Below are 45,219 nucleotides of genomic sequence, written 5' to 3'. Positions count from 1 at the left end.
GGAGCGGCGGGAGCGCCTGTCAGTGGATGATGCCGGTGCGCAGCGCGACCGCGACCATGCCCGCCCGGTCGCCGGTGCCCAGCTTGCGGGCGATCCTCGCCAGGTGGCTCTTGACGGTGAGGGCGGAGAGGCCCATGGAGACGCCGATCGCCTTGTTCGACTGGCCCTCCGCCACCAGCCTCAGTACCTCGACCTCGCGCCCCGACAGCTCGCGGTAGCCCCCCTGGTGCGCGGGGGCGCCCGGCTGTCGGCGGTGCATGCGGGAGGCGGCGCCGATGTGCGCCGCCCCATGACGGGTGGGTGGGCCCAGGTTGTTCCTGGTGCCGGTGACGACGTAGCCCTTGACGCCGCCCGCCAGCGCGTTGCGGACGGCGCCGATGTCGTCGGCGGCGGACAGGGCGAGTCCGTTGGGCCAGCCGGCCGCCCTGGTCTCCGACAGCAGGGTCAGCCCCGAGCCGTCGGGGAGATGGACATCCGCGACGCAGATGTCACGTGGGTTCGCGACGCGGGGCCGCGCCTCCGCGATGGACGATGCCTCGATCACATCCCGCACACCGAGAGCCCACAGATGGCGGGTCACGGTGGAACGGACCCGGGGGTCGGCCACGACGACCATGGCGGTGGGCTTGTTGGGGCGGTAGGCGACGAGGCTTGTGGGGTGCTCAAGAAGAACAGACACCGGGCCTCCCGGGTGGGATGGGGACGGAAGGAACCGACTCCTCGGGGAGGAGTCGGGGCGATCCGGATGGAAGGGTCACTGACTCCTTCGGCACGAACCCATGCCGCCTTGAGGGAATGATCACGAACCGGTGATTCGTCATCACGGCCGGACAGAAAAGCGAATCCAGCGGGACCCCCCTCGACCGGTCCAGACCGGACCAGATCACACCGGATCGGGACGGATCACTCCGGAGGGGTCACACCGGGCCCGCGACAGGCGAACGCCCCCACGCGGGCACCGCGCGGGGGCGGAGGACGGGCAGCGGCCGAACGGGCCGGACAGACCCTAGGCGGGCCGGGGGCCGCGGCGGCGGGGGAGTGCGGTCACCGGCGAGCCGCTGGTCTCCGGCGGCAGCCCCGCGCACTGCACCAGCAGCCCGCACCAGGCCAGCAGGTGCGCCCCCGTCTCGGCCGCGTCGTCCGGCGTCCACGAGGCGCGCAGCTCCAGCTCGGCGCGCGGCGGGCGTTCCGCCAGGCCGCCGAAGAAGCTCGAACCCGCCCTGGTCACCGTGCCGTTGGCCTCCCGGCGGTCCAGGCCCCGGCCGTCGAGCGCCTCGGTCAGCCAGGACCAGGCCACCTCGGGCAGCAGCGGATCGGTGGCCACCTCGGGGTCCAGGTCGGCGCGGGTCAGCGTCACGATCCGGAAGTCCCCCCGCCAGGAGTCGTCTCCCGCGGGGTCGTGCAGCAGGATGAACCGGCCGTCGGCCAGTTCCTCGCCATCCACGGCGACCGTCGCGCCGAGCGCGTGCGCGAACGGGGCCAGCCGGCGCGGGGGCGGCAGCGGTGACAGCAGCACCTCGGGCCGCGGCAGGGCCGCGTCGAGGGCGGCCACCGCCTGCCGGAAGGGGAAGGGGACCCCCGCGCCGGAGTCGTTCATATCTCCGGACTCCTCCGCCTGGTGGGTGCGAGACGCTGCCATGGCCGGTAACCCTAGGCGCAGGCGCGGCCGCCCGGCGGTAGCCACACCCGTGAGCGCCGGTCATTCCACGGGCCATGGGAGACTTCGGGGTGTGACAGTGACCGACTCCACCTTCCTCCGGGCCTGCCGCGGCGAGCCCGTTCCGCACACGCCCGTGTGGTTCATGCGCCAGGCCGGGCGTTCGCTCCCGGAGTACCGCAAGGCCCGCGAGGGCATCGCCATGCTCGACTCCTGCATGCGCCCCGAGCTGGTCACCGAGATCACTCTCCAGCCCGTCCGCCGCCACGGCGTCGACGCCGCCGTCTACTTCAGCGACATCGTGGTGCCGCTCAAGGCCATCGGCGTCGACCTGGACATCAAGCCCGGCGTCGGCCCCGTCGTCGCCCAGCCGATCCGCACCCGCGCCGACCTCGCGCGGCTGCGCCCGCTGGAGCCGGACGACGTCGCCTATGTGACCGAGGCCATCGGGATGGTGACCGCCGAGCTCGGCCCGACGCCGCTGGTCGGCTTCGCCGGCGCCCCGTTCACCCTGGCCAGCTATCTGGTGGAGGGCGGCCCCTCGCGCAACCACGAGCACACCAAGGCCCTGATGTACGGGGACCCCGAGCTCTGGGCCGACCTGCTCGACCGGCTCGCGGTCATCACCTCCACCTTCCTCGCCGTGCAGATCGAGGCGGGCGCCTCCGCCGTCCAGCTCTTCGACTCCTGGGTCGGCGCGCTGGCCCCCGCCGACTACCGGCGCTCGGTGATGCCCGCCTCGGCCAGGGTCTTCGACTCCGTCGCCGGGTACGGGGTGCCGCGCATCCACTTCGGCGTCGGCACCGGCGAGCTGCTGGGGCTGCTGGGCGAGGCGGGCGCCGACGTCGTCGGCGTCGACTGGCGGGTGCCGCTGGACGAGGCCGCCCGCCGCGTCGGCCCCGGCAAGGCCCTCCAGGGGAACCTGGACCCCGCCGTCCTGTTCGCCCCCCCGCACGCGGTCGAGGAGCAGGCCAGGCGGGTGCTCGATGCCGCCTCCGGGCTGCCGGGGCACATCTTCAACCTCGGCCACGGCGTCCTCCCGGACACCGACCCCGATGCCCTCACCCGCCTCGTCGCCTACGTCCACGAGCAGACCGCGCGCTGAGCGGCCGCCGCCGAAGGGTGCACCCATGCATGTGATCGTCGTCGGCGGCGGCATCTCCGGACTCGCCGCCGCCCACCGCCTGCTGGCCGCAGGGCTCCGCGTCACCGTGCTGGAGTCCTCGGACCGGCTCGGCGGCAAGCTGCGCACCGGGCGGGTCGGCGGCGTCCGCGTCGACCTGGGCGCCGAGTCGATCCTGGCGCGCCGCCCCGAGGGCACCGAGCTGGCCCGGGCCGTCGGGCTCGGCGAGGCGCTGCGCCCGCCCGCCGTCACCAGCGCCGCCATCTGGACCAGGGGAGCGCTGCGGCCCATGCCGCAGGGTCAGGTCATGGGCGTTCCCTCGACGGCCGCCTCGCTGGCCGGCGTGCTCTCCGACGCGGGCCTGGCGCAGATCGCCCGCGACGCGGAGCTGCCCCCCCTGGAGGTCGGCGAGGACGCGGCCGTCGGCGCCCTCGTCGCCGAACGCATGGGCCGCGAGGTCGTGGACCGCCTGGTCGAGCCGCTGCTCGGCGGCGTCTACGCGGGCGACGCCTACCGGATCTCGCTGCGCTCGGCGGTGCCCAAGCTGTACGAGATGGCGCGCGAGCACGACTCGTTGCTGGCCGCCGTCCGCGCCATCCAGCGGCAGTCGGCCGACCGGGCGCCGGGGGAGCCGGTCTTCACCGGCATCGACGGCGGCATCGGCACGCTGGCCGAGGCCGTCACCGCCGACTGCCGCGCCAAGGGCGCCGCCCTGGAGACTGGCGTCGCGGTCACCAACCTGCGCCGCACCGCCCGCGGCTGGGCCGCGGCGCTGGGCGACGGGCGCTCGCTCGCGGCCGACGGCGTCGTGCTCGCGGTCCCCGCCGGGGCCGCCGCGCGCCTGCTGGCGGCCGAGGTGCCCGCCGCCGCGCGGGAGCTGTCCGCCATCGAGTACGCGTCGATGGCGATCATCACCCTCGCCTTCCGCCGCGCTGACCTGCCCCGGCTGCCGCGCGGCAGCGGCTTCCTCGTCCCCGCCGTGGACGGCCGGATCATCAAGGCGGCCACCTTCACCAGCGGCAAGTGGGACTGGGCCGCGGCGGCGGACCCCGACCTGTTCGTGCTGCGCGCCTCGGTGGGCCGCCACGGGGAGGAGGGCCCGCTCGACTGGGACGACGCCGAGCTGGTGCGGGCCGCCGTCGAGGACCTGGGCGAGGCGGCCGGCCTCCCGGCCAAGCCGGTCGACACCGCCGTCACGCGCTGGCGCCGGGCGCTCCCCCAGTACACGGTCGGCCACGCGGCCCGCGTCGCCCGGGTCCGCAGCTTCCTGGCGGGCCACCCCGAGCTGCGCCTGTGCGGCGCCGCCTACGACGGCATCGGCATCCCGGCCTGCATCGCGGGGGCCACCCGCGCGGTCGGCGACCTGCTGCGGACCCTGCCCCCGGTGGCCCGGGACGAGGCCCGCGACGAGGCGGAGGAGTAGAGGCGGGAGAATGGCCGCATGACAAGCGCATCCGAGAAGCCCGTCGGCAAGCGTGCCAAGGAGCTCAACGAGACCATCCGCTACACCCTCTGGTCGGTCTTCCGGCTGAGGGACGTGCTGCCCGAGGACAGGACCGGCTTCTCGGCGGAGGTGGAGGATCTCTTCTCGCAGCTGGCGGCCAAGGACGTCACCGTCCGGGGCACCTACGACGTGTCGGGGCTGCGGGCCGACGCGGACCTCATGATCTGGTGGCACGCGGCGACGGCGGACGCGCTCCAGGAGGGGTACAACCGGTTCCGCCGCACCCGGCTCGGCCGCCACCTGGAGCCGGTCTGGTCGAACATGGCGCTCCACCGGCCCGCCGAGTTCAACAAGTCGCACATCCCGGCGTTCCTCGCGGACGAGACCGCCCGTGACTGGGTGAGCGTGTACCCGTTCGTCCGCTCCTACGACTGGTATCTGCTGCCCGACGAGGACCGCCGCCGGATGCTCGCCGACCACGGCCGGATGGCCCGCGGCTACCCGGACGTCCGGGCCAACACCGTCGCCTCCTTCTCGCTCGGCGACTACGAGTGGATCCTCGCGTTCGAGGCCGACGAGCTGCACCGCATCGTCGATCTGATGCGCCATCTGCGGGGCTCGGAGGCGCGGCGGCACGTCCGCGAGGAGGTCCCCTTCTACACCGGCCGCCGCCGCCCGGTGGCCGAGCTGGTCGCGGCGCTGGCCTGAGCGGCCCCGGCCCTCAGCCGCCGCCGCACCCGCCGCAGCCACCTCCTCCGCAGCCGCCACCGCCGTCACCACCACAGCCGCCGCCTCCGCCGCCGCTCCCGCCTCCGCCGCTCCCGCCGCCGTCCTCCTCGCCCGGGTCTCCGCCGTCGCTCGCGGCGCCGCAGCCGACCCAGCCCACGCCACCCGGGGAGGAGGCGGCCGCGGCCGCCGACGGCGCCGCGGCGGTGAGCTGGTCCCGCAGCACCACGTCCGTCAGGACGGCGGCGCCGCCCAGCGCGAAGGCCATGGCGACCGGTGCCTCGGCCGCGGCGGCGCCACGGCGGCGCAGCCTCCCCAGCGTGCCCCGCCCGCTGTCGGTCAGCCTCCCGCCGCGGCCCGGCGCGAGCGCGGCGCCGACGGTCAGCGTGAGCGCGGCGGCGCCCATCAGCGCCCCCGCCGCCAGGGGCGGCGCGTCGGACCACAGCAGCAGGGCGGTCGCCAGGAGGAACACCACCGACCCGACGGCCGCGTTGCGCGACGCCGCCCGCCGCCAGGGCCGGTAGAGCCCCGGCAGCCAGAGCAGGCCCCGGGCCGCGAGCGCGTCACCCACGCGCTGCACGGGCGCCGAACGGGCCAGGCCGGCGCGGACCGTGGAGAGCGGCGCCTCCCAGTCCCCGCACAGCGAGAGCAGCTCCCGCTCGAACTCGTCGTCGGCGACCGGGCGCTGGACTCGCACCGCGCCGCCCTCGACGGCGATGCGCTCCTTCTCGCGCATCGCGCAGATCACCGTCTCACCCACCCGCTCGGGGCCGCCGCTGAGGAACGCCACCTCGTGCAGCGTGCAGTCGCCCGTGCCGCCGGGCGAGATGGTGCGCTGGACACGGGCGTTCGCGACGATCACCTGGGCAAGGACGGCCGCGAGCACGGCGAATGCCGCGCCTATCAGAACAGTCATGGGTCACCTCGGCCCTTCATGTCTTCCGGTACGGGTACGGGGTCCTGGGCCCCGGTCACGCACGGGGGGCCCGGCGGCGCAGTAGGCGCGTCAGGCGGCCCGCGCGCGGCGGGCCTTCGGCGCGTTCGCGCAGCCACAGCTCCAGGCGGCGCCTGACGTCGCCCTCCGGCACGCGTCCCCCCGCCAGCAGGTGCCGGACCAGGGCGAGGGCGTCCTGCCGGTAACCGCCGGTCAGCGGGCGGACCCTGACATAGGCCAGCGCGGCGGGCCGGTACCGGTCGCCCAGGATCTCGGGCAGTTCGGGCGCCACCCTGGCGAGGACGCCGACCCGCTTGGCCGCCAGCGCCTCGCGCTGGACGCGCATGCGGGCGCGGTCGAAGCCGTCGGGCAGCGGGCCCCCGTCCGTGAGGGCGGTCAGCAGCGCGGCCTGCGCGATGGCCAGCCGCCGCCGGGCGGCCTCCACCTCGGTCCCCCTCGACGCCGTCTCAGCCATGGCGCACCCCGTCGGTCACGGCCCTGATCGCGTCCAGTTCGGCGGCGAGCCCGGCCATCGGCCCGAACGCGTCGTCCCGTTCGAGCAGCACCCCCGGGGGTGTGGTCCGGGCGCACAACTCCTCCAGCACGCCCAGCACTTGGGGCGAAACGGGGTGGGCGTGGCTGTCGTGCCAGACCCCGTCCCGCTCCACCCCTCCGGCGACGTGCACGTAGGCGAGGGCGTCCAGCGGCAGCGCATCGAGCGCGGCGGCCGGGTCCTCGCCCCGGTTCACGTGGTTCGTGTGCAGGTTGGCGACGTCGATCAGCAGCCGGACGCCGGTGCGTTCCACCAGCTCGGTCAGGAACCGGCCCTCCGTCATCTCCTCGCCCGGCCAGGCGAAGAGCGCCGCGATGTTCTCCAGCGCCAGCGGCACGGGCAACGCGTCCTGCGCGATCCTGACGTTCTCGCACAGCACGTCCAGCGCGTCCCGGGTGCGCGGCACCGGCAGCAGGTGCCCGGCCTCGATGCGCCGGGTGCCGGTGAGCGGCCCGCCCGCCCTGACGAACGCGATGTGCTCCGTCACCAGCGGCGCGTCCAGGGCCTCGGCCACGTGCGCCAGCGCCGCCAGCCGCCCCGGCGCGGGCCGTTCCGCCCCGCCGAGCCCGAGCGAGACGCCGTGCGGCACGACGGTCGTGCCGCGCCGGCGCAGCCGCGCCAGGCTCTCCGGCAGGTGGTCGGCGCACACGTTCTCCGCCACCACCTCGACCCAGTCGATGCCGGGCAACTCCTCGATCCCCTCGGCGATATCGGGTCTCCACCCGATCCCCGTCCCCAATCGCCCCATGGCGCCTCCCCGTTGTCCGTCGTGCCAGTGTTGTCCCCTTCCGACACGGGGGGAACCGCGGGGCCGCGGGTTCAGAGCTCGTTCTGAGGTTGGCCCGGAACGGGGCGGCCGGGGGCGCCGCTCAGTCGGCCATCAGCGCGGCCCTGCTGCCCGCCGCGTCGATGTCGCCCGGTGGGTAGTGCGGGTCCAGCTCCCTGAGGTGTTCGAGCAGGAGGCGGCTCACCGCCCAGTTGCGGTACCACTTGCGGTCCGCGGGGATCACGTACCAGGGGGCGGCGGGCGTCGAACAGCGGGCCAGGGCTGCGGCGTACGCCTCCTGGTAGTCCGCCCACAGGGCCCGTTCCGCGATGTCGCGCGGGTTGAACTTCCAGTGCTTGCTCGGCCTGTCGAGGCGGGCGAGGAGGCGCTCGCGCTGCTCGTCCCTGCCGAGGTGGAGGAAGACCTTCACCCAGGTCACGCCGTCGTCGGCGAGCATGCGCTCCCAGGCGTTGATCTCGTCGTAGCGGCGCGTCCAGATCGCCTCGGGCACCAGGCCGTGGACGCGGGCCACGAGCACGTCCTCGTAGTGGGACCGGTCGAAGATGCCGATCTCGCCCGCCCGCGGGAGCCCGAGCCCGATGCGCCACAGGAAGTGCTGCCTCTGCTCCTCCTCGCCGGGCGCCTTGAACGCCCTGATGCGGCAGCCCGCCGGATTGAAGTGCGTGACCACGTGCTTGACCGTGCCGCCCTTCCCCGAGGTGTCCATGCCCTGGAGCACGAGCAGCAGCCTGCGGCGGTCCCCCGCCGTGCCGGCCGCGAAGAGCCGTTCCTGGAGCTGCCCCAGCTCCTTGCCCATCTCGGCGGTCCACGCGACCGCCCGCTTCTTCTTCCCCTCGAACCCGGGTGTGGCGTCCGTCGCGCTCCTCGTCAGCTCGGGCGGCTTGCCCGGGGCGCAGCGCAGCAGTGGCCGCAGGGAAAGGTCATCGGATCTCGGCTCGTCGCTCCCCATCCCCCGATGATGGTCCCGCGGTGCCCCGTCCGCCACTTGGGGCGGCGGGCAGCAGGCCGTCGCCCTCCCTCGCCAGGGCCGTCAGCCGCGAGACGGCGCGGACGTACTTCGCGCGGTACCCGCCGTTCAGCATCTCCTCGCCGAACAGCCGGTCGAACGGGGCGCCCGAGGCCAGCACGGGCACCTCCCGGTCGTAGAGCCGGTCGGCGAGCACCACGAGCCGCAGCGCGGTCGTCTGGTCGGGCGCCGGCGCGACGCCGGTCAGGCAGACCGCGGCGACCCCGTCGCACAGCGCCCCGTACCGGCTGGGGTGGACGCGCGCGAGGTGGCCGAGCAGCGTGGGGAACGCGTCGAGCGAGGCGCCGGGGAGCGCGTGCGCCGCGCGCACCACCTCCGCCTCGGGCGGCGGCTTCGGCGCTGCGGGCAGGCCGCGGTGCCGGTAGTCCTCGCCGTCCACGCGCAGGGCGTCGAACCGGGCGGCGAGGCCCTGGATCTCCCGGAGGAAGTCGGCGGCGGCGAACCGGCCCTCGCCGAGTCGCCCCGGCAGGGTGTTGGAGGTGGCGGCCAGGCCGACGCCCGCGTCGGCCAGCCTGCCCAGCAGGGAGGAGACCAGGACCGTGTCGCCCGGGTCGTCGAGCTCGAACTCGTCGACGCACAGCAGGCGGTGGGCGCTCAGCGCCTCGACCGTTCCCCGGAAGCCGAGCGCGCCCACCAGGTGCGTCAGCTCGACGAAGGTGCAGAACGCCTTCCGCTCGGCCGCCACCGGGGCGGCGTGCCACAGCGAGGCGAGCAGATGCGTCTTCCCGACGCCGAAGCCGCCGTCCAGGTAGACGCCGCGCGCCTGCGGCGCGGGCCGCCGCCGGGAGCGGCCGGGCCAGGGTCCGCGCCGGCGGGCGCCGACGGCGTGCGCGCCGCCGAGGCCGGCGGCGAACGCGCCGAGCGACGTCAGCGCCGCGTACTGGCTCGGCTGCCGGGGGTCGGGCTCGTAGGTGTCGAAACGCACCCCGTCGAAGCGGGGCGGCGGCACCAGCCCGGCGACCAGCCGCTCGGCCGGCACCCGTGGCTCGCGGGCGCTCAGGCGGACGGGCGACGCGTCGGCGGCCCGGTCCGCGGGGCCACGGGAGTCCGGGCCACGGGAGTCCGGGCCACGGGAGTCCGGGCCACGGGAGTCCGGGGCGGTGCGAGGTGACACGTTTTCCCACTGTACGCGCCGGACCGGCACCCGGCGCCCGAGGTGGGAACGGGCCCTGTGCGAGACTGCGCCCCATGCGACGCCTGTTCCCCGAGTCCGCCGGCGACGACCGCGAGTGGGAGCTGTCCGAGCTCGCCGACGCCTACGCCTATCCCGAGGACCAGCCGTCGGGCGACGGCTGGCTGCGGGCCAACATGGTGTCCTCCGCCGACGGCGCCGCCCACCACGGGGGGCGCTCCAAGCCCCTCTCGGGCCCCGCCGACATGAGGATCTTCGGGGTGCTGCGCGCGCTGGCCGACGTGGTGATCGTGGGGGCGGAGACGGTCCGGGAGGAGCGTTACCGCCCCGCGCGCCGGCGCGCGCAGTTCGCCGAGCGCCGTCTGGCCGCCGGGCAGACCACGGTGCCGGCCATCGCCGTCGTCAGCGCCAGCCTGCACCTGGACTTCGGCCTGCCGCTGTTCACCGAGCCGGTCGTTCCCACGCTGGTGATCACCGGCGCCAGGGCCCCGCGCGCCGGTCTCGCCGCCGCGGCGGCGGCCGGGGTCGAGGTGGTCACGGCGGGCGAGGAGGCCATGGTCGCCCCGGAGCGCCTCAAGTCCGCCCTGGCCGCGCGCGGCCACCGGCGGATGCTCACCGAGGGCGGCCCGCGGCTCCTCGGCCTGCTCGCGAGCGCGGGGGTGGTCGACGAGCTCTGTCTCACGGTCTCACCCAGGGTCACCGTGGGGACGGCTCCGCGCGTGATGAGCGGACCCGAGGTCGCCGACCCGAGTGACCTGGTCCTGACGGACGTACTGGAAGAATCCGGCTTTCTCTTCAACCGGTATCGCCGGGTCTGACAAACTGCGGAATGTGACGTTCCGCTTATCCTGGTGTGGGCAGACTGAAAAGGCACAACGTCCCGTGCGCCCACGGGGAAGGATGGTTTCTGCCGGGATGCGCGGGACCCGGCCCCGACGAAGGGCGCTTTCCATGATCACGACAGTTCTCATGATCGAAAAGCCCATGGTGCCCACCGACGTCGACCTCGTCACCACCCTGCACGGCGAGGAGACGCCGTCCTTCGTGGTGCTGATGCAGCCCAGGGGCGACCAGGACCGGCTGCTGCGCGCGCTGGACGACGTCGCGATCGGCGAGCTCGGCGACGCGGTGCGCGAGAGCGACGTGCCCGAGGGCGAGGACGCGCTCCGGCCGGCCAGGCGCGCCCTGGAGCACTCCCTCACGGCGCTGCGCGCCGCCGGGGCCGAGGCCGTCGGCCAGGTCATCGAGGAGCACCCGCTCGACCTGCTGACCTCCGTGGTCGAGCAGACCAGCGCCGACGAGGTCGTGGTGCTGACCGCGCCGCACTACGTCGAGGAACTGTTCCACCGCGACTGGGCCTCCCGCGCCCGGCACAAGGTCGGCGTCCCGGTCCTGAAGCTCTTCGCCCACGCGGAGTAGGACGCCACCGCCGCCCGGGGTTGGTGCGACAATCGAGCGGCACGCCTCGACCAGGGAGAGAACACGCATGACACCGGTGATCCCGCCCGCGTTGGAACGGCCCCACTTCATCGGCATCGGCGGCGCCGGGATGTCGGGGGTCGCGAAGATCCTCGCCCGCCGCGGCGCCCGCGTCGCCGGGAGCGATACCAGGGACTCCGAGAGCACCGCCGCGCTCCGGGCGCTCGGCGCCCGGGTCCACATCGGCCACGCCGTGGACCACATCGCCCCCGACGCCAGCTGCGTCGTCGTCTCCAGCGCCATCCGCGAGGACAACCTGGAGCTCGTCGAGGCCACCCGCCGCGCGATCCCCGTCGTCCACCGCTCCGAGGCGCTGGCCGCGCTGACGGAGGGCCGGCGGACCATCGCCGTGGCCGGCACCCACGGCAAGACCACGACCACCTCGATGCTCGCCGTCAGCCTCACCGGCCTCGGCCTGTCGCCCTCCTACGCGATCGGCGGCGACATCGACGCCCCCGGGTCCAACGCGGAGTCCGGCACCGGCGAGCTGTTCGTGGCCGAGGCCGACGAGAGCGACCGCAGCTTCCACCGGTACACGCCCGAGGTGGCCATCGTCCTCAACGTGGAGCTCGACCACCACGCCAACTACGCCTCGATGGAGGAGATCTACGCCTCCTTCGAGACCTTCGCCGACCGCGTCGTCCCCGGCGGCACCCTGGTGATCAACGCGGATGAGGAGGGCGCGCGGGCCCTGACCGCCCGCCTGGCCGACCGCGAAGGGCTCCGGATCGTGACCTACGGCGAGGCTCCGGAGGCGGACGTGCGGGTCACCGCCCTGGTGCGGGAGGGGCTCACCAGCAGGGTCACCGTCTCCCTCGGCGGGCGCGAGCTCACGTTCCGCGTCTCCGTCCCCGGCCGGCACTACGCCCACAACGCGGTCGCGGCCCTCGCCGCCGGGGTGGCCGTCGGCGTTCCCGCGCGGGAGCTGGCCGCCGCGCTCGGCACCTACACCGGCGTGCGCCGCCGCCTCCAGCTCCAGGGCGTGGCCGGCGGCGTCACGATCATCGACAGCTACGCCCACCACCCCACCGAGATGGTCGCCGACCTGGAGGCCGTCCGCGGCGGCGCCGAGGAGGGCCGCGTCCTGGTCGTCTTCCAGCCGCACCTGTTCAGCAGGACCAGCGAGCTGGGCGCCGAGATGGGCCGGGCGCTGGCGCTGGCCGACGCCTGCGTGGTCCTCGACATCTATCCGGCCCGCGAGGACCCGATCCCGGGCATCACCAGCGAGCTGATCATCGACGCGGCCCGCGCCCACGGCGCCGACGTGCGCGCCGAGCACACCAAGGACGCCGTCCCCGACGTCATCGCGGGAATCACCGGGCCGGGTGATCTCGTTCTCACCATGGGCGCGGGCGACGTCACCGAGCTCGGCCCCAAGATCCTCGCCCGGCTCTCCGGGTGAACCGAAGGAGGCAACCACCATGGGATACGAGGTCGACAAGACGGACGAGCAGTGGCGCGAGCAGCTCACGCCCGAGGAGTACCGCGTGCTGCGCCAGGCCGGGACGGAGCCCGCCTTCACCGGCGAGTACACCGACACCAAGACCGTCGGCGTCTACCAGTGCCGCGCCTGCGGCTCGGAGCTGTTCCGCTCGGACACCAAGTTCGAGTCGCACTGCGGGTGGCCGTCGTTCTTCGACCCGAAGGACAGCGACGCGGTCGAGATCCGGGAGGACCACTCGCTGCCCGGCCGCCCGCGCACCGAGGTGCTCTGCGCCACCTGTGGCTCGCACCTCGGGCACGTCTTCGCGGGTGAGGGCTATGACACCCCCACCGACCAGCGGTACTGCATCAACTCCATCGCCATCCGGCTGGATCCGCAGGACCGGGCCGCCTGATCCGGTTCACCGCCGCGGCCAGCTCCGCGGCGGTGATGTGGCGCTCGGCCGTGCCGTGGTGGGTGCAGGCGAACGCCCCGGCCGCCAGCCCGGCCAGCGCGCACCGGTCGAGGCCGCCGTCCCCCTCGCCGCCCCCGCCGAACCAGGTGTGCAGGAACGCCGTCGCGAACGCGTCGCCCGCGCCGTTGCTGTCGACGACCGGCCGCGGCGGCACCACCGCCGGGTAGTGCCGCACCTCGCCGCTCGCCCGGGACAGCACATGGCAGCCGTTCGCCCCGTCGGTGGCCACCGCGAGCCGCGCCCGGCCCTTGGCCAGGATCATCCGCAGCACCTCGGGCACCCGCCCCCGGATCCCGGCGGCCGACAGGAACACGAAGTCCGTGCGGAACGCCCACGGCTGTGTCGCGGGCTCCTCGCCGTCCCAGGCGTGCAGATCCGTCGAGGTGGGCACGCCACGCCGCTCCAGCTCGCCGAGCAGCTCGCGGTTGAAGTGGCTGCGCGAGACGTGCACATGGCGCGCCCGCTCCACACGCGGCAGCGCGAAGTCCGTCGGCAGCAGCAGGTCCTCGGGGTGCCGTCCGTCGTAGAAGGAGAAACGCCGCCCCTCCGCGTCGACCAGGTTGACGCTGCGGGGCGTCCCGTTGGGCGCGGGCAGCGTCTCGAACGCGAGCCCGGCACCCCGGAGCCTCGCTCTGATCAGCCCGCCCTGCGGGTCGTCGCCGAGGTAGTCGAGAAACGTCGTCCGCCGCCCGAGCGCGTGGAAGCCGAGCGCGTAGCCCGTGCCCGAGTGCGCCACGCAGTCGCGGACCGGCTCCACGTGCAGCAGGTCCCGGTCCGGCACTTCGAGCCGCTCCACGCGCACGATCGTGTCCACACCCGAGCCGCCGATCACCAGCACGTCATCCATGGCGACAGGGTACGGAAGGCCGGGCCCGTCGCCTCCGGCGCTGCGCCACCGCGGGCCGGCCTCACCTCCCCTCGAACAGGTCGGCGTACTGGTCGCGGAGCTGGTCCCAGCCCTGCTCACGGGCGGCCTCGCCGGTGACGGGCGGCACGTCGAGCCCGTCCAGCACACCGGCGAGCGCGGCCAGGCACAGGTGCCAGCCGGCGGCCCGGTCAGCGGCCCGCTCCCGGTCGGAGAAGACATGGGTGAGGCGCAGCGCCGTCCCCGTGTCGGCCGGGGACAGCTCGAAGCGCAGCCCGTCCTCGTACCAGGCGAGGGCCAGCAGCCGCGGCGGCTCGGCGGCGCGGACGGCGCCCTGGGGCGCGGGGTCGGCCGGGTCGGTCTCCGGCAGGGCCACGGGACCGGGGGAGTCCAGGTCGCGGCCGGGGGTGTAGGGCGCCCAGCGGGCGACCTGCTCCGCCTCGGTGAGCGCGGCCCAGACCTCCTCGGCGGTGCTGGCGAGCTCCCGGTCCAGGACCAGCGCCCACCGGCCGTGCGCCGCGGGCCCGACCGCGCCGCGCACCGGCTGCTGGGGAAGGGGTTCCGTCATGGTGCCTGCCTACCTCACACGGAGGCGCGGCGCAGCACGGTGGCCGACTGCGGCGGCAGCTCCAGCCCGCCCGAGCGGCCGGGCGGCGGGCAGCGGTGGGTACCGGCCAGGGGCTCGAAGCCGCCCTCCCCGAGGCGGGCCGTCGCCGCCTCCTCGCGCGAGAAGTTGACGGCCACCGTCAGCGGGCCGCTGTGCACCACGAGCCAGCCCGCGCCCTCGTCCGCCTCGGCGCGGACGTCGGCGAGCGGCAGGTCGGGGGGCAGGTGCTCGTGGCGGATGGCGATGAGCCTGCGGTGCCAGCCGAGCAGCCAGGGCTCCCGCGGGCCGCCGGGCCAGGCCAGGCAGGAGCGGTTCCGGGTCGCCGGGTCCTGCGGGTCGGGGATCTCCTCCTCGGTCCAGCCGTGCGCGCCGAACTCGCGCCGCCTGCCGCTGCGCACCGCCTCGGCGAGCTCGGGGTCCTGATGGTCCGTGAAGTACTGCCAGGGCGTGGTCGCCCCCCACTCCTCGCCCATGAACAGCATCGGCGTGAACGGCCCGCACAGCACCAGGGCCGCCGCCAGCGCGGCCCGCTCCTCCCCGGCGAGCGCCGTCATCCGGTCGCCGAGCGCGCGGTTGCCGATCTGGTCGTGGGTCTGGGCGTAGCCGACCAGCCGGTGCGCGGGCGTGGTCTCCCGGTCCAGCGGCCGGCCGTGGCGCCTGCCGCGGAACGCCGAGTAGCCGCCGTCGTGGAAGAAGCCGTCGCTCAGCACCTTCGCGAGGGTCTCCAGCGGAGCGCGGGCGAAGTCCGCGTAGTAGCCCTGGCCCTCGCCGGTCATCGCGCAGTGCAGCGCGTGGTGGAAGTCGTCGTTCCACTGGGCGTGCAGCCCCTGCCCGTTGGCCTTCCGCGGGGCCGTGGTGCGCGGGTCGTTCCGGTCGGACTCGGCGATCAGGAACAGCGGCCTGCCCAGCTCCCCGGACAGCGCGTCCACGGCCGCCGACAGCTCGGCCAGCATGTGCTCGGCCCGGTCGTCGATCAGCGCGTGGACGGCGTCGAGGCGGAGCCCGTCCAGCCGGAAGTCCCGCAGGAACGCCAGGGCGCTGCCGATGAAGTACGCCCGCACCTCGTCGGAGCCCTCGGCGTCCAGGTTCACCGCCGAACCCCACGGCGTGTGGTGCCCGTCGGTGAAGTACGGGCCGAACTCCGGCAGCCTGTTCCCCGAGGGACCCAGGTGGTTGTGGACCACGTCGAGCACGACCCCCAGGCCGTGGCCGTGCGCCGCGTCGACGAAGCGCGCGAGCCCCTCGGGCCCGCCGTACGGCTCGTGCACCGCCCAGGGCGCCACCCCGTCGTAGCCCCACCCGTGCCGCCCGGGGAACGGGCAGACCGGCATCAGCTCGACGTGCGTGACGCCCAGCGCGGCGAGGTGCCCCAGCCGTTCCACCGCCGCGTCGAAGGTGCCCTCGCCGGTGAACGTCCCGATGTGCAGCTCGTAGAGCACCGCGCCCGGCAGCCCCCGCCCGGCCCAGGCGTGGCGCCAGGGGAACGCCCCGGGGTCGGTGACGGCCCCCGGGCGCTCGGGTCCCTCCGGCAGCCGCCGGGCGCGCGGGTCGGGCAGCACGGGACCGTCGTCCAGCGCGAACCCGTACCGCGCACCCGGCGGCGCCTCCTCCTCGGCCAGCCACCACCCCGCGCGACCCTCGTCCCGCGCCATGGCGACCGGCCGTCCCGACAGGTGCAGCGACACATGCTGGGCCCATGGTGCCCATACCTCGAAGAGCATGGGCACCATGGTCACCGCCGCACCGCCCCGGTGGCTAGGACCAGTCCGGTGGACCGGCCGCCGCGGCGGGCACCTACGCCGGGTGCGACATGCAGAAACGGTGCTGTGTCACCGGATAGCCCGCGCGGGCGAACGCCGCCGCCATCGGGGCGTTCGGCACGTCGGTGGCCGCCGCGATCCGGTCGGCGCCCTCGGCCGCGAGCTGGTGCGTGCACTCGACCAGCAGGTCGTACCCGTACCCGTGGCCGCGCTGCTCGGGCACCACGCCGATGAAGCCGACGACCGGCATGTGCTGGTTGGCCGCCGGTACCTGGATGCCGACCAGCTCGCCGCCCGGCGTGTACGCCAGCCGCCACCACGCGCGCGGCGAGGGGCACCAGCGGAAGAAGTCCATCTCCTCCCGCGCCGCCGCCTCGACGCCGCCGGTGGCGACGGCCCGGCGGGCGTGGTGGTCCAGGGTGCTGCCGTGGACCCGGCGCAGCACCGCGAGGATCGCGTCGTCGTCCGGCTCCTGCCTGAACTCCAGGCGTCCGGGCCGCTCGGGCAGCCCGCACTCCGGCGTCCACAGATAGCGGTACCGCTCCACCAGCGGGCGGTACCCCGCCTCCGCCGCCGCGTCGATCCTGGCCTCGGCGGCGAGGCGGACACCGGGGTCCTCGCGCCACCCGGGCGGGAGGAGCAGCTCGTAGTCGGCGCGCAGCGGTGTCGCGCGCAGCAGCGCGACGCCCGCCTCGCGGTCGGTGAAGTCGAACCAGTCGAGGGCCACCGGCTTCTCGTCGTCGGGCCCGGCCCAGAACGCGGCGCGGGCCACGACCTTCCCGTCGCGCAGGGCGACCCAGGTCCAGTCGGGCCGGTACTCGCCCCCGGTGGCGCGGGTCCCGTAGACGTTGAACGGCGGGTCGGCCAGGGGCCGTCCGACGAGCCCGGGGTCGGGCAGGGAGGTGAACAGTTCGCGCGCCTCGTGCTCGGCGAGCGCGCGGATGACCAGTCGGTCGGTCATGAAAAACCCTTCGGAAGGCTGCGACGCGCTTCCGGTCAGCCCTGGGAACGCCCGGCGAAGGGGCGGCGGAGGCGCGCGTGCGTCAGAACAGACATGTCAGCCGCCTCCTTCCTTCAGCTCCGGGGCGTGGGTGGAACCCTAACCGAGCCCACTCCCGCGGTCCAGCGCATATCCGGGGGCGGTCGCGGCCCGCTCCGGGGCGGTCCCGGCGCGCGACACCACCTGGACAGGGGTGCGTGCTGTCGCGGACAATTCCGCCATGAGCTCTGTCGAGTACGGCACCCCGCCTCCGCGCGTATCGGACGCGGACCGGGAGCGCGCGCTCGATGCGCTCCGGGAGGGCATGGTCGAGGGCCGCGTGTCGCAGGACACCTTCGAGCGGCGGATCGAGCAGATCATGGCCGCGCGCCTTCCGGACGAGCTGTTCGCCGTGCTCAGGGACCTGCCCTACCGGCTGCCCCCGCCGCCGCCCCCCGTCCGCACCGGGTGGGTCGTGGAGTCCGTGACGCGCGTGATCACGTTCCGTCAGCGGATGCGCCTGGCCTGGGAGTCACGCGGGCTGCCCGAGCTGGTGCTGCCCGCGCCCGGCCCTCAGCCACTGGCCATAGGACGGGGGGCGGGCAGCGGTCTCCGGCTCAACGACCGGAGCGTCTCGCGTCACCACGCGCAGCTGTTCAGCACGGGGACGGGCTGGCTGCTGCGGGACCTCGGCTCGGCGAACGGGACCTGGGTGAACGGCCGCCGGGTCGCCGACAGCGTCCCCGTCGGCCCGGGGGACCAGGTCAGCTTCGGCAGCGTGGCGTACCGCCTGGCCGCCGTCTGAGCCGGTTCCCGGCGGGTCAGCTCTTGATGAACGAGAGCAGGTCGTTGTTGAACGCGTCCTGGTACGAGCCGGTCAGCCCGTGCGGGGCGCCCGGGTAGGTCTTCAGCGTGGAGTCGGCGACGATCTCGGCCGCCTTGGGCGCGGCGGCGACGATCGGCACGATCTGGTCGTCCTCGCCCTGGGCGATCAGGGTGGGGACGTCGATGCGCTTGAGGTCGTCGGTGAAGTCCGTCTCGGAGAACTCCTTGACGCAGTCGTACGCCGCCTTGAGGCCGACCTGCATGCTCATCATCCAGAACGCGTCACGCGTGCCCTGGGAGACCGTGGAGCCGGAGCGGTTGGCGCCGTAGAACATGGCGCTGAGGTCCTGGTAGAACTGCGAGCGGTCGGCCAGCAGGCCGGCCCTGAGCTGGTCGAACACGTCGATCGGCGCGCCCTCGGGGTTGGCGGGCGTCTTGAGCATCAACGGCGGCACCGAGCTCAGCAGCACGACCCGGGAGACGCGGGCCGTGCCGTGGCGCCCCAGATAGCGGGCGACCTCGCCGCCGCCGGTGGAGTGGCCGACGAGGACGGCGTCGCGGAGGTCGAGCTTCTCGATCAGCTCGGCCAGGTCGTCCGCGTAGGTGTCCATGTCGTTGCCCTCCCACGGCTGCCCGGAACGGCCGTGGCCGCGGCGGTCATGGGCGACGGCGCGGTAGCCGTTCTCGGCGACCAGGCGCAGCTGCGGGTCCCAGACGTCGGCGTTGAGCGGCCAGCCGTGGCTGAAGACGACGGGCTGCCCGTCGCCCCAGTCCTTGTAGGAGATGGCGGTCTTGTCGTGCGTGGTGATGTGCTGGTGCCCCATATGGGCTTCCTCTCGGTCGGAGCCGGTGCGTGGCGCCCGGCGGCGCGGGCGTCCTGCGGACGCCTCGGGGCCAAGCTAGCCGAACGAAAGGGGTAAAACCGACAAAATCCGGCGGAGGGGGCGTGTGGCGGCCCCGGTCGGGCCGGGGGTGAAGAGCCGGCCTGCCGCCCTAGCGGGGGCTGGGAGGTGGGACGACAGGCCGGAGCGTGGGGGACGGTCCGTGGGAGCGCTCCCAAAACGGGACCGTACGCTGCGCGACTCGCTCCTGTAAAGGGTCCTGACGTCACCTGGTACGAGACCACGGCCGCGGGGGGAAGCGGCGCTCGTGGCGCTCAGGCGGCGATGACCGCCGCCCCGACCCGGCCGCCGTCGACGTCGATCACCGAGCCGTGCACGAACGCGGCCTCGTCGCTCGCCAGGTACACCGCCGCGTGCGCGATGGCCTCGGGGTCGCCGATGCGGCCCGCGGGGGTGCCGTTCATCATCGCCTGGGCGGGGTGGGGCTCGGTGGCCCCGGGGATCCGCGCCTGGACCACGCCGGGGGCGATCGCGTTGACGCGCACGCCGGAGGGGCCGAACTCGGCCGCCCACGACCGGGTCAGGGTCTCCATCGCGCCCTTGGTCGAGGCGTACAGCGTGCCGACCGGGATGCCGAGGCGGGCGACCCAGGAGCCGAGGTTGATGATCGCGCCTCCCCCGTTCTCGATCATGGCCGGGGCGAGGGAGGCGGTGAGGAAGAACGGCGCCTTGACGTTCACCGCGTAGACCTGGTCGAACGTCGCCTCGTCCGTCCCGGTGGTGGTCGGGCCCGGGAAGATGCCCGCGTTGTTGACCAGGATGTCGACGCGTCCGCCGAGGGCGCGGGTGGCCTGCTCGGCCAGGGCCCCCGAGGTCGCGGCGCGCCCGTCGAGGTCGGTCGCGACGAAGTCGGCGCGGCCCCCGGCGGAGCGGATCTCCTCGACGACCGCGGCCCCGCGCTCCAGGCTGCGGCCCGAGACGGCGACGTGCGCGCCCTCGGCCGCGAAGGCGACCGCGATGGCGCGGCCGATGTTGCTGGTGGCTCCGGTGACGAGAGCCGTCTTGTTCGCCAGGCGTGTGCCCATGGTGCCGTGTCGCTTTCCGCTGCTCGGTGACGGATGGGGGTGGCCCCGGAGGGCCGTGGTGACGGACGGCCACACTGGACCGTCTGGTCCAACAGTGCGACGGGGAATCTGGACTGTCAAGTCCAGTCGGGTTACGCTCGGGGCATGAGCGCGCTGACCGCCAGGGGAGCCGCCACGCGGCGGAGGATCGTCGAGGGCGCGGCCGTTCTGGTGCGCGAGCGCGGCGTGGCGAACGTGAGCCTGGACGACGTCCGCGCGGCGACCTCGACCAGCAAGAGCCAGCTCTTCCACTACTTCCCGGACGGCAAGTCCGACCTGCTGCTGGCCGTGGCCGAGTACGAGGCGGACCAGGTGCTGGAGGACCAGCAGCCGATGCTGGGCGAGCTGACCACGTGGGGCGCCTGGGAGGCGTGGCGGGAGCGGGTGATCGAGAAGTACGACGCCCAGCGGGAGACGTGCCCGCTGTCCGCGCTCACCGCCCAGCTCGGGCGGGCGGATCCGTCCACGCGACGCGTGATCAGCGACCTGTACGAGCGCTGGCACGGACACCTCGCGGCGGGGGTGCGGGCCCTGCGGGAGCGCGGGGAGATCCCCCGGGAGGCCGATCCGGACCAGGCCGCCACCGCCGTGCTGACGGCGCTGGCCGGCGGCGTCGCGATCCTCCAGGCGACGGGGCGCCTCAGCTATCTGGAGGTCGCGCTGAGCGAGGCGCTCGCGGCACTGCGCCGCGCCGGCGCGCACGCGGTCGCGTGACGACCGCCCACCCCGCCACCTCGCCACCCCGTGAACGCCCCGGCCACCGGTGCCGGTGGCCGGGGCGTCCGCCGGAGGGCTACGGCCTGGTCACCGGCGACTGGAGCTCGGTCACCCACGCGTCGAGGTCCTCGGGGCACTCCAGCGAGACCTCGCGGGGGTAGCCGTGCGCCTGGTAGCCGTTGAGCTCGATCCAGTGGGCCAGGGTCTGGACCGTCGGGAGGACCGTCTCCATGGCGCCGCGGTGGACGATCGTGGCCGCCTCCCCGATCGGGGGCAGGTCCACGATCCGCAGGTCGCCGTCCTCGGCGAGCGGGGCCGCGACCTCGATCGTCGCGTGGACGGTGATCGCGCCGCCGCCCTCGGGGGCGTCCTCGTAGCAGGCGATGCCGGGGCCCGTCCCGGCGACGCCCGCCGCCTTCATGCGCTCCAGCAGCTCGGCGAAGAGCGGCTGGATGACGGGGCCGATGTCCTCGGGCTCGAAGCTCGCGGCGGTGGCGGTCAGCCGGGCGACCCGGGTGGCCGGGACGCTCTTGAGGACGACGTCGTTCGTGGGCATGTGCCCCTCGCTCTCGATCGACCGGAGCCTCGCCTCGACCTGGACCAGTCGCGCGGCCGACGCGGTCATCGTGGCCTCCAGCTCCGCCTGCCGCAGCCGCAGCATGCCGCGCAGCTCCTCCGTTCCGACCCGCTCGTCCAGGATGTCGCGGACCTGACGGAGGGTGAAGCCGAGATCCTTGAGCGCGATCAGGCGGTTGAGGCGGGCGAGTTGGGCGGCGGTGTAGTGGCGGTAGCCCGTGACGGGATCGACATGGGCCGGGCGCAGCAGTCCGGTGGCGTCGTAGTGGCGCAGCATCCGGACCGAGACGCGGCCGTGCCGGGCGAAGTCTCCGATGGTGAACATGATGTCTCCGAGTTCAGCGCCTGACACGGTGCGAGGGTCAAGCCCGGGGCGCGAGCCGGGGCCGGGCACGGCCGCGCTGTCAGTGGCGGCGTGGATGATGCTCCTGGTGGACGACCGCGACGCGTGGGGTGATGACTCGTGGCATCGGGACTGGACAAGTTGAAGGCGTGGCTGGGGGAGCCCGAGCACTGGGGGCGGGCGCGGCCCCGGCTCTGGGAGGCGTCGGAGCGCTATCTGGGGGTCCGGCTTCCCTCGGACTACAAGGCGTTCCTCGATCTCTACGGGCCGGGCGCGGTCGACGGGTACCTGTCGCTGCACCGGCCGACGGGGACGGCGCGGGCGGAGCAGGAGCGGCTGTGGTCCTGCGAGACCTGGCGGCGGGCGCGGCGCAGCGCTCCCGGCCTCTTCCCCTACCCCTTCCACCCCGAGGAGGGCGGCCTGATCGCCTGGGGGTACGACGAGCACGGCGGCAGCTACTTCTTCCTGGCGCGCGAGCCGGACCCGGACCAGTGGGGCATCGTGGCCGCGGGCGAGGAGGGGGAGTGGTACGAGACGGCCGGGACGTTCACCGACTTCCTCGTCCGCTGCTTCGAACGGAGGGACCGGCCACCGTTCATGGACCTCTCCTGGCCCCGCCCGCACGCGCGCTACGAGTCCCACGCGTGAGCGGCCCGGCCCGCGCCGCGCCCGGCCCGCGTTCAGCCGCGCACGCGGCGCCACTTGCGGAGGCTGACCATCTCGCGCGGTGGCGTCTCCTTGCTGCCGACCTCCACATAGGAGACCTCGGCGGCGTAGACGCTCCCCTCGGAGTCCACGGCGACGCTGTGCAGCCAGTTGAACCGGTCGGGGGCCTCGCCCGGCAGGTCGGCGCCGATCCTGGCCACCCTGCGGCCCTCGCGGTCGTAGACCTGGATCTTGTGGCCGAGGTTGGGCACGCCGTGCTGGACGGGCGGCGGGCCCTGCTCGGCGACGTAGACGTTGGTGTCCTCGCCCCGGCCCGCGCAGACGGCGACGGCCTTGTGCGCGTGCCAGGCCGTCCTGAAGGCGCCGTCGAGGGAGAAGACCTGCACCCGGTGGTTCTCGCGGTCGCAGACGATCACCGCGTCCTCGCCGAACATGGCGACGTTGTGCGGCAGGCTGAACTGGCCGGGGTCCGTGCCGGGTTCGCCCCACGAGGTGAGGGGGGCGCCGGTCGCGTCATAGCGGTGGACCCGCGAGTTCCGGTAGCCGTCCGAGACGAAGATGTCGCCGGTGACCGGCGAGACCGCCACGTCGGTGGGGCGGTTGAAGGGCTCGCCGCTCTGGAAGCCGCTCGGCCTGCCGGTCCCGAGGGTGAGGAGCGTGGTGCCGCGCCGGTCGGTCTTGGTGATCGTGTTCCCGACGTCGTCCACCAGCCAGAGGTTGTCCTCGTGGTCGACGGTGATGGCGTGCGCGCGGGTGAAGCGGCAGCCCTTCCAGCGCGGCATCATGTTCCCGTACGGGTCCTCGAACAGCTCGGTCCCGTGGAACGGGGTCTCGTTCCCCCACATGTCGACCACGTTCCCGTCCCGGTCGAAGACCAGGACCGGCATGTTGCCGCGGTTGAAGACGTAGACCCGGTCCTGCGAGTCGACGGCCACGGAGGTGGCCTCCCTGAGCCATATCCCGTGCGGGATCCTGGCCCAGAACGGCACCGGTTCGTACACGGTCTCGCTGGTCGCGGGTCCGACAGCCATGCGTGTCCCTCCCAGGGGCGTGGAGGCCCGGCATCGTAACCCGGGCGCCGGGAGCGCGTCGCGCCTCCTCCGCACCACCACGCGCCGGTGCGGGGGCCGGTGTGCGGGGCAGACTCGGGGACGGAGGAGGCGATCATGACCCACGACGAGGTGAACGGGCACGATCTGGCGGGAGAGGAGATCGTGGCGCTCCCCGAGCCCGAGGAGGACGACGAGGACAGCGATGGCCGGTAACGCGGTCGACCCGGCGGAGCCGCCGCGCGCGGTGGACATGATCCTTCGGTCCCTGCCGGACCGGCAGCCGATGTCCCGCTGGTGCGGCAAGCACCCCAGGGGACGGACGGCGCGCGTGCTGCGGGCCGCCTGGGTGTGCCGCGACTGCGTCCGCGAGGAGGCCCGCCGGGCGTGAACCCGGCCGCGGGGGAGGGGGCGTGGGCCGCGCGGCGCGCGGCGCGAGGACCGGCCGCTCAGGCGGCCGTTCTCCCGGTCGCCTCGCGGATCACGGCGGTGGGGCCGCCCCGGTGGAACGTGGCGCGCTGCCGGTCGGCGCCGGTGCCCTCGGTCAGGAGGCGGCGCACGCCCTCCCGCACCATCGCCAGATCGCCGAAGTCCTTCAGCGCGGGCGCGACATGCGCCACCAGCTCCTCGACGACCTCCCGGGCCGGTGCCGGCCGGTGGGTGTCCGGCCGCAGCAGCGACCCGCCGAGCCCCGAGCGGCTGGCGCGCCAGGCCGCGAGCCGGAGCTGTGCCGTTCCCACCTCGGGCGCCGGGTGGCCGTCGTGCCAGGCGCGGGAGGCCGTCTCGACCAGGCCCCGCACGAGGGCCGCGAGCAGCACCGTGTCCCGCGGATCCTGGCACACGTCGCAGATCCGCGTCTCGACCGTCGGGTGCCGCGCCGAGAGCCGCGCGTCGAAGTAGACCATCCCCCGGTCCAGCAGGGTCCCGGTGGCGAGGAGCGCCGCCACGGCGCGGTGATAGCCCTCGGCCGAGCCGAACGCCTCCGGGGGCCCGGCGCTCGGCCAGCGGCCCCAGACCTGGTAGCGGTAGCCGGCGTAGTCGGTGTCCCGGCCCTGCCAGAGCGGCGAGTTGGTGCTGAGGGCGAGCAGCGGCGCCAGCCAGGGGCGTATCCGGTCGAGCACCGCCACCCCCTCCTCGTCCGACTCGACGGCGACGTGGACGTGGCAGCCGCAGGTCAGCTGCTCCTGCGCGGTGAGGCCGAACTCCCTGGCCATCCGCCGGTACCGCCCCTCCGGGGTGAGCCGGGGCGAGATGGGCAGCGGGGAGGTGGCGAGCGCGGCGACGCGGGCGCCCTGGGGGCGGGCGAGGTCGGCCGCGCGCCGGCGCCACAGCCGCACCTCCTTCGCCAGCTCGGCCAGGGTGGCGCAGGGCGTGGTGTTGGTCTCCAGTTGCTGCTGCTGCAACTCGGCGACGACCTCGTCCGAGGGCGGCCCGTCGGCCAGCGCCGCGCCCGCCACGGCGCGCGGCTCGGCGGTCGCCTCGTCCACCAGCAGCAGTTCCTCTTCGACACCCACGGTCCTCAGCACGCGGGACGGGTACCCCGCGGCCCGCCCCGGACACCGGTCGCGCCGCCCCGCCCAGGAACGCGCGCGTCACCGGGCCGCCCCCGACGGGGGATGCCCTCAGTCCTCCCGCACCAGCAGCGCGACCGGGGTGGCCCCGAGCAGCTGCGTCAGGCGCGCCTTCCCGCTCGCGATGTGGCCGGTCAGCAGGTCGTGCCAGGTGCCGGGAGGCAGCGGCAGGTGGGTGGCCTCCCAGCCGCCGGAGGCGGCCAGCCGGCGCGACAGGCGGGTGACCGCGGGGACGGCCCGGCCCGAGCGGACGAACGCCAGGCAGTGGTCGGCCGCGGGCCCCTCCGCGCGCAGGGGCTCGTAGTCCGCCAGCTCGCCGAACCACTCGGGCTCGTCCCGCCGCAGCCGCAGCGCGGTCGCCGTCAGCCGCAGCTTCTCGGTGGCCAGGTCGTAGCCGGTGGTCAACGCGTCGTCCAGGGCCGCCAGTTGGGCGATCGGCAGCTGCGGCAGGCGCCGGTTGTCCGGGTCCACCAGGGCCAGATAGTGCCGCTCGGTGCCCCGGTAGACGTCCGGCACCCCCGGCATCGTCAGATGGAGCAGGGCCGTGCCCAGGATGTTCGCCCTGGCCTGCGGCGCCAGCTCGCGCGCGAACTCCGTGAGCGGATACAGCGGCGGCCCGCAGGGACCGGCGAGCACAAAGCGTTCGAGCGCCGCCTCGTACGGCCCGTCCTGCTCCGTCCAGTTGGTGTGCAGCCCCGTCTCCCGCACCGTCTTCAGCATCGTCGACAGCAGCCGCTCCCGGTCGGGGAACCCCAGCGCGAACGCCGTCTGCCACGTCGTCCACGCCAGATGCGGATCGGGGGCCCGCACCCCGGCGCGCGCCGTCTCCTCCGTCAGCCGCGTCACCAACTCGGCCCAGCCGTGCGGGTGCTCGCTCAGCGTCGCGATGGTCGCCCGCACATCGCCGCTGCGCTTGGTGTCGTGCGTCGACAGCACCGTCCCCGTCAGCGGCCAGTGCCGCTGCACCCGGGCGCAGAAGGAGTGGAACGCGGCGGGCGGCAGCGCCGGTTCCCCCGGATCCCCGCCCACCTCGGCCGCCGACAGCAGCGGCGCGTACCGGTAACAGGCCGTGTCCTCGACGGCCTTGGCGCGCAGCGCGGAGGACACCTGGGCGAAGCGGACGCGGAAGTCCGTCAGATCCTCGCCCTCGCCGAAGCGGCCGAGCGCCAGCTCCCGCACCGTGTCCACCGCCGTCGCCTCCGCCGGCACCGCGAACCTGGTGCGCGCCCCGTCCGCCGCCGTGACCAGCATCGCCTCGTCGACCGGCGACGGCGGCGCGTCCCCGGTGACATAGGGCCGGTAGACCGGCAGCCGCACCAGCAGCTCGATCAGCGCGGAACGCAGCGCCCACGGCGCGTGGTCGCGCAGCCTCAGCTCGGGGACCACCGCGCAGACCCGGACCGCCGCGCGGGTGAGCCGTTCGTTCTCCGCCGCCAGCTCGTGCGTGATCATCTTGTACGCGGCGCGCCGCACCGTCGCCGTCCACTCGCCGCCGAGGTCCGGCGGCGCTCCGGTGAACGCCCGGTAGTGCTCGGTCAGTTCGGCCGCGCCCTCCGGGTCGGTGAACATCGCGTCGATGTACCGCAGCGCGTCGTACCCCGTCGTCCCCGCGACCGGCCAGGCCGTGGGCAGCCGCTCGCCCGAGCCGAGGATCTTCTCGGCCGCGATCCACGCCCCGCCCGTCCGCCGGTGCAGGCGCTCCAGATACCCGCCCGGGTCGGCGAGCCCGTCCGGGTGGTCGATCCGCAGCCCGTCGACCACCCCCTCCTCCAGCAGGCGCAGCACCGTCGCGTGGGTCGCCTCGAAGACCTCGGGGATCTCGACCCGCACCCCGATCAGCTCGGAGATGGCGAAAAACCGACGGTAGTTCAGCTCCGTCCGGCCCAGCCGCCACCAGGCCAGCCGGTAGTGCTGCTCGTCCAGCAGCTCGGGCAGCGGCAGTTCCTCGGTGCCGGGCCGCAGCGGAAAGGTCCGGTCGGCGTAGCGCAGCGTGCCCTCCTCCACCGAGAGGCGGTCGAGCTCCTCGCCCAGCGGCCCGCCCAGCACCGGCAGCAGCACCCGGCCGCCGCCCGCGGCCCAGTCGATGTCGAACCAGTCCGCCCGCTCCGCCGTGGGACCGTCCCGCAGCACCTCCCAGAGCGGTGCGTTGAGCTCCATGCGGCCCGGCACCGCCATGTGGTTGGGCACGATGTCCAGCACCAGCCCGAGCCCTCGCTCCCCGGCCGCCGCCGCCAGCCGCCGCAGCCCCTCCTCGCCGCCCAGTTCCGCCCTGACCGCCGTGTGATCGGTCACGTCGTAGCCGTGCGCGGAGCCGGGCACGGCTTCGAGCACCGGCGACAGATGCAGGTGGGAAACGCCCAGCGACGCCGCGTACGGCACGATCTCCTCGGCCGCGGAGAACGGGAAGTCCGGCTGGAGCTGAAGCCGGTAGGTAGACGTGGGCGTGCGGCGCGCTGGCGTCATGGAAACCCTCTGCCCCGACGACCGTGCGGACAAGCGCAGTTGATTCCCGAGTGTGCTGCACGCGCGGCGGGCTCCGCAGTAGGCTTCCTTGATCCATCAGCGGGGCGGAAGGCGGTGCAGGTGAGCTCTTCGGGGCTGGAGCTGCCCTCGGGAAACGGGGGTGAGACAGCCGAGGCGCAGGCCGGTGCCGTCCCGGTGCCGCGCCCGGTGGAGATCGGAGCCGACCTGGAGTGGACCGCCCAGGACTGGTCCGAGGTCAGCACCCGGGTGGAACGGGCGGGCCGCGCGTACGTCTGGCTGAACCTGGTGGAGCAGCGGCTGCGGTCCGTGGTGGCCGCGGTGCTGCGCCCGGTGTACGAGCCGGTGCACGGCGCGGAGTGGGAGATCGCGGCCGCCGGGCCGACCGGGCAGGAGTGGGTGCAGCGCGCCGCGGCGCTGCGCGAGGTCAGCCGCCGCAAGGGGCATCTGATCGATCCTGCCGATGACACGGTGCTCGCCTTCCTCACCCTCCCGCAACTGCGTGAACTCATGGTGCAGCACTGGCCGTGCTTTGCGCCGTATTTGGACAACCGCCGCGAGGTCGAGCTGACCCTGGACGAGCTGGAGGTGGCCCGCAGCGCCGTCAGCCGCAACCGCGGCATGAGCCGCGCCGTGCTGGAGCAGGCCGAACGCGGCTGCGCCCGGCTGCTGCGGCTGCTGGACTCCGGCGCCCCGCCGTCCGCGGGGCGGCTCCCGGCCGACGCCGTGGAGCGGCTGGTGGGGGACAGGTTCACCGATGTGGCGGGGGTCCATCCGGACCGGGTGCGCCTCCAGCGGCAGCTGCCCGCCGAGGACCTGTTCTCCGGCGCGGGCCGCCTCGACGCCGTGGGCATAGCCCTCGGCCTCCTCGTGCAGAACTTCCCCGGCCGCCGCCTGGTCCGCCTCGCCGACAGCGGCTGCCGCTTCCGGCTCCTCTTCCTCAACCCGGCCAGCGGTGCGACGAGGCGCCGCGAGCGTGAACTCGGCCTCAAGCGGGGTGAGTTGGGCCGCTCCGTGGAGACCAACATCCTCCACACCCGCCGGGTCCGCAGCCGGGTCCGCGACGCCGAGGCGTTCGAGATCCGCGTCTCCGACGACACCCCCCGCTTCAGCGCCTACTTCGTGGACGCCCACACCCCCGGCGGCGTCGCCGTCGTGCAGTCCTACCTCAGGCGCAGCCGCGGCATGGAGACCCCCGCGATGGTGCTGCGCCGGGGCGGCCGGGAGATAGTGCAGCGGAACGACCCCACCCTGGACGGCGAGCTCAGCCTGTACGAGACCTACCGCGAGGAGTTCGAGTGGGCGTGGGAGCACTCCCGGCCCGTCTCCTGAGCGCGGTCCTCGGCAGAGGGACCAGGCCGCCACGGACGCGAGCAGGCCGTACCTCCGCGGGCGGGGCCCGATTACGCCCTCGGCGAATTCGCTGAGAGCGACGAGGACTTCTCCGGCCCGCGGAGCGCGGGGACCCTGGGCGCATGAGTGGGCGCATGAGTGGCACATCACTGCTGATCCTCGGCGGCACGACGTTCGCGGGCCGGGCCGTCGCCGAAGAGGCCCTGGCCCGCGGCTGGTCCGTCACCGCCTTCAACCGGGGCCGCGCCGCCGCACCCCCGGGCGTGGTCCCGCTGGTCGGCGACCGGACCGAGGAGGGCGGCCTCGCGGCGCTGGCCGAGGGGGCGTGGGACCTCGTCGTGGACACCTGGAGCGACGCGCCGCGGGCGGTGCGGGACGCCGCCGGGCTCCTCGCCGGCCGGGCCGGGCACTTCACCTATGTCTCCAGCCGGTCGGTCTACCGCTGGCCGATCCCGGCCGGGGCGACGGAGGACGCCCCGGTGGTGGACGCCTCGCCCGACGCGGACGTCACGGAGTACGCGGCCGACAAGCGGGGCGGGGAGCTGGCGGCCGAGGCCGCCTTCGGCGCGGACCGGTCGCTGTTCGTGCGCTGCGGCCTCATCCTGGGGCCGCACGAGAACGTCGGGCGGCTGCCGTGGTGGCTGGCCAGGATCGCCCGCGGCGGTCCCGTGCTGGCCCCGGGCCCGCCCGGCCTGCCGCTCCAGTACGTCGACGTCCGCGACCTGGCGCGCTGGATCCTGGACGCGGCGGAACGTGGCCTGGCCGGGCCCTACGACCTCGTCAGCGCGTCGGGGCACACCACGATGGGGGAGCTCCTCGACGCGTGCGTGGACGTCACCGGCTCGGACGCGGAGCTCAGGTGGACCGATCCCGAGACGATCCTGGCCGCGGGGATCGCGCCCTGGACCGAGCTGCCCATCTGGACCTCCCCCGGCGAGTTCCACGCGTCGCTGCACCGTTCCGACGTCTCCAGGGCGCTGGCCTCGGGACTGCGGTGCCGTCCCGTCGCCGAGACCGTCGCCGACACCTGGGCGTGGATCCGGGGCCTTGGCGGGGACCTTCCCGACGTCCCGGAGCGCGGCGCGCTCGGGCTGGCGGCGGAGAGGGAGGCCGAGGTGCTGGGGCGGGGCTGAGGCCGCCGGGGGCCCGGACGTCCCCACCGCGCCCGGCTCAGCCGGGGGCGTTCCCCGGCCGGGCGGGGGGCGTGACCGGGAGGCCCGCGGCGCGCCACGCCTGGAAGCCGCCGGTCAGGTCCGTCGCGCGGCGCAGGCCGATCGCGCGCAGGGAGGCCGCGGCCAGCGAGGAGGCGTAGCCCTCGTCGCAGAAGACGATCCACCGCACGTCCCGCCCCTTCGCCTCGGGGACGGACGCCCCGCTCTCCGGGTCGCAGCGCCACTCCAGGTGGTTGCGCTCGATGACGAGCGCGCCGGGGATCGTTCCGCTCGCCTCGCGCTGGAACGCCGGGCGGGTGTCCACCAGGACCGCCCCCTCCTCGGCCGCGGCCCGCGCCTCGTGCGGGCCGAGCCGGTCCAGGCCGCTCCGCGCCTCGACCAGGTACGTGTCGATGCTCACTCGTCCACCGCCTCCGTGCGCAGCAGGCTCAGGCCGCCGTCCGCGGCCCAGCCGTAGTAGTTCTGGGCCGTCAGCGCGGGCGCGTAGGCGTGGATGCTGACGGCGGGCTCGGTGCCCCGGTTGGTCACCTCGTGAATGTACCGGGGGCCGAACGGCCGGACCGCGCCGGTCTCCAGGCGCCTGGTCGTCGGCTCGGGCGAGGCGAAGGACCGCTCGCTCAGCGCCCCCCTGACCACGGTGAACGAGCCGGAGGAGCCGCCGTGGTCGTGGATCTCCGTTCCCTGGCCGGGCAGCCAGGTCAGCAGCCACACCTCGTGGTCGGCCGTCCGCTCCAGGCGGCGGTAGAAGCGCTCCGACCGCGTGAACCGGACCAGGGGCTCCCAGAGTTCACGGCGGGCGGCGAAGGAACGTGCGGTCCCGGCGAGTTGGGCGGGGGTGACGACGGCGGGGGAGGGCGCGGGCATGAGGGTCCTCGATACGTGTCGGTGAGCGGGGCGAAGCGGGAGTCATCACCGCGCCCGCGACCGAGAGGCACCGGGCGAGCGCGGCCGTCAGAAACGGCCGCGGCAACAGAGCGCGCTGGCAACGCGGACGAGGTCCACGTGCCATCGCGAGAAGAAGCGCTTGCTGGTTGCCATGGTGATCATAGATAGCCGGTCGAAGCCATAAAGGTCAACCGGGGAATGCACGTCTTGACGGTCAAGGGAAGTGCTGTCATGCTCACATATCGTGAGCCAGGCTGATTTCCTCGTTGTGCGCCTGCACGTCGATCTCCGACGGCAGGCCAGCGCCATCTGTGCCGCCGGTCTCTGACCCGCGCCCCAGCCGAAGCACTCCCGTATTCCCCGCGCCCATCGGCGTGTTGACCCCCTCCGTATTCCCGGACTCGCCGCACCTGTCGTGCCGTGAAGGTCCTGCGGGAGGAATTCGGCTGCCGTTTCCCCCGGACACGGCCGTAACCCGGCACAGACAATGCGGAAAGGCAGCTCCAGCATGACCACAACCGGCTTCGACATCTCCCGGGTCGGTGGGCGCGTCGGCGCCCGGATCACCGGCGTGGACATATCCCGCGATCCCGATCCCGCCGTCGTCCCAGAAATCGACTCGGCCCCGACCGAGCACAAGGCCGCCGCGTGATCCCCTCCCAGAGGACCTCCCAGTGGAAGGAGTCGGCCCTGTCGACCATGCGGCACCTCGCAGCCCTGCCCGACCTGACCGACGTGACCGTGACGCTCGTCCCGCAGGCGGCGGCGGGCACCGCCGACAGCGCCGTGCCGCTGGTCGGATACCTGGTGCTCGCCCCGGCCGGGACGCAGCTCACCCAGCTCGGCGAACTGCTCTCGGCGGCCCCGCCGGTGCCGGAGCCCACGCCCGCGCGGCCCGCCATCGCGGTGGACGCCGACGAGCGCACCGCCACCGTGGACGGGAAGCACCTGAGGCTGACCTACCTGGAGTTCGAGCTGCTGGCCCACCTGGTGCGGCACCCGCACCGGGTCTACACCCGGGAGCAGCTGGTCGCCACGATCTGGGGCTACGGCCCCGTCGGGGACCAGCGGACGGTGGACGTGCACATCGCCAGGCTGCGCCGCAAGCTGGGCGCCGCCTACCGCGAGCGCATCGTGACCGTCCGCCGGGTGGGCTACAAGTACGTGCCCCCGCACGGCGGCTGACACGCACGCCGGGCGGGCGGCCACCACGGCCGCCCGGCCCGGTCAGCCGGCGAGCAGCGCGGGCCGCCGCGCCCCGGCCGCCGCCGCCGCGTAGCGCCGCAGCAGCAGCCGGGCGAGCTCGGGCGCGGCGCCGAGGACCGGGGCGACGACGTCGGCCCCGGCCTCGGCCGCGCCCGACTCGATGCGGTCGGGCAGCCGGCCGGGCGCGATGACACAGGGTGCCACGGCCACCCTCGCGAAGCCGTCCGCGCGCAGCGCGCGGACGGCCTCAGCCGTCGTGGGCGCCACCGCCGAGGCGAACGCGGTCCGCACCGCGCCCCACCCCCCGGAGCGCCGCCAGCGGCGCGCGAGGGCGCCGATGGCGGCGAGCGCCTCGGGGTCCGAGGTCCCGGCCGAGGCCAGTATCACGCCGGTGGCCGCCCGGTCCGCCGCGTCGAGCCCCGCGCCCGCCTCACCCAGCCGCCGTTCCAGGGCGGCGAGCACCAGCGGCCCAGGACCGAGAACGTCCGCCTGGTGGATGGTCAGTCCCGGCATGCGGACTCGCTGTTCGGCGAGCACGGCCGGGATGTCCTGCCGGGCGTGGAAGGCGCGGCTCAGCAGCAGCGGGAGCGCGACGACGCGCCGTTCCCCCTCCGCGTACAGCCGGGAGAGGGCCTGGTCCACGCCCGGCACCGTGAAGTCCAGGAAGCCGGTGGCCACCCGCGGCCCGGGTGCCAGGCGCCGCACCCGCGCGGTGAGCGCGGACACGGTCGCCGCGTGCCGCGGATCGCGGCTGCCGTGCGCCACGATCAGCAGCGCGGGCGGCCGGGCCCCGGCCGGTGGCCGGGTCACGAGACACGCGCCAGCAGCCCGCGGCCGCGCAGCACCCGGCGTTCGAGCGGGGAGAAGAACAGCAGGTCGATCGCGACGCCGACGACCAGGATCAGGATGATCGTGGCCAGGACGCCCGACATGTTCTGCATGGTCCGGTAGCCGTCCATCAGCTGGCCGAGCCCGGTGCCCAGGCTGGGCGACTGGACGATCAGCTCCGCGGCCATCAGCGACCGCCAGGAGAACGCCCAGCCCTGCTTGAGCCCCGCCAGGTACCCGGGCAGCGCCGCCGGGAGCAGGATGTGGCGGACGCTGGTCAGGCCCCGCGCGCCGAGCATCCGGCCGGCCCGCAGGTACAGCGGCGGGATCTGGTCCACGCCCGAGACGATCCCGTTGGCGATGGACGGCACGGCGCCCAGCAGCACCACCGCGTAGATGGTGCCGTTGGTCAGGCCGAACCAGATGATCGCCGCCGGGACCCAGGCGATCGACGGCAGCGACTGGAGCCCGGTCAGGATCGGCCCGATGGCCGCCCGCACCACCTTGATCCGCGCCACCACCAGACCCAGCGGGGTGCCGATCGCGACCGCGATCACGAAGCCGAGGACGCCGCGCGAGACGCTGGTCCAGATGTACTCGAACAGGGTGCCCTCCCGCCACATCCGGTCGAACTCGTCCCACACGTCCAGCGGGCTCGGCAGCGAGTAGTCCTTCTGGACGTCGGACCAGTACGCGATCTGCCACACCAGCAGGACCAGGGCGATCGCCACGACGGGCGGCAGGACCTTGGTCACCAGGATGCGGCCGACGGGCAGCCGTTCGGGGGCGGCGGTGGTCTCCAGCGCGTCGAGCCCCGCCTCCAGACCGGCGAGGTCGGTGGAACGCTCGCGGCCGGGCCGCGTCTCACTGCTGGCCATGACGGCGGATCTCCTCCCTGAGCCGTTCGGTGATCTCCACGGAGAGCGCGGAGACCTCGGCGTCCTCGATGCGGCGCGGCTGCTCGATGTCCACCCGCCACTCGTGCGCGATCCGCCCCGGCCGCGACGTCAGCAGGATGACCCGCTGCGCCAGGCGGACGGCCTCGCGCACGTTGTGCGTGACGAAGAGGACCGAGACACCCGTCTCGTTCCAGATGCGGGTCAGCTCCTCGTGGAGCACGTCCCGCGTGATGGCGTCGAGCGCGGCGAACGGCTCGTCCATCAGCAGCAGTTGGCTGTCCTGGGCCAGCGCCCTCGCCAGCGCGACGCGCTGGCGCATGCCGCCGGACAGCTCGTGGACCCGCTTGTCGTGGGCCCCGGACAGCCGCACCAGCGTCAGCAGCCGGTCGGCCTCCTCGCGGCGCTCCGCCTTCGGCACGCCGCGCAGCCGCAGCGCCAGCTCGATGTTCCTGCCCGCGGTCAGCCACGGGAAGAGCGCGTGGTCCTGGAACATCAGGGCGGGGCGCCCGCCCGGCACCGAGATGGCGCCGGCGGACGCCGCGTCGAGCCCGGCCGTCAGGTTGAGCAGGGTGGACTTCCCGCAGCCCGAGGCGCCCAGCAGGGTGACGAACTCGCCCGGCGCGACGTCCAGGCTGATGTCGTCGAGCACCAGCTGCTGCTTGCCGGGGCGGCCGAACGACTTCGAGACACGGTCGAGGCGGACGGCGAACGGGGAGCCGGTGCCGTCCTCGCTGTCGGGCTTGCTGAGAGCTATGGCCATCGGTGTCGCCTCCTGGGCGGGCCGGGAAGGGGAACCGTCACTCGACGCCGAGACCGGCGTCATCGGTGATCTCCGGCAGACCCTCTTCCGCCAGCACCCGGTTGAGGATGGACAGGTCGTAGATGCCCGTCAGGTCGGTCTCCTCCAGCAGCCCGGCGGTCACCGCGTGCTCCGCGCCGGTCCGGAGGGTCGCCGCCAGCGGGTCGTCGAGGAACTCGACGTTTTCGAAGGCCGGGTCGAGGATCTCCGGGGGCAGCTCGCTGCCGCCGGGGAGGGAGGCCAGTTCCGAGTTGAACCGCTCCTTGGCCTCGTCCCGGTTCTCGTTGATCCACGCGTTGGTCCGCACCACGCCCCGGACGACGGCCTCGACCACGTCCTCGTGCTCGGCCAGGAAGTCCTGCGAGGCGATCAGGTGGGTGACGACGAACCGGCCGTCCTCCCACAGCTCGCCCTCGTCGAGCAGCGTCTCGGCGCCTCGGCTGACCAGGTTCGCCGCGGTGGGCTCGGGGACCCACGCGCCGTCGATGTCGCCGTTGTCGAACGCGGCGGGGATCTCGGCGTTCGGGATGCGGAACACCTCGACGTCGCCCGTGCCGTCCTGCGCGTCGACCTCGTACCCCTCCTCGGCGAGGTAGTTGAGCAGGGCGACGTCCTGCGTATTGCCCAGCTGGGGGGTGGCGATCCGCGCGCCCGCCAGGTCGTCAAGGCCGGACACCGCCTCCGGGTCGGCCACCAGCGAGGCGCCGCCCGAGGCCGCGCCGGAGACGACCCGCAGGCTCTCGCCGCCGGACTGCGCCCAGCCGTTGATCGCCGGGTTCGGACCGATGAACGTCAGGTCGAGGTCGCCCGAGTTCAGCGCCTCGATCGCGGAGGGGCCCGCGTTGAAGATCTGCGTGGTGACCTCGGTGCCACCCAGCTGCTCGGTGATCGGACCGCCGTCCTGGAGGCCGACCACGGCCGTGGCGTGGGTGATGTTCGCGAAGTAGCCGATGCTGACCTCGTCGGCGGACAGCGCCTCGCCGCCCGCGCTCTCGTCGCCCGAGGGCGCGGGGTCCCCCTCGTTCCCGGAGTCGGAGCCGTAGCCGCAGGCGGCGACGGCGGTCAGCAGCAGGGGGAGGACGACGGCGGTGGCGCGCAGGCGGCGCGGTCGTCTCAGGACGGGCGTGCGGGAGGCGGTCACGGTGATTCGGGTCCTCTCGGGGCGGAACGGGCAAGCGGCGAACGGAACGGACGGGGGGCGAGGTCAGCCCGCACAAGGCCCCATGCCGCCGTAGCCGCTGCCGCGTGCGCCGCTGCCTATGCGCCCGCCCTCCTTGGCGAACGTGGCGTACACGCCGCCGGTCGCCGTCAGAAGTCCCACGCGTCCGCCTCCGGTTCCGCGGGCGCCGCGGCCCCCGCGAAGGCGTCGCCCACCATCCCCGCGGTCAGCGTGGCGCCGTCCGCGGGGTCGATGAGCAGGAAGGAGCCGGTGGTGCGGGAGTCCGCGTAGGCGTCCATCGCCAGCGGTTCCGAGGTGCGGACGACCACCCGGCCGATGTCGTTGGCCACCAGTTCCCCCGGTTCCCGGTGCAGGGAGAGGTCGGCCAGCGTCAGCCGGGAGGGGATCTCCTTGACCAGGGCCTTGACCGTGCGGGTGGCGTGCTTGAGCAGCACGCGCGCGCCGGGGGTCAGCGGCCGGTCGTGGAGGTGGCACACGGTCGCGGTGATGTCCCGCGTCGGACGTGCCGAGCCGTCGGCCGGGGCGATCAGGTCACCCCGCGAGATGTCCAGGTCGTCGGCGAGGGTGAGGGTCACCGACTGCGGGGCCCAGGCCACGTCGAGGGACTGGCCGAGCGCGTCGATCCGCTCGATCGTGCTGGTGCGCCCCGAGGGCTGGACCACCACGCGCTGCCCGACGCGCAGCACCCCGGAGGAGATCTGCCCGGCGTAGCCGCGGAAGTCGCGGTGCTCGGGCGTGCCGGGACGGATGACGTACTGCACCGGGAAGCGGGCCGGGTCCTCGGTCGGGTCGTGCGTGACCGGGACGCTCTCCAGGTGCTCCAGCACGGTCGGGCCGCCGTACCAGTCCATGGCGGGCGAGGCCGTCACCACGTTGTCCCCGGCCAGCGCCGAGATGGGGATGGCGGTGACCTCGGGGATGCCGAGCGAGGCGGCGTACGCGGTGAACTCCCCCGCGATGCGGGCGAACACGTTCTCGGCGTAGTCGACGAGGTCCATCTTGTTGACGGCGAGGACCACATGGGGGACGCGCAGCAGCGCGGCGACGGCGGCGTGCCTGCGGGTCTGCTCGACCACGCCGTTGCGCGCGTCGACCAGGTTGATGGCCAGCTCGGCCGTCGAGGCGCCGGTCACCATGTTCCGCGTGTACTGCACGTGGCCCGGGGTGTCGGCGAGGATGAAACGCCGCCGCGGCGTGGCGAAGTAGCGGTAGGCGACGTCGATCGTGATGCCCTGCTCGCGCTCGGCCCGCAGGCCGTCGGTGAGCAGCGCCAAATCCACCGACTCCTGGCCGCGGTTGCGCGAGGCCAGCTCGACGGCCTCCAACTGGTCGGCCAGCACGGACTTGGAGTCGTGCAGCAGCCGCCCGACCAGCGTGGACTTGCCGTCGTCCACCGAGCCCGCGGTGGCGAAGCGCAGCAGCGCCGTCGTGTGCGGCGACCCGGCGGGGGCCGGGGCCCCGGGAGCGGTCGCGCCGGTCATCAGAAGTACCCCTCGCGCTTGCGGTCCTCCATGGCGGCCTCGGACAGCCTGTCGTCGGCCCGGGTCGCGCCCCGCTCGGTGAGCCGGGAGGCGGCGATCTCCGCGATGATCTGCTCGATGGTCCCGGCGTCCGAGTCCACCGCCCCGGTGCAGGACATGTCGCCCACCGTGCGGTACCGCACCAGGCGCGCCTCGGCGGACTCGTCGCCCCGCGGGCCGCCCCAGTCCCCGGCGGCCAGCCACATGCCGTCGCGGTGGAAGACCTCGCGCTCGTGGGCGTAGTAGATCTCGGGGATCTCGATCTTCTCGCGGGCGATGTACTGCCAGACGTCGAGCTCGGTCCAGTTGGACAGCGGGAAGACCCGCACGTGCTCGCCCGGCGCGTGGCGCCCGTTGTAGAGGTTCCAGAGCTCGGGCCGCTGGCGGCGCGGGTCCCAGCCGCCGAACTCGTCCCGCAGCGAGAACATCCGCTCCTTGGCGCGCGCCTTCTCCTCGTCGCGCCGGCCCCCGCCGAAGACGGCGTCGAAGCGGTCGCTCTCGATGGCGTGCAGCAGCGGCACGGTCTGGAGCGGGTTGCGCGTGCCGTCGGGGCGCTCGCGCAGCCTGCCGCTGTCGATGAACTCCTGGACGGAGGCGACGTGCAGGCGCAGGGAGTGCAGGGCGACGACGCGGTCCCGGTAGGCGATGACCTCCGGGAAGTTGTGCCCGGTGTCCACGTGCAGCAGGGCGAACGGCAGCGGCGCGGGCGCGAACGCCTTCAGCGCCAGGTGCAGCATGACGATGGAGTCCTTGCCGCCGGAGAAGAGGATCACCGGCCGCTCGAACTCCCCCGCCACCTCGCGGAAGATGTGCACCGCCTCGGACTCCAGCACGTCCAGGTGGGACAGGGCGTAGGGGCTGCCGGTGAGGCCGCCGCCGGCCCGGTGCGCCGTGGTGGTCATGCTGCCTTCCTCTCGTTCGTCGTTCGTCCCCCGGCCGCCCCCGGTGCCTCGTCCCGCGCCCCCCGCGCTGCCCGCGTTTCCCGTGCTCGCGGCGGTGGTCATGCGAGCCCCCGCTCCCGCAGCAGCACGTGGAGCGCCGTCGCCGACTCCTCGACCGTCTGCTCGTGGGCGTTGATCCGCAGGTCGGGGTCGGCCGGGATCTCATAGGGGTCGTCGACCCCCGTCAGCCCGGAGAGCGCGCCGGCCGCCTGCTTGGCGTACAGGCCCTTCACGTCCCGCCGCGAACACACCTCGACGGGCGTGGCCACGTGCACCTCGACATAGGCCGTGCCCGTCGTCTGGTGGCGCTTGCGCACCGCCTCCCGGCTGTCCGCGTAGGGGGCGATCACCGGGACCAGCGCCTTCACGCCGTGCGAGGCGAGCAGTCCGGCGACGAAGCCGACGCGCTGGACGTTGGTGTGCCGGTCCTCGCGGCCGAAGCCGAGCCCGGCGGAGAGGAACTCCCTGATCTCGTCCCCGTCCAGCACCTCGACCCGGTGGCCCTCGCGCGCCAGCCGCCCGGCCAGCGCGCGGGCGATGGTGGTCTTCCCGGCGCTGGGCAGTCCGGTGAGCCAGACCGTGGCGCCCCGCGTCCGGCCCGCGTCACTCGCGCCTGTGCCGTTCATCTCGCGCTTCCTCGTCGTCGGCGTCATCTCAGCCGTGCAATCCGCATTCGGTCTTGCCGAGCCCGGCCCAGCGTCCGGCCCGTGGGTCCTCGCCCGCCGCGACCCGGCGGGTGCAGGGGGCGCAGCCTATGGAGGCGTAGCCGTCCTGGAGGAGCGGATTGGTGAGCACCCCGTGCTCTTCCACATAGGCTTCCACATCGCCCTGGGTCCAGCCGACTATCGGGGCAATCTTCACCTTTTCGCGTGTGGCGTCCCAGGCGACCACGGGGGTGTTCGCGCGGGTCGGCGACTCGTCCCTGCGGACTCCGGTCGCCCACGCGTCGTAGCCTTCGAGGCCGCGCCGGAGCACCTCGACCTTCCGCAGGGCGCAGCACAGGTCGGGGTCGCGGTCGTGCAGCCGGGGGCCGTGGGCGGCGTCCTGCTCGGCGACGGTCGAACGGGGCGTGAGCGTGACGACGTTGACGTCCATGACGGCGGCGACCGCGTCACGGGTGCCGATGGTCTCGGGGAAGTGGTAGCCGGTGTCGAGGAACACCACGTCGATGCCGGGCAGGGCGCGCGAGGCGAGGTGGGCCACGACGGCGTCCTCCATCGAGGAGGTGACGCACAGCCGTCGGCCGAACGTGTCCGCGGCCCAGCGCAGCACGTCGAGCGCGGGGGCGCCCTCGAGGTCGCGGCCGGCGCGCTCGGCGAGCGCGCGCAGCCGCTCCGCCCGGGGGAGGGTCCCCTCCGGGAGGTGCTCTGTGGTGGTGGCGGTCATGGTGCCCTTCCTTGAACGTCGTCAGCGAAGGCCGTCAGCGCGGCTGGGCGTCGTCCCCCTCGGTGGGGCGGACCAGGCCCCTGGCGAGGAGGCCGAGGAACGCGAGGCGGAAGGCGCGGTTGCAGGCCGCGCACTCCCAGGCGCCGGGGCCCTCCTCGTTGGGGCGCAGGTCCTCGTCCCCGCAGTAGGGGCAGTAGAACGGGGCGGCCCGCTCGCCCGCGCCCTCGCTCATGACAGCGACTCCTCGTCGGCCCGCGCCGCCCAGCGGGCGAAGCGCTCGCCCGGCTCGCGCTGCTCCGTGAAGCGGCGCAGGACGCGCTCGACATAGTCGGGGAGCCCGGCGGCGGTCACCTTCAGGCCGCGGACCTTGCGCCCGAATCCCGGTTCGAGGCCCAGGGAGCCGCCGAGGTGCACCTGGTACCCCTCGACCTGCTCGCCCTCCTCGTCCAGGACCAGTTGCCCCTTGAGACCGATGTCCGCGACCTGGATGCGGGCGCAGGAGTTGGAGCAGCCGTTGACGTTGATGGTGAGGGGCTCGTCGAACTCGGGGAGGCGGCGCTCCATCTCCTCGACGAGCGAGGCCGCGCGGCTCTTGGTCTCGACGATGGCGAGCTTGCAGAACTCGATGCCGGTGCAGGCCATGGTCCCGCGCCTGAACGTCGAGGGCGTGGTGGTCAGGTCGAGCGCGGCCAGCCCCTCGGTGAGGGACTCGACCCGCTCCTCCGGCACGTCGAGGATGATCATCTTCTGTTCCACGGTGGTGCGCACGCGCAGCGAGCCGTGGGCCTCGGCCAGGTCGGCGATCTTGGCCAGCGTGCCGCCGTCGACGCGGCCCACGCGGGGGGCGAAGCCGACGTAGTAGCGGCCGTCGCGCTGGCGGTGGACGCCCACATGGTCGCGCCAGTCCTGAACGGGCTTCTCGGGCGCGGGCCCGTCGGCCATGGTCCGCAGCAGGTACTCCCGCTCCAGCACCTCGCGGAACTTCTCGGGGCCCCAGTCGGCGACGAGGAACTTGATCCTGGCCCGGGTCCGCAGCCGCCGGTAGCCGTAGTCGCGGAACACGCCGACGATGCCCTCGTGGACGTCGGCGACCTCCTCCAGCGGCACCCAGGCACCCAGCCGGACACCGATCTTGGGGTTGGTCGACAGGCCGCCGCCGACCCACACGTCGAACCCGGGGCCGCGCTCGGGGTGGTGCACGCCGACGAACGCCACGTCGTTGATCTCGTGGGCCACGTCGAGCAGCGGGGACCCCGAGACGGCGGTCTTGAACTTCCGTGGCAGGTTCGAGTAGGCCTTGTTGCCCACCACGCGCCGGTGGATCTCGTCGATGGCGGGCGTGCCGTCGATGATCTCGTCCTCGGCGATGCCCGCGACCGGCGAGCCCAGGACCACGCGCGGGGTGTCGCCGCACGCCTCGGTGGTGGACAGGCCCACGCCCTCCAGGCGGCGCCAGATCTCCGGCATGTCCTCGATGCGGATCCAGTGGTACTGGACGTTCTGCCGGTCGGTGATGTCCGCGGTGCCGCGCGCGAACTCCTGCGAGATCTCCCCGATGATCCGCAGCTGCGCGGTGGTCAGCCGGCCGCCGTCGATGCGGACGCGGAGCATGAAGTACTCGTCGTCCAGTTCCTCCGGCTCCAGGATCGCCGTCTTGCCGCCGGGGATGCCGGGCCTGCGCTGCGTGTAGAGGCCCCACCAGCGCATGCGCCCGCGCAGGTCCTGGCCGTCGATGGAGGAGAACCCGCGGTGGGCGTAGATGGTCTCGATGCGCGTGCGCACGTTGAGGCCGTCGTCGTCCTTCTTGACCTGCTCGTTGGCGTTCAGCGGCGTGAAGTGTCCCGCCGCCCACTGGCCTTCGCCGCGGTGGCGGCCGGCCTTGCGACGGGACGGGGGAGTGGGCTTCTTCGCGACCGCGGGCTTCTTGGCGGGATCGGACATCGTCGCGGCATCCTTTGTGAACGGCTGCGGGTGCGGGGCAGCAGGGCTCGGACTCCACCCGGTGTGGCGCGCCCGCGACGGCGCGGGGGCAGGGCGGAGTCCTGGTCAGAAGCGGGCGCGCGCCCGCGGGCAGGGGAGGCTGAGGAGGCTCAGGCGGAGGTGCTCAGCATGCCGGACAGATGGCGCTGGACATGCGGCCAAGATCGACATGGCGCCGACTCACCAGGGCGATTCCAGCTTGAGGCATGACGGCAGCGTGGCACGCGGTGACCCGCGCGTCCACCGTTATCCGACATGTGGACAGTAGAGTCCCAGTATATGATACAGGTGATCCGGCGGTCACTGTCGGTCGTGAGCCCCCGGCCAGGGGCCGGGAGCCTCGGCCGCCGGCTCGTCCTCCACCGTCGTGTCGAACAGCCGGAAGCCGCGGCGCCGGTAGTTCGCCAGCGCGTGCGGGCCGTCCTTGGTGCAGGTGTGCACCCACACCCGCCGGGTCGCCGCCCGGCCCCGCCAGCGTTCCCCCAGGTCCCAGGCGCGCTCCGTTCCGAAGGAGAGGAGATGGCCCCCCAGGCCCCGGCCGCGGAAGGCGGGCAGCAGACCGAAGTAGCTGATCTCCACGGTGCCCTCGTCGTGCCCGTCGAGCTCGACGAAGCCGGCGGGCGTGCCCCGTTCGTAGGCCACCCAGGTCTCGACGCCGGGGCGCGCGAGGAACGCCAGCCACCGCGCGTGGTCCCAGGGCAGCCGGTCGGTCCAGGTGACGTCGCCGCCCACGGCCGTATACAGGAAGCGGCTGAACTCGGGGCTCGGCACCCCGGACCGCACCGGCGCGGGCAGCGGGGGCGCCTCCGGCGCGCGCACGGCGGGGGAGAGGTCGCCGGGCGAGGTCTGCTCCAGCCACCAGGTCGTCACGCGGACCGTCGGTGCACCGTTCACCTGGCCATTCCACCACGCCCCCTCACCCGGACGGGCGACGGCCCCGGGCGACGGCCCCGGGAGGCACGCACTCCCGGGGCCGTCTCGTGGGGGGACGGTTGGTCCTCGTCGGACTCCGGCTCCCGTCAGACGCCGAGCAGCCGCTCCACCAGGTCGCGGTAGTCGAGCAGCAGCACCCGCTGCCGTTCGGTGTCCGCCTCCCGGTGCTGCCAGGCGGCGCGCAGCTCGCGCCTCCTGGCGCCCAGCGCCTCGGTCAGCTGTGCCACGGTCTCCTCCACGAGGAAGTCCGCGTCGGTCAGCGACCGTTCCGGGCCGTCGACGAAGCCGACGACCGCCCGCTGGAAGCCCGTGTTCAGCCGCTCGGCCTGGTCCGGCGGGAAGAGCGGCCCGTTCGTCCTGACCGCGGGCGCCGACTCGGCCGTGGTGGCCGGGAGCGGCGCGGCCCCGATCGCCGGGGCCTCCTCGGGGACCGGCGGGGCGGTGCCGGCCCCGGCCGGGAGGTCCGGGCCGTCACCGGCCCGCTCGGTGGCCCCCGCTTTGGTGTCCGGCCCGGGGTGTGACGCCGTGCGCGGTCCCTCCATCACACGCCGCCCTTCGTGGTGGTGGCGCCGTGCCGCTGCCGGTCGCCGGTCCGCGGCCAGCGCACGTGGATCCCGCGCCGCTGCGCCGGACCCTGCTCCCCGCCCTCCCGCGGCCCCGCGGTCAGCACCTCGTGGAAGAGGTCCCTGGCCCGGAGCAGGGCCTCGCGCAACTCCTCGGTCCCGGTGCCGCCGGTGCTGGCCGTGGCCGCGAGCCCGTGCAGCGAGCGGTAGGCGTCGACATGGCGCGGGTGGTGCACGGAGACCGCCGCCACCTGGTCGTCATACGCCGCCGACGGGTATCCGCGGTCGTGCAGGAGATGCGTCAGCAGGTGGTCGGCCTCGGCCATGGCGTGGGCCGGGGACTCCACGAACTGCTCCTGGACGCGCGTCCACTTGGCCTCGTACTGCTCCCGCTCACCGGTCGTGAGCCGTCGCGCCCGCAGGCGCCCGTGCTGCCGCAGGCGTTCGGAGAGCTCCTTCTTGGCCGCCTTGACATCCCCGTCGTGCCGCGCCACGGTCCGCTCGTACTCCGGGCCGAAACGGCGCTGGAGCCTGCCGTTCCCCGGTCCGACGGTCGGCAGCGCGAGCACGCCCACGATGGCGACGACGACCAGGGCTACAACGATGATCATTACGGTTGACATGACTTCCCTTTCGCAGAGGAACTGCTCCCGCGGGTTGTCATGACTTCGCGTAACCCGAAGCCCCGAGCCCAAACCTGCCGCGGCTAGGCCTCGTTCACCGGCCGTGCCCGTTCGACGAGCGCGCCGAGATCGCCCCCCCCCGGCAGCGTGCCGAACGCCCCGCCGCCCTCGCCGCCCAGGCGCGACGCGCAGAACGCGTCCGCCACCGCGGGCGGCGCGTACCGCACCAGCAGCGTGCCCTGGAGCACCAGCGCCAGCCGCTCCACCAGGCGCCGGGCGCGCGCCTCGATGCCCTCCAGGTCGGACATCTCCGTCAGCAGGTCCTTGACGGCCGCGTCCAGCCGGTGGTCGGCGCCCGACGCCCGGCCCACCTCGGCGAGGAACGCGTTGAGCGCGCCCGGCTCCCGTTGCAGCGCGCGCAGCACGTCCAGCGCCTGCACATTGCCCGAGCCCTCCCAGATGGAGTTGAGCGGCGACTCGCGCAGCAGCCGCGGCATGCCCGACTCCTCGACATAGCCGTTGCCGCCCAGACACTCCAGGGCCTCCGCCACCACCGGCACGCACCGCTTGGTCACCCAGTACTTCGCCGCCGGCACCGCGAGCCGCAGCAGGTGCCGCTCCTGCGCGCTGCCCGCCGCCGCGGCGTCGGCCGCCGCCGCGAGCCGCATCGTCAGCGCGGTCGCGGCCTCCGACTCCAGCGCCAGGTCGGCCAGCACGTTCCGCATCAGGGGCTTGTCGATCAGCTTCCCGCCGAACGCCTCCCGCCCCGCCGCGTGGTGGGCCGCCTGGGCCACCGCCTGGCGCATGATCGCCGCCGAGCCCGCCACGCAGTCCAGGCGCGTGGCGCTGACCATCTCGATGATGGTCGCCACCCCGCGCCCCTCCTCGCCGACCCGCCACGCGACGGTGGTCCCGTCGAACTCCACCTCGGACGAGGCGTTCGACCGGTTCCCCAGCTTGTCCTTGAGCCGCTGGACGAGGAACGTGTTCCGCGCGCCGTCCGGCAGCACCCGCGGCAGCAGAAAGCACGTCAGGCCGCCCGGCGCCTGGGCCAGCACCAGGAACGCGTCCGACATCGGCGCCGAGCAGAACCACTTGTGGCCCGTCAGCGCGTAGGCGCCCGGCTCGGCCAGCGGCTCGGCGCGCGTGGTGTTGGCCCGCACGTCCGAGCCGCCCTGCTTCTCCGTCATCCCCATCCCGGCCAGCACCCCGGCCTTCTCGCGCGCGGGCCGCAGCGCCGGGTCGTAGGCCCGTGACGTCAGCAACGGCTCCCACACGGCGGCCAGTTCCGGCTGAGCGCGCAGCGCGGGCACGGCCGAGTGCGTCATCGACACCGGGCAGCCGTGCCCCGCCTCCACCTGCGTCCACACCAGGAACCCGGCGGTCCGGCGCAGTTGCCCGTGCGGGCGCGACCAGGCGTCGGTCAGCCCGGCCGAGACCGCGTGGCCGAGCAGCCGGTGCCAGGACGGGTGGAAGTCCACCTCGTCGACGCGGTTCCCGTAACGGTCGTGGGTGCGCAGCACCGGCGGGTTCGCGTTGGCCTGGGCGCCCCACTCCTGCGCCTCGGCCGAGCCCGCCGCCCGCCCGAGCGCGCTCAGTTCGGCCGTCGCCTCCTCGGCCACCTCCGCGCCGATGTGCCGGGCGAACGCCTCGGAGAGGGCCGCGTCCCGGCCGAAGACGTCGTACCCCACCAGGGGGGTGGCCTGATTGGTCACGGAGTGAGTGCTGCGCGTCATGCCGCAACGGTAGGCCGCTCCCCGCCGCCCCGCGCCGGCGCCGTCCCCCC

At 74.2% G+C, this 45,219-nt stretch carries 48 protein-coding genes and 1 pseudogene; 16 read left to right on the top strand and 33 right to left on the bottom strand.

The genetic code is table 11. The features are described 5' to 3' along the window. Nucleotides 1-19 precede the first annotated feature (19 nt). Together ADY01_RS03465 and ADY01_RS03460 are read right to left on the bottom strand one after the other, a co-directional pair. The gene (locus ADY01_RS03465; protein ID WP_049565191.1) at nucleotides 20-679 is read right to left on the bottom strand and encodes a response regulator transcription factor; all 660 of its coding nucleotides are present in this window, start codon (nucleotides 677-679) and stop codon (nucleotides 20-22) included. Nucleotides 680-1,006: 327 nt separating this feature from the next. Then, nucleotides 1,007-1,597, bottom strand: coding sequence for a DUF3000 domain-containing protein (locus tag ADY01_RS03460; protein WP_234320040.1), 591 nt, complete (start codon nucleotides 1,595-1,597; stop codon nucleotides 1,007-1,009). Nucleotides 1,598-1,637: 40 nt separating this feature from the next. On the opposite strand from ADY01_RS03460, the gene hemE reads away from it, so the two are divergent. The 3 genes from hemE to hemQ are packed head-to-tail and all read left to right on the top strand — an operon-like array spanning nucleotide 1,638 to nucleotide 4,932. Next, the gene (gene hemE, locus ADY01_RS03455) at nucleotides 1,638-2,762 is read left to right on the top strand and encodes a uroporphyrinogen decarboxylase (RefSeq protein WP_078899955.1); all 1,125 of its coding nucleotides are present in this window, start codon (nucleotides 1,638-1,640) and stop codon (nucleotides 2,760-2,762) included. Nucleotides 2,763-2,787: 25 nt separating this feature from the next. After that, nucleotides 2,788-4,203 carry a protoporphyrinogen oxidase gene (hemG, locus tag ADY01_RS03450; protein ID WP_049565182.1) on the top strand — a complete coding sequence of 472 codons (1,416 nt, stop codon included), beginning with the start codon at nucleotides 2,788-2,790 and terminating at the stop codon, nucleotides 4,201-4,203. An 18-nt stretch (nucleotides 4,204-4,221) separates the two neighbouring features. Then, nucleotides 4,222-4,932: a hydrogen peroxide-dependent heme synthase gene (hemQ, locus tag ADY01_RS03445; RefSeq protein WP_049565180.1), complete on the top strand. Its 711-nt coding sequence runs from the start codon at nucleotides 4,222-4,224 to the stop codon at nucleotides 4,930-4,932. Nucleotides 4,933-4,945: 13 nt separating this feature from the next. On the opposite strand, the gene ADY01_RS03440 is transcribed toward hemQ, so the two are convergent. The 4 genes and pseudogenes from ADY01_RS03440 to zapE all read right to left on the bottom strand — a co-directional run bounded on the left by ADY01_RS03440 (nucleotide 4,946) and on the right by zapE (nucleotide 9,251). After that, on the bottom strand, nucleotides 4,946-5,866 hold the full coding sequence (locus ADY01_RS03440) for a TIGR04222 domain-containing membrane protein (protein ID WP_049565178.1): 921 nt from the start codon (nucleotides 5,864-5,866) through the stop codon (nucleotides 4,946-4,948). 55 nt (nucleotides 5,867-5,921) lie between these two features. Continuing rightward, a pseudogene (locus ADY01_RS03435) lies at nucleotides 5,922-7,185 on the bottom strand (DUF692 family multinuclear iron-containing protein). A 121-nt stretch (nucleotides 7,186-7,306) separates the two neighbouring features. After that, the gene (locus ADY01_RS03430; protein WP_049565174.1) at nucleotides 7,307-8,173 is read right to left on the bottom strand and encodes a PPK2 family polyphosphate kinase; all 867 of its coding nucleotides are present in this window, start codon (nucleotides 8,171-8,173) and stop codon (nucleotides 7,307-7,309) included. Further along, entirely contained in the window at nucleotides 8,145-9,251 is a 1,107-nt protein-coding gene (zapE, locus tag ADY01_RS03425) for a cell division protein ZapE (protein WP_234320041.1), read from the bottom strand. The genes ADY01_RS03430 and zapE overlap by 29 nt, the downstream gene beginning before the upstream one ends. 188 nt (nucleotides 9,252-9,439) lie before the next feature. Here zapE and ADY01_RS03420 point away from each other — a divergent pair, with 188 nt between their 5' ends. The 4 genes from ADY01_RS03420 (at nucleotide 9,440) to msrB (ending at nucleotide 12,700) form a co-directional block, all read left to right on the top strand. After that, nucleotides 9,440-10,201 carry a pyrimidine reductase family protein gene (locus ADY01_RS03420; protein ID WP_049565172.1) on the top strand — a complete coding sequence of 254 codons (762 nt, stop codon included), beginning with the start codon at nucleotides 9,440-9,442 and terminating at the stop codon, nucleotides 10,199-10,201. A gap of 133 nt (nucleotides 10,202-10,334) precedes the next feature. Continuing rightward, entirely contained in the window at nucleotides 10,335-10,802 is a 468-nt protein-coding gene (locus tag ADY01_RS03415) for a hypothetical protein (protein WP_049565170.1), read from the top strand. A 67-nt stretch (nucleotides 10,803-10,869) separates the two neighbouring features. Then, entirely contained in the window at nucleotides 10,870-12,264 is a 1,395-nt protein-coding gene (gene murC / locus ADY01_RS03410) for a UDP-N-acetylmuramate--L-alanine ligase (protein ID WP_049565168.1), read from the top strand. Nucleotides 12,265-12,283: 19 nt separating this feature from the next. After that, nucleotides 12,284-12,700 (top strand): peptide-methionine (R)-S-oxide reductase MsrB, encoded by a 417-nt coding sequence (msrB, locus tag ADY01_RS03405; protein WP_049565166.1) that lies wholly within the window; start codon nucleotides 12,284-12,286, stop codon nucleotides 12,698-12,700. Here the strand turns inward: msrB and ADY01_RS03400 are convergent. The 4 genes from ADY01_RS03400 to ADY01_RS03385 all read right to left on the bottom strand — a co-directional run bounded on the left by ADY01_RS03400 (nucleotide 12,654) and on the right by ADY01_RS03385 (nucleotide 16,953). Then, the gene (locus ADY01_RS03400) at nucleotides 12,654-13,607 is read right to left on the bottom strand and encodes a carbohydrate kinase family protein (RefSeq protein ID WP_049565164.1); all 954 of its coding nucleotides are present in this window, start codon (nucleotides 13,605-13,607) and stop codon (nucleotides 12,654-12,656) included. The two genes, msrB and ADY01_RS03400, sit on opposite strands and share 47 nt — an antisense overlap. Before the next feature lie 61 nt (nucleotides 13,608-13,668). Continuing rightward, entirely contained in the window at nucleotides 13,669-14,193 is a 525-nt protein-coding gene (locus ADY01_RS03395) for an SRPBCC domain-containing protein (protein WP_049565162.1), read from the bottom strand. Between the two features lie 14 nt (nucleotides 14,194-14,207). After that, the gene (treZ, locus tag ADY01_RS03390; RefSeq protein WP_049565199.1) at nucleotides 14,208-15,953 is read right to left on the bottom strand and encodes a malto-oligosyltrehalose trehalohydrolase; all 1,746 of its coding nucleotides are present in this window, start codon (nucleotides 15,951-15,953) and stop codon (nucleotides 14,208-14,210) included. 73 nt (nucleotides 15,954-16,026) lie between these two features. Next, nucleotides 16,027-16,953 carry a GNAT family N-acetyltransferase gene (locus tag ADY01_RS03385; protein ID WP_049565160.1) on the bottom strand — a complete coding sequence of 309 codons (927 nt, stop codon included), beginning with the start codon at nucleotides 16,951-16,953 and terminating at the stop codon, nucleotides 16,027-16,029. Between the two features lie 259 nt (nucleotides 16,954-17,212). Here ADY01_RS03385 and ADY01_RS03380 point away from each other — a divergent pair, with 259 nt between their 5' ends. After that, the gene (locus tag ADY01_RS03380) at nucleotides 17,213-17,776 is read left to right on the top strand and encodes a DUF1707 and FHA domain-containing protein (protein ID WP_049565159.1); all 564 of its coding nucleotides are present in this window, start codon (nucleotides 17,213-17,215) and stop codon (nucleotides 17,774-17,776) included. Between the two features lie 16 nt (nucleotides 17,777-17,792). Here the strand turns inward: ADY01_RS03380 and ADY01_RS03375 are convergent, their stop codons facing one another. Next, nucleotides 17,793-18,620 (bottom strand): alpha/beta fold hydrolase, encoded by an 828-nt coding sequence (locus tag ADY01_RS03375; protein WP_049565155.1) that lies wholly within the window; start codon nucleotides 18,618-18,620, stop codon nucleotides 17,793-17,795. Between the two features lie 332 nt (nucleotides 18,621-18,952). Beyond that, nucleotides 18,953-19,723, bottom strand: a complete 771-nt coding sequence (locus ADY01_RS03370; protein ID WP_049565153.1) for an SDR family NAD(P)-dependent oxidoreductase — start codon at nucleotides 19,721-19,723, stop codon at nucleotides 18,953-18,955. Nucleotides 19,724-19,867: 144 nt separating this feature from the next. Here ADY01_RS03370 and ADY01_RS03365 point away from each other — a divergent pair, with 144 nt between their 5' ends. Further along, the gene (locus ADY01_RS03365; protein ID WP_049565151.1) at nucleotides 19,868-20,476 is read left to right on the top strand and encodes a TetR/AcrR family transcriptional regulator; all 609 of its coding nucleotides are present in this window, start codon (nucleotides 19,868-19,870) and stop codon (nucleotides 20,474-20,476) included. Nucleotides 20,477-20,555: 79 nt separating this feature from the next. Here ADY01_RS03365 and ADY01_RS03360 read toward each other — a convergent pair whose 3' ends face one another. Continuing rightward, nucleotides 20,556-21,380 (bottom strand): MerR family transcriptional regulator, encoded by an 825-nt coding sequence (locus tag ADY01_RS03360; protein ID WP_049565149.1) that lies wholly within the window; start codon nucleotides 21,378-21,380, stop codon nucleotides 20,556-20,558. A gap of 138 nt (nucleotides 21,381-21,518) precedes the next feature. On the opposite strand from ADY01_RS03360, the gene ADY01_RS03355 reads away from it, so the two are divergent. Beyond that, entirely contained in the window at nucleotides 21,519-22,046 is a 528-nt protein-coding gene (locus ADY01_RS03355; protein WP_049565148.1) for an SMI1/KNR4 family protein, read from the top strand. Nucleotides 22,047-22,078: 32 nt separating this feature from the next. Here ADY01_RS03355 and ADY01_RS03350 read toward each other — a convergent pair whose 3' ends face one another. Further along, complete coding sequence (locus ADY01_RS03350; RefSeq protein WP_049565145.1) at nucleotides 22,079-23,095, bottom strand: peptidylglycine alpha-amidating monooxygenase; 1,017 nt, start codon at nucleotides 23,093-23,095, stop codon at nucleotides 22,079-22,081. A 223-nt stretch (nucleotides 23,096-23,318) separates the two neighbouring features. Between ADY01_RS03350 and ADY01_RS03345 the strand changes: the two genes are divergently transcribed. Beyond that, nucleotides 23,319-23,504 carry a hypothetical protein gene (locus tag ADY01_RS03345; protein WP_049565143.1) on the top strand — a complete coding sequence of 62 codons (186 nt, stop codon included), beginning with the start codon at nucleotides 23,319-23,321 and terminating at the stop codon, nucleotides 23,502-23,504. Nucleotides 23,505-23,562: 58 nt separating this feature from the next. Here ADY01_RS03345 and ADY01_RS03340 read toward each other — a convergent pair whose 3' ends face one another. Both ADY01_RS03340 and treY read right to left on the bottom strand, forming a co-directional pair. Beyond that, nucleotides 23,563-24,636 carry a carboxylate-amine ligase gene (locus ADY01_RS03340; protein WP_078899957.1) on the bottom strand — a complete coding sequence of 358 codons (1,074 nt, stop codon included), beginning with the start codon at nucleotides 24,634-24,636 and terminating at the stop codon, nucleotides 23,563-23,565. Nucleotides 24,637-24,735: 99 nt separating this feature from the next. After that, nucleotides 24,736-27,147, bottom strand: a complete 2,412-nt coding sequence (gene treY / locus ADY01_RS03335; protein WP_049565140.1) for a malto-oligosyltrehalose synthase — start codon at nucleotides 27,145-27,147, stop codon at nucleotides 24,736-24,738. Between the two features lie 120 nt (nucleotides 27,148-27,267). Between treY and ADY01_RS03330 the strand changes: the two genes are divergently transcribed. Both ADY01_RS03330 and ADY01_RS03325 read left to right on the top strand, forming a co-directional pair. Next, entirely contained in the window at nucleotides 27,268-28,497 is a 1,230-nt protein-coding gene (locus ADY01_RS03330) for an SAV2148 family HEPN domain-containing protein (RefSeq protein WP_049565197.1), read from the top strand. A 155-nt stretch (nucleotides 28,498-28,652) separates the two neighbouring features. Continuing rightward, nucleotides 28,653-29,651, top strand: a complete 999-nt coding sequence (locus ADY01_RS03325) for an NAD-dependent epimerase/dehydratase family protein (protein ID WP_049565138.1) — start codon at nucleotides 28,653-28,655, stop codon at nucleotides 29,649-29,651. Between the two features lie 37 nt (nucleotides 29,652-29,688). On the opposite strand, the gene ADY01_RS03320 is transcribed toward ADY01_RS03325, so the two are convergent. Continuing rightward, complete coding sequence (locus tag ADY01_RS03320; protein ID WP_049565136.1) at nucleotides 29,689-30,090, bottom strand: rhodanese-like domain-containing protein; 402 nt, start codon at nucleotides 30,088-30,090, stop codon at nucleotides 29,689-29,691. Beyond that, on the bottom strand, nucleotides 30,087-30,554 hold the full coding sequence (locus ADY01_RS03315; RefSeq protein WP_049565134.1) for a cysteine dioxygenase: 468 nt from the start codon (nucleotides 30,552-30,554) through the stop codon (nucleotides 30,087-30,089). Before ADY01_RS03315 ends, ADY01_RS03320 begins: the two co-directional genes overlap by 4 nt. Before the next feature lie 244 nt (nucleotides 30,555-30,798). Here ADY01_RS03315 and ADY01_RS41725 point away from each other — a divergent pair, with 244 nt between their 5' ends. From ADY01_RS41725 to ADY01_RS03310, 3 genes are all read left to right on the top strand, one after another. Next, nucleotides 30,799-30,903, top strand: a complete 105-nt coding sequence (locus ADY01_RS41725; RefSeq protein WP_420715566.1) for a putative leader peptide — start codon at nucleotides 30,799-30,801, stop codon at nucleotides 30,901-30,903. A gap of 180 nt (nucleotides 30,904-31,083) precedes the next feature. Beyond that, entirely contained in the window at nucleotides 31,084-31,227 is a 144-nt protein-coding gene (locus ADY01_RS38835) for a hypothetical protein (RefSeq protein WP_159000926.1), read from the top strand. Beyond that, nucleotides 31,224-31,760: a winged helix-turn-helix domain-containing protein gene (locus ADY01_RS03310; RefSeq protein ID WP_234320038.1), complete on the top strand. Its 537-nt coding sequence runs from the start codon at nucleotides 31,224-31,226 to the stop codon at nucleotides 31,758-31,760. Before ADY01_RS38835 ends, ADY01_RS03310 begins: the two co-directional genes overlap by 4 nt. Before the next feature lie 42 nt (nucleotides 31,761-31,802). On the opposite strand, the gene ADY01_RS03305 is transcribed toward ADY01_RS03310, so the two are convergent. The 15 genes from ADY01_RS03305 to ADY01_RS03240 form a co-directional block, all read right to left on the bottom strand. Further along, nucleotides 31,803-32,591, bottom strand: a complete 789-nt coding sequence (locus ADY01_RS03305; protein WP_049565131.1) for a sirohydrochlorin chelatase — start codon at nucleotides 32,589-32,591, stop codon at nucleotides 31,803-31,805. Further along, on the bottom strand, nucleotides 32,588-33,487 hold the full coding sequence (locus ADY01_RS03300) for an ABC transporter permease (RefSeq protein ID WP_049565128.1): 900 nt from the start codon (nucleotides 33,485-33,487) through the stop codon (nucleotides 32,588-32,590). Before ADY01_RS03300 ends, ADY01_RS03305 begins: the two co-directional genes overlap by 4 nt. Further along, nucleotides 33,474-34,268, bottom strand: coding sequence for an ABC transporter ATP-binding protein (locus ADY01_RS03295; RefSeq protein ID WP_049565126.1), 795 nt, complete (start codon nucleotides 34,266-34,268; stop codon nucleotides 33,474-33,476). Before ADY01_RS03295 ends, ADY01_RS03300 begins: the two co-directional genes overlap by 14 nt. Before the next feature lie 37 nt (nucleotides 34,269-34,305). Continuing rightward, nucleotides 34,306-35,448, bottom strand: coding sequence for an ABC transporter substrate-binding protein (locus tag ADY01_RS03290; protein ID WP_049565124.1), 1,143 nt, complete (start codon nucleotides 35,446-35,448; stop codon nucleotides 34,306-34,308). A gap of 167 nt (nucleotides 35,449-35,615) precedes the next feature. Then, nucleotides 35,616-36,968, bottom strand: coding sequence for a sulfate adenylyltransferase subunit 1 (locus ADY01_RS03285; RefSeq protein ID WP_049565122.1), 1,353 nt, complete (start codon nucleotides 36,966-36,968; stop codon nucleotides 35,616-35,618). After that, nucleotides 36,968-37,909, bottom strand: coding sequence for a sulfate adenylyltransferase subunit CysD (cysD, locus tag ADY01_RS03280; protein ID WP_049565120.1), 942 nt, complete (start codon nucleotides 37,907-37,909; stop codon nucleotides 36,968-36,970). The genes ADY01_RS03285 and cysD overlap by 1 nt, the downstream gene beginning before the upstream one ends. 98 nt (nucleotides 37,910-38,007) lie before the next feature. Continuing rightward, nucleotides 38,008-38,574, bottom strand: a complete 567-nt coding sequence (cysC, locus tag ADY01_RS03275) for an adenylyl-sulfate kinase (protein ID WP_049565116.1) — start codon at nucleotides 38,572-38,574, stop codon at nucleotides 38,008-38,010. Nucleotides 38,575-38,602: 28 nt separating this feature from the next. Further along, nucleotides 38,603-39,334, bottom strand: coding sequence for a phosphoadenylyl-sulfate reductase (locus ADY01_RS03270; protein WP_049565113.1), 732 nt, complete (start codon nucleotides 39,332-39,334; stop codon nucleotides 38,603-38,605). A 34-nt stretch (nucleotides 39,335-39,368) separates the two neighbouring features. Further along, complete coding sequence (locus ADY01_RS03265; RefSeq protein WP_049565111.1) at nucleotides 39,369-39,566, bottom strand: hypothetical protein; 198 nt, start codon at nucleotides 39,564-39,566, stop codon at nucleotides 39,369-39,371. Continuing rightward, nucleotides 39,563-41,275, bottom strand: a complete 1,713-nt coding sequence (locus ADY01_RS03260; RefSeq protein ID WP_049565109.1) for a nitrite/sulfite reductase — start codon at nucleotides 41,273-41,275, stop codon at nucleotides 39,563-39,565. Before ADY01_RS03260 ends, ADY01_RS03265 begins: the two co-directional genes overlap by 4 nt. A gap of 163 nt (nucleotides 41,276-41,438) precedes the next feature. Beyond that, nucleotides 41,439-41,522 carry a putative leader peptide gene (locus ADY01_RS41720; RefSeq protein WP_420715567.1) on the bottom strand — a complete coding sequence of 28 codons (84 nt, stop codon included), beginning with the start codon at nucleotides 41,520-41,522 and terminating at the stop codon, nucleotides 41,439-41,441. A 92-nt stretch (nucleotides 41,523-41,614) separates the two neighbouring features. Further along, entirely contained in the window at nucleotides 41,615-42,208 is a 594-nt protein-coding gene (locus tag ADY01_RS03255; RefSeq protein ID WP_049565107.1) for a GNAT family N-acetyltransferase, read from the bottom strand. A 125-nt stretch (nucleotides 42,209-42,333) separates the two neighbouring features. After that, entirely contained in the window at nucleotides 42,334-42,789 is a 456-nt protein-coding gene (locus ADY01_RS03250) for a hypothetical protein (protein ID WP_049565103.1), read from the bottom strand. Then, nucleotides 42,789-43,433, bottom strand: a complete 645-nt coding sequence (locus ADY01_RS03245; RefSeq protein ID WP_199826151.1) for a hypothetical protein — start codon at nucleotides 43,431-43,433, stop codon at nucleotides 42,789-42,791. The genes ADY01_RS03250 and ADY01_RS03245 overlap by 1 nt, the downstream gene beginning before the upstream one ends. Before the next feature lie 83 nt (nucleotides 43,434-43,516). Further along, nucleotides 43,517-45,169 carry an acyl-CoA dehydrogenase family protein gene (locus tag ADY01_RS03240; protein ID WP_049565101.1) on the bottom strand — a complete coding sequence of 551 codons (1,653 nt, stop codon included), beginning with the start codon at nucleotides 45,167-45,169 and terminating at the stop codon, nucleotides 43,517-43,519. Nucleotides 45,170-45,219: the final 50 nt, after the last annotated feature.

Source organism: Streptomyces sp. SBT349 (assembly GCF_001083795.1).
Taxonomy (GTDB): Bacteria; Actinomycetota; Actinomycetes; order Streptomycetales; family Streptomycetaceae; genus Streptomyces.
The sequence above is the reverse complement of the archived record's forward strand: the minus strand, read 5'-3'. Positions and strand labels throughout refer to the sequence as shown.

What these genes read in the sequence shown, in the direction of transcription:
- ADY01_RS03370 (WP_049565153.1), bottom strand. Translation starts at nt 19,723, where the DNA reads ATGGGCACACGCCTGGCGAACAAGACGGCTCTCGTCACCGGAGCCACC.
- hemG (WP_049565182.1), top strand. Translation starts at nt 2,788, where the DNA reads ATGCATGTGATCGTCGTCGGCGGCGGCATCTCCGGACTCGCCGCCGCC.
- ADY01_RS03245 (WP_199826151.1), bottom strand. Translation starts at nt 43,433, where the DNA reads ATGTCAACCGTAATGATCATCGTTGTAGCCCTGGTCGTCGTCGCCATC.
- cysD (WP_049565120.1), bottom strand. Translation starts at nt 37,909, where the DNA reads ATGACCACCACGGCGCACCGGGCCGGCGGCGGCCTCACCGGCAGCCCC.
- ADY01_RS03440 (WP_049565178.1), bottom strand. Translation starts at nt 5,866, where the DNA reads ATGACTGTTCTGATAGGCGCGGCATTCGCCGTGCTCGCGGCCGTCCTT.
- ADY01_RS03260 (WP_049565109.1), bottom strand. Translation starts at nt 41,275, where the DNA reads ATGTCCGATCCCGCCAAGAAGCCCGCGGTCGCGAAGAAGCCCACTCCC.
- ADY01_RS03300 (WP_049565128.1), bottom strand. Translation starts at nt 33,487, where the DNA reads ATGGCCAGCAGTGAGACGCGGCCCGGCCGCGAGCGTTCCACCGACCTC.
- ADY01_RS03315 (WP_049565134.1), bottom strand. Translation starts at nt 30,554, where the DNA reads ATGCCCGCGCCCTCCCCCGCCGTCGTCACCCCCGCCCAACTCGCCGGG.
- msrB (WP_049565166.1), top strand. Translation starts at nt 12,284, where the DNA reads ATGGGATACGAGGTCGACAAGACGGACGAGCAGTGGCGCGAGCAGCTC.
- ADY01_RS03415 (WP_049565170.1), top strand. Translation starts at nt 10,335, where the DNA reads ATGATCACGACAGTTCTCATGATCGAAAAGCCCATGGTGCCCACCGAC.
- ADY01_RS03325 (WP_049565138.1), top strand. Translation starts at nt 28,653, where the DNA reads ATGAGTGGCACATCACTGCTGATCCTCGGCGGCACGACGTTCGCGGGC.
- ADY01_RS03285 (WP_049565122.1), bottom strand. Translation starts at nt 36,968, where the DNA reads ATGACCGGCGCGACCGCTCCCGGGGCCCCGGCCCCCGCCGGGTCGCCG.
- ADY01_RS03270 (WP_049565113.1), bottom strand. Translation starts at nt 39,334, where the DNA reads ATGACCGCCACCACCACAGAGCACCTCCCGGAGGGGACCCTCCCCCGG.
- ADY01_RS03350 (WP_049565145.1), bottom strand. Translation starts at nt 23,095, where the DNA reads ATGGCTGTCGGACCCGCGACCAGCGAGACCGTGTACGAACCGGTGCCG.
- hemQ (WP_049565180.1), top strand. Translation starts at nt 4,222, where the DNA reads ATGACAAGCGCATCCGAGAAGCCCGTCGGCAAGCGTGCCAAGGAGCTC.
- murC (WP_049565168.1), top strand. Translation starts at nt 10,870, where the DNA reads ATGACACCGGTGATCCCGCCCGCGTTGGAACGGCCCCACTTCATCGGC.
- ADY01_RS03400 (WP_049565164.1), bottom strand. Translation starts at nt 13,607, where the DNA reads ATGGATGACGTGCTGGTGATCGGCGGCTCGGGTGTGGACACGATCGTG.
- ADY01_RS03345 (WP_049565143.1), top strand. Translation starts at nt 23,319, where the DNA reads ATGGCCGGTAACGCGGTCGACCCGGCGGAGCCGCCGCGCGCGGTGGAC.
- ADY01_RS03240 (WP_049565101.1), bottom strand. Translation starts at nt 45,169, where the DNA reads ATGACGCGCAGCACTCACTCCGTGACCAATCAGGCCACCCCCCTGGTG.
- ADY01_RS03395 (WP_049565162.1), bottom strand. Translation starts at nt 14,193, where the DNA reads ATGACGGAACCCCTTCCCCAGCAGCCGGTGCGCGGCGCGGTCGGGCCC.
- ADY01_RS03375 (WP_049565155.1), bottom strand. Translation starts at nt 18,620, where the DNA reads ATGGGGCACCAGCACATCACCACGCACGACAAGACCGCCATCTCCTAC.
- ADY01_RS03250 (WP_049565103.1), bottom strand. Translation starts at nt 42,789, where the DNA reads ATGGAGGGACCGCGCACGGCGTCACACCCCGGGCCGGACACCAAAGCG.
- ADY01_RS03420 (WP_049565172.1), top strand. Translation starts at nt 9,440, where the DNA reads ATGCGACGCCTGTTCCCCGAGTCCGCCGGCGACGACCGCGAGTGGGAG.
- treZ (WP_049565199.1), bottom strand. Translation starts at nt 15,953, where the DNA reads ATGCTCTTCGAGGTATGGGCACCATGGGCCCAGCATGTGTCGCTGCAC.
- ADY01_RS03460 (WP_234320040.1), bottom strand. Translation starts at nt 1,597, where the DNA reads ATGAACGACTCCGGCGCGGGGGTCCCCTTCCCCTTCCGGCAGGCGGTG.
- cysC (WP_049565116.1), bottom strand. Translation starts at nt 38,574, where the DNA reads ATGAACGGCACAGGCGCGAGTGACGCGGGCCGGACGCGGGGCGCCACG.
- ADY01_RS38835 (WP_159000926.1), top strand. Translation starts at nt 31,084, where the DNA reads ATGACCACAACCGGCTTCGACATCTCCCGGGTCGGTGGGCGCGTCGGC.
- ADY01_RS03385 (WP_049565160.1), bottom strand. Translation starts at nt 16,953, where the DNA reads ATGACCGACCGACTGGTCATCCGCGCGCTCGCCGAGCACGAGGCGCGC.
- ADY01_RS03265 (WP_049565111.1), bottom strand. Translation starts at nt 39,566, where the DNA reads ATGAGCGAGGGCGCGGGCGAGCGGGCCGCCCCGTTCTACTGCCCCTAC.
- ADY01_RS03295 (WP_049565126.1), bottom strand. Translation starts at nt 34,268, where the DNA reads ATGGCCATAGCTCTCAGCAAGCCCGACAGCGAGGACGGCACCGGCTCC.
- hemE (WP_078899955.1), top strand. Translation starts at nt 1,638, where the DNA reads ATGGCCGGTAACCCTAGGCGCAGGCGCGGCCGCCCGGCGGTAGCCACA.
- ADY01_RS03360 (WP_049565149.1), bottom strand. Translation starts at nt 21,380, where the DNA reads ATGTTCACCATCGGAGACTTCGCCCGGCACGGCCGCGTCTCGGTCCGG.
- ADY01_RS03430 (WP_049565174.1), bottom strand. Translation starts at nt 8,173, where the DNA reads ATGGGGAGCGACGAGCCGAGATCCGATGACCTTTCCCTGCGGCCACTG.
- treY (WP_049565140.1), bottom strand. Translation starts at nt 27,147, where the DNA reads ATGACGCCAGCGCGCCGCACGCCCACGTCTACCTACCGGCTTCAGCTC.
- ADY01_RS41720 (WP_420715567.1), bottom strand. Translation starts at nt 41,522, where the DNA reads ATGCCTCAAGCTGGAATCGCCCTGGTGAGTCGGCGCCATGTCGATCTT.
- ADY01_RS03380 (WP_049565159.1), top strand. Translation starts at nt 17,213, where the DNA reads ATGAGCTCTGTCGAGTACGGCACCCCGCCTCCGCGCGTATCGGACGCG.
- ADY01_RS03365 (WP_049565151.1), top strand. Translation starts at nt 19,868, where the DNA reads ATGAGCGCGCTGACCGCCAGGGGAGCCGCCACGCGGCGGAGGATCGTC.